Source organism: Vagococcus fluvialis, assembly GCF_003337315.1.
Classification (GTDB): domain Bacteria; phylum Bacillota; class Bacilli; order Lactobacillales; family Vagococcaceae; genus Vagococcus; species Vagococcus fluvialis.
On the sequence record NZ_QPJV01000002.1, the window covers coordinates 1 to 57,671 of the forward strand.

At 32.1% G+C, this 57,671-nt stretch carries 62 protein-coding genes, 5 tRNA genes, 1 rRNA gene and 1 pseudogene (1 of these 69 running past the window's edge); 48 read left to right on the forward strand and 21 right to left on the reverse strand.

Translation table 11 applies throughout. The annotated features are described in order from the left end of the window. The 17 genes from rrf to DFR54_RS01830 form a co-directional block, all read left to right on the forward strand. Positions 1-106, forward strand: a 5S ribosomal RNA gene (gene rrf, locus DFR54_RS01750); the annotation flags it as partial. Between the two features lie 18 nt (positions 107-124). Further along, positions 125-197 (forward strand) — tRNA-Val (locus DFR54_RS01755). 10 nt (positions 198-207) lie between these two features. Continuing rightward, a tRNA-Lys gene (locus tag DFR54_RS01760) sits at positions 208-280 on the forward strand. Between the two features lie 12 nt (positions 281-292). After that, positions 293-365, forward strand: a tRNA-Thr gene (locus tag DFR54_RS01765). 9 nt (positions 366-374) lie between these two features. Beyond that, positions 375-446 (forward strand) — tRNA-Gly (locus DFR54_RS01770). 12 nt (positions 447-458) lie between these two features. Next, positions 459-544 (forward strand) — tRNA-Leu (locus tag DFR54_RS01775). A gap of 158 nt (positions 545-702) precedes the next feature. Beyond that, positions 703-1,170: a CtsR family transcriptional regulator gene (locus DFR54_RS01780; RefSeq protein WP_086341762.1), complete on the forward strand. Its 468-nt coding sequence runs from the start codon at positions 703-705 to the stop codon at positions 1,168-1,170. 5 nt (positions 1,171-1,175) lie between these two features. Next, positions 1,176-3,647, forward strand: a complete 2,472-nt coding sequence (locus tag DFR54_RS01785; protein WP_114288656.1) for an ATP-dependent Clp protease ATP-binding subunit — start codon at positions 1,176-1,178, stop codon at positions 3,645-3,647. Positions 3,648-3,836: 189 nt separating this feature from the next. Next, positions 3,837-4,757 carry a peptidase U32 family protein gene (locus tag DFR54_RS01790; RefSeq protein WP_114288657.1) on the forward strand — a complete coding sequence of 307 codons (921 nt, stop codon included), beginning with the start codon at positions 3,837-3,839 and terminating at the stop codon, positions 4,755-4,757. 12 nt (positions 4,758-4,769) lie between these two features. Continuing rightward, complete coding sequence (locus tag DFR54_RS01795) at positions 4,770-6,008, forward strand: peptidase U32 family protein (RefSeq protein WP_114288658.1); 1,239 nt, start codon at positions 4,770-4,772, stop codon at positions 6,006-6,008. 11 nt (positions 6,009-6,019) lie between these two features. Further along, on the forward strand, positions 6,020-7,366 hold the full coding sequence (gor, locus tag DFR54_RS01800) for a glutathione-disulfide reductase (protein WP_114288659.1): 1,347 nt from the start codon (positions 6,020-6,022) through the stop codon (positions 7,364-7,366). Positions 7,367-7,477: 111 nt separating this feature from the next. After that, entirely contained in the window at positions 7,478-8,887 is a 1,410-nt protein-coding gene (locus DFR54_RS01805) for a cytochrome ubiquinol oxidase subunit I (RefSeq protein WP_114288660.1), read from the forward strand. Between the two features lies 1 nt (position 8,888). Then, positions 8,889-9,905 carry a cytochrome d ubiquinol oxidase subunit II gene (gene cydB, locus DFR54_RS01810; RefSeq protein WP_086341768.1) on the forward strand — a complete coding sequence of 339 codons (1,017 nt, stop codon included), beginning with the start codon at positions 8,889-8,891 and terminating at the stop codon, positions 9,903-9,905. Positions 9,906-9,928: 23 nt separating this feature from the next. Next, positions 9,929-11,653, forward strand: coding sequence for a thiol reductant ABC exporter subunit CydD (gene cydD / locus DFR54_RS01815; RefSeq protein ID WP_114288661.1), 1,725 nt, complete (start codon positions 9,929-9,931; stop codon positions 11,651-11,653). Position 11,654: 1 nt separating this feature from the next. Continuing rightward, a complete protein-coding gene (gene cydC / locus DFR54_RS01820; RefSeq protein ID WP_114288662.1) occupies positions 11,655-13,406 on the forward strand; it encodes a thiol reductant ABC exporter subunit CydC in 1,752 nt (583 codons plus the stop codon). A 215-nt stretch (positions 13,407-13,621) separates the two neighbouring features. Then, the gene (locus DFR54_RS01825; RefSeq protein WP_114288663.1) at positions 13,622-14,464 is read left to right on the forward strand and encodes a hypothetical protein; all 843 of its coding nucleotides are present in this window, start codon (positions 13,622-13,624) and stop codon (positions 14,462-14,464) included. A 105-nt stretch (positions 14,465-14,569) separates the two neighbouring features. After that, complete coding sequence (locus DFR54_RS01830) at positions 14,570-15,946, forward strand: coiled-coil domain-containing protein (RefSeq protein WP_126808978.1); 1,377 nt, start codon at positions 14,570-14,572, stop codon at positions 15,944-15,946. Between the two features lie 86 nt (positions 15,947-16,032). Here DFR54_RS01830 and DFR54_RS01835 read toward each other — a convergent pair whose 3' ends face one another. After that, positions 16,033-17,214: a cation:proton antiporter gene (locus tag DFR54_RS01835; protein ID WP_227259129.1), complete on the reverse strand. Its 1,182-nt coding sequence runs from the start codon at positions 17,212-17,214 to the stop codon at positions 16,033-16,035. A gap of 157 nt (positions 17,215-17,371) precedes the next feature. Then, complete coding sequence (gene trhO / locus DFR54_RS01840; RefSeq protein WP_114288665.1) at positions 17,372-18,340, reverse strand: oxygen-dependent tRNA uridine(34) hydroxylase TrhO; 969 nt, start codon at positions 18,338-18,340, stop codon at positions 17,372-17,374. Between the two features lie 184 nt (positions 18,341-18,524). On the opposite strand from trhO, the gene DFR54_RS01845 reads away from it, so the two are divergent. Both DFR54_RS01845 and DFR54_RS01850 read left to right on the forward strand, forming a co-directional pair. Further along, entirely contained in the window at positions 18,525-18,956 is a 432-nt protein-coding gene (locus tag DFR54_RS01845) for a NusG domain II-containing protein (RefSeq protein ID WP_207028463.1), read from the forward strand. A gap of 14 nt (positions 18,957-18,970) precedes the next feature. Next, on the forward strand, positions 18,971-20,152 hold the full coding sequence (locus DFR54_RS01850) for a GNAT family N-acetyltransferase (protein ID WP_114288666.1): 1,182 nt from the start codon (positions 18,971-18,973) through the stop codon (positions 20,150-20,152). Between the two features lie 211 nt (positions 20,153-20,363). On the opposite strand, the gene DFR54_RS01855 is transcribed toward DFR54_RS01850, so the two are convergent. After that, positions 20,364-20,897, reverse strand: a complete 534-nt coding sequence (locus DFR54_RS01855; RefSeq protein WP_249033355.1) for an SIS domain-containing protein — start codon at positions 20,895-20,897, stop codon at positions 20,364-20,366. A gap of 201 nt (positions 20,898-21,098) precedes the next feature. Between DFR54_RS01855 and DFR54_RS01860 the strand changes: the two genes are divergently transcribed. From DFR54_RS01860 to DFR54_RS01875, 4 genes are all read left to right on the forward strand, one after another. Next, on the forward strand, positions 21,099-21,716 hold the full coding sequence (locus tag DFR54_RS01860; protein WP_114288667.1) for an AAA family ATPase: 618 nt from the start codon (positions 21,099-21,101) through the stop codon (positions 21,714-21,716). A gap of 12 nt (positions 21,717-21,728) precedes the next feature. Further along, positions 21,729-23,027, forward strand: a complete 1,299-nt coding sequence (locus DFR54_RS01865; protein ID WP_114288668.1) for a PTS sugar transporter subunit IIC — start codon at positions 21,729-21,731, stop codon at positions 23,025-23,027. Between the two features lie 127 nt (positions 23,028-23,154). Continuing rightward, entirely contained in the window at positions 23,155-23,748 is a 594-nt protein-coding gene (locus tag DFR54_RS01870) for a TetR/AcrR family transcriptional regulator (protein WP_170126899.1), read from the forward strand. Continuing rightward, complete coding sequence (locus DFR54_RS01875) at positions 23,745-23,978, forward strand: hypothetical protein (protein WP_114288670.1); 234 nt, start codon at positions 23,745-23,747, stop codon at positions 23,976-23,978. The genes DFR54_RS01870 and DFR54_RS01875 overlap by 4 nt, the downstream gene beginning before the upstream one ends. Positions 23,979-24,088: 110 nt before the next feature. On the opposite strand, the gene DFR54_RS01880 is transcribed toward DFR54_RS01875, so the two are convergent. Beyond that, the gene (locus DFR54_RS01880; RefSeq protein WP_114288671.1) at positions 24,089-24,988 is read right to left on the reverse strand and encodes a metallophosphoesterase; all 900 of its coding nucleotides are present in this window, start codon (positions 24,986-24,988) and stop codon (positions 24,089-24,091) included. A 341-nt stretch (positions 24,989-25,329) separates the two neighbouring features. Between DFR54_RS01880 and DFR54_RS01885 the strand changes: the two genes are divergently transcribed. Further along, positions 25,330-25,722, forward strand: coding sequence for a DUF1093 domain-containing protein (locus tag DFR54_RS01885; RefSeq protein WP_114288672.1), 393 nt, complete (start codon positions 25,330-25,332; stop codon positions 25,720-25,722). Positions 25,723-25,764: 42 nt separating this feature from the next. Here the strand turns inward: DFR54_RS01885 and DFR54_RS01890 are convergent, their stop codons facing one another. After that, the gene (locus tag DFR54_RS01890; RefSeq protein ID WP_114288673.1) at positions 25,765-26,460 is read right to left on the reverse strand and encodes a glucosamine-6-phosphate deaminase; all 696 of its coding nucleotides are present in this window, start codon (positions 26,458-26,460) and stop codon (positions 25,765-25,767) included. 225 nt (positions 26,461-26,685) lie between these two features. Between DFR54_RS01890 and add the strand changes: the two genes are divergently transcribed. The 8 genes and pseudogenes from add to arsC all read left to right on the forward strand — a co-directional run bounded on the left by add (position 26,686) and on the right by arsC (position 33,106). Then, positions 26,686-27,702: an adenosine deaminase gene (add, locus tag DFR54_RS01895; RefSeq protein ID WP_114288674.1), complete on the forward strand. Its 1,017-nt coding sequence runs from the start codon at positions 26,686-26,688 to the stop codon at positions 27,700-27,702. A gap of 380 nt (positions 27,703-28,082) precedes the next feature. After that, positions 28,083-28,379: a bacteriocin immunity family protein gene (locus DFR54_RS01900; protein WP_114288675.1), complete on the forward strand. Its 297-nt coding sequence runs from the start codon at positions 28,083-28,085 to the stop codon at positions 28,377-28,379. Positions 28,380-28,628: 249 nt separating this feature from the next. Further along, positions 28,629-28,865, forward strand: coding sequence for a hypothetical protein (locus tag DFR54_RS01905; RefSeq protein WP_114288676.1), 237 nt, complete (start codon positions 28,629-28,631; stop codon positions 28,863-28,865). A 310-nt stretch (positions 28,866-29,175) separates the two neighbouring features. Beyond that, positions 29,176-29,502, forward strand: coding sequence for an ArsR/SmtB family transcription factor (locus DFR54_RS01910; protein WP_086341788.1), 327 nt, complete (start codon positions 29,176-29,178; stop codon positions 29,500-29,502). A gap of 5 nt (positions 29,503-29,507) precedes the next feature. Then, positions 29,508-29,867: an arsenite efflux transporter metallochaperone ArsD gene (arsD, locus tag DFR54_RS01915; RefSeq protein WP_086341789.1), complete on the forward strand. Its 360-nt coding sequence runs from the start codon at positions 29,508-29,510 to the stop codon at positions 29,865-29,867. Next, positions 29,861-31,581, forward strand: a pseudogene (gene arsA, locus DFR54_RS01920) (arsenical pump-driving ATPase). Before arsD ends, arsA begins: the two are co-directional and overlap by 7 nt. A gap of 65 nt (positions 31,582-31,646) precedes the next feature. Continuing rightward, positions 31,647-32,705 (forward strand): ACR3 family arsenite efflux transporter, encoded by a 1,059-nt coding sequence (gene arsB / locus DFR54_RS01925; RefSeq protein ID WP_114288677.1) that lies wholly within the window; start codon positions 31,647-31,649, stop codon positions 32,703-32,705. Continuing rightward, the gene (arsC, locus tag DFR54_RS01930) at positions 32,705-33,106 is read left to right on the forward strand and encodes an arsenate reductase (thioredoxin) (RefSeq protein ID WP_086341792.1); all 402 of its coding nucleotides are present in this window, start codon (positions 32,705-32,707) and stop codon (positions 33,104-33,106) included. The genes arsB and arsC overlap by 1 nt, the downstream gene beginning before the upstream one ends. Positions 33,107-33,175: 69 nt before the next feature. Here arsC and DFR54_RS01935 read toward each other — a convergent pair whose 3' ends face one another. The 3 genes from DFR54_RS01935 to DFR54_RS01945 form a co-directional block, all read right to left on the reverse strand. Then, on the reverse strand, positions 33,176-33,457 hold the full coding sequence (locus tag DFR54_RS01935) for a zinc ribbon domain-containing protein (protein WP_249033356.1): 282 nt from the start codon (positions 33,455-33,457) through the stop codon (positions 33,176-33,178). A 146-nt stretch (positions 33,458-33,603) separates the two neighbouring features. Then, a complete protein-coding gene (locus DFR54_RS01940; RefSeq protein WP_114288678.1) occupies positions 33,604-34,164 on the reverse strand; it encodes a hypothetical protein in 561 nt (186 codons plus the stop codon). A 131-nt stretch (positions 34,165-34,295) separates the two neighbouring features. Then, the gene (locus DFR54_RS01945) at positions 34,296-35,204 is read right to left on the reverse strand and encodes a prenyltransferase (protein WP_114288679.1); all 909 of its coding nucleotides are present in this window, start codon (positions 35,202-35,204) and stop codon (positions 34,296-34,298) included. A gap of 133 nt (positions 35,205-35,337) precedes the next feature. Between DFR54_RS01945 and DFR54_RS01950 the strand changes: the two genes are divergently transcribed. The 5 genes from DFR54_RS01950 to DFR54_RS01970 all read left to right on the forward strand — a co-directional run bounded on the left by DFR54_RS01950 (position 35,338) and on the right by DFR54_RS01970 (position 40,731). After that, a complete protein-coding gene (locus DFR54_RS01950; protein WP_114288680.1) occupies positions 35,338-36,318 on the forward strand; it encodes a polyprenyl synthetase family protein in 981 nt (326 codons plus the stop codon). Between the two features lie 109 nt (positions 36,319-36,427). Continuing rightward, a complete protein-coding gene (locus tag DFR54_RS01955) occupies positions 36,428-37,267 on the forward strand; it encodes an alpha/beta hydrolase (RefSeq protein ID WP_114288681.1) in 840 nt (279 codons plus the stop codon). 119 nt (positions 37,268-37,386) lie between these two features. Beyond that, positions 37,387-38,670 (forward strand): serine hydrolase domain-containing protein, encoded by a 1,284-nt coding sequence (locus tag DFR54_RS01960; protein ID WP_114288682.1) that lies wholly within the window; start codon positions 37,387-37,389, stop codon positions 38,668-38,670. A 68-nt stretch (positions 38,671-38,738) separates the two neighbouring features. Beyond that, positions 38,739-39,560, forward strand: coding sequence for a MerR family transcriptional regulator (locus DFR54_RS01965; RefSeq protein ID WP_114288683.1), 822 nt, complete (start codon positions 38,739-38,741; stop codon positions 39,558-39,560). Between the two features lie 70 nt (positions 39,561-39,630). Continuing rightward, a complete protein-coding gene (locus DFR54_RS01970; RefSeq protein WP_114288684.1) occupies positions 39,631-40,731 on the forward strand; it encodes a C45 family autoproteolytic acyltransferase/hydrolase in 1,101 nt (366 codons plus the stop codon). Positions 40,732-40,778: 47 nt separating this feature from the next. Here the strand turns inward: DFR54_RS01970 and DFR54_RS01975 are convergent, their stop codons facing one another. Then, on the reverse strand, positions 40,779-41,150 hold the full coding sequence (locus DFR54_RS01975; RefSeq protein ID WP_114288685.1) for a hypothetical protein: 372 nt from the start codon (positions 41,148-41,150) through the stop codon (positions 40,779-40,781). A 189-nt stretch (positions 41,151-41,339) separates the two neighbouring features. Between DFR54_RS01975 and DFR54_RS01980 the strand changes: the two genes are divergently transcribed. The 7 genes from DFR54_RS01980 (at position 41,340) to DFR54_RS02010 (ending at position 46,626) form a co-directional block, all read left to right on the forward strand. Beyond that, positions 41,340-42,161 (forward strand): glycosyltransferase family 8 protein, encoded by an 822-nt coding sequence (locus tag DFR54_RS01980; protein ID WP_114288686.1) that lies wholly within the window; start codon positions 41,340-41,342, stop codon positions 42,159-42,161. A 58-nt stretch (positions 42,162-42,219) separates the two neighbouring features. Then, positions 42,220-42,951 carry a MerR family transcriptional regulator gene (locus tag DFR54_RS01985; protein ID WP_170126900.1) on the forward strand — a complete coding sequence of 244 codons (732 nt, stop codon included), beginning with the start codon at positions 42,220-42,222 and terminating at the stop codon, positions 42,949-42,951. Between the two features lie 14 nt (positions 42,952-42,965). Beyond that, a complete protein-coding gene (locus DFR54_RS01990; protein WP_114288688.1) occupies positions 42,966-43,658 on the forward strand; it encodes a hypothetical protein in 693 nt (230 codons plus the stop codon). A 10-nt stretch (positions 43,659-43,668) separates the two neighbouring features. Continuing rightward, a complete protein-coding gene (locus DFR54_RS01995) occupies positions 43,669-44,394 on the forward strand; it encodes an epoxyqueuosine reductase QueH (protein ID WP_114288689.1) in 726 nt (241 codons plus the stop codon). Between the two features lie 54 nt (positions 44,395-44,448). Then, on the forward strand, positions 44,449-44,772 hold the full coding sequence (locus DFR54_RS02000) for an ArsR/SmtB family transcription factor (protein ID WP_114288690.1): 324 nt from the start codon (positions 44,449-44,451) through the stop codon (positions 44,770-44,772). Positions 44,773-44,837: 65 nt separating this feature from the next. Then, entirely contained in the window at positions 44,838-45,410 is a 573-nt protein-coding gene (locus tag DFR54_RS02005) for an NAD(P)H-dependent oxidoreductase (protein ID WP_114288691.1), read from the forward strand. 430 nt (positions 45,411-45,840) lie between these two features. Next, on the forward strand, positions 45,841-46,626 hold the full coding sequence (locus DFR54_RS02010; RefSeq protein ID WP_428843312.1) for a GNAT family N-acetyltransferase: 786 nt from the start codon (positions 45,841-45,843) through the stop codon (positions 46,624-46,626). Between the two features lie 123 nt (positions 46,627-46,749). Here the strand turns inward: DFR54_RS02010 and DFR54_RS13160 are convergent, their stop codons facing one another. The 5 genes from DFR54_RS13160 to DFR54_RS02030 all read right to left on the reverse strand — a co-directional run bounded on the left by DFR54_RS13160 (position 46,750) and on the right by DFR54_RS02030 (position 50,743). Next, positions 46,750-46,926 carry a hypothetical protein gene (locus DFR54_RS13160; RefSeq protein ID WP_167799443.1) on the reverse strand — a complete coding sequence of 59 codons (177 nt, stop codon included), beginning with the start codon at positions 46,924-46,926 and terminating at the stop codon, positions 46,750-46,752. 103 nt (positions 46,927-47,029) lie between these two features. Beyond that, positions 47,030-47,563 (reverse strand): GNAT family N-acetyltransferase, encoded by a 534-nt coding sequence (locus DFR54_RS02015; protein WP_114288693.1) that lies wholly within the window; start codon positions 47,561-47,563, stop codon positions 47,030-47,032. A gap of 16 nt (positions 47,564-47,579) precedes the next feature. Next, positions 47,580-48,332, reverse strand: a complete 753-nt coding sequence (locus tag DFR54_RS02020; RefSeq protein WP_114288694.1) for a GNAT family N-acetyltransferase — start codon at positions 48,330-48,332, stop codon at positions 47,580-47,582. Between the two features lie 115 nt (positions 48,333-48,447). Continuing rightward, the gene (gene lepB, locus DFR54_RS02025) at positions 48,448-48,999 is read right to left on the reverse strand and encodes a signal peptidase I (RefSeq protein ID WP_086341810.1); all 552 of its coding nucleotides are present in this window, start codon (positions 48,997-48,999) and stop codon (positions 48,448-48,450) included. A gap of 94 nt (positions 49,000-49,093) precedes the next feature. Continuing rightward, complete coding sequence (locus DFR54_RS02030) at positions 49,094-50,743, reverse strand: MutS-related protein (RefSeq protein ID WP_114288695.1); 1,650 nt, start codon at positions 50,741-50,743, stop codon at positions 49,094-49,096. Between the two features lie 105 nt (positions 50,744-50,848). Here DFR54_RS02030 and DFR54_RS02035 point away from each other — a divergent pair, with 105 nt between their 5' ends. Both DFR54_RS02035 and DFR54_RS02040 read left to right on the forward strand, forming a co-directional pair. Next, the gene (locus DFR54_RS02035) at positions 50,849-51,157 is read left to right on the forward strand and encodes a hypothetical protein (RefSeq protein ID WP_114288696.1); all 309 of its coding nucleotides are present in this window, start codon (positions 50,849-50,851) and stop codon (positions 51,155-51,157) included. Between the two features lie 70 nt (positions 51,158-51,227). Continuing rightward, positions 51,228-52,175, forward strand: a complete 948-nt coding sequence (locus DFR54_RS02040) for a LacI family DNA-binding transcriptional regulator (protein ID WP_114288697.1) — start codon at positions 51,228-51,230, stop codon at positions 52,173-52,175. Here DFR54_RS02040 and DFR54_RS13105 read toward each other — a convergent pair. From DFR54_RS13105 to DFR54_RS02060, 5 genes are all read right to left on the reverse strand, one after another. Further along, complete coding sequence (locus tag DFR54_RS13105; RefSeq protein WP_126808975.1) at positions 52,113-52,361, reverse strand: hypothetical protein; 249 nt, start codon at positions 52,359-52,361, stop codon at positions 52,113-52,115. The two genes, DFR54_RS02040 and DFR54_RS13105, sit on opposite strands and share 63 nt — an antisense overlap. A 228-nt stretch (positions 52,362-52,589) precedes the next feature. After that, the gene (locus DFR54_RS02045) at positions 52,590-52,925 is read right to left on the reverse strand and encodes an NUDIX hydrolase (RefSeq protein WP_249033357.1); all 336 of its coding nucleotides are present in this window, start codon (positions 52,923-52,925) and stop codon (positions 52,590-52,592) included. A gap of 17 nt (positions 52,926-52,942) precedes the next feature. Continuing rightward, complete coding sequence (locus DFR54_RS02050; RefSeq protein ID WP_114288698.1) at positions 52,943-53,347, reverse strand: ATP-binding cassette domain-containing protein; 405 nt, start codon at positions 53,345-53,347, stop codon at positions 52,943-52,945. Beyond that, positions 53,319-54,455, reverse strand: coding sequence for an ATP-binding cassette domain-containing protein (locus DFR54_RS02055; protein WP_114288699.1), 1,137 nt, complete (start codon positions 54,453-54,455; stop codon positions 53,319-53,321). The genes DFR54_RS02050 and DFR54_RS02055 overlap by 29 nt, the downstream gene beginning before the upstream one ends. 284 nt (positions 54,456-54,739) lie before the next feature. Further along, positions 54,740-55,294, reverse strand: a complete 555-nt coding sequence (locus DFR54_RS02060; RefSeq protein ID WP_114288700.1) for a dihydrofolate reductase family protein — start codon at positions 55,292-55,294, stop codon at positions 54,740-54,742. 82 nt (positions 55,295-55,376) lie between these two features. Between DFR54_RS02060 and DFR54_RS02065 the strand changes: the two genes are divergently transcribed. After that, on the forward strand, positions 55,377-55,919 hold the full coding sequence (locus DFR54_RS02065) for a TetR/AcrR family transcriptional regulator (protein WP_114288701.1): 543 nt from the start codon (positions 55,377-55,379) through the stop codon (positions 55,917-55,919). A gap of 82 nt (positions 55,920-56,001) precedes the next feature. After that, complete coding sequence (locus DFR54_RS02070; protein WP_242542792.1) at positions 56,002-57,087, forward strand: AI-2E family transporter; 1,086 nt, start codon at positions 56,002-56,004, stop codon at positions 57,085-57,087. Between the two features lie 4 nt (positions 57,088-57,091). Here the strand turns inward: DFR54_RS02070 and DFR54_RS02075 are convergent, their stop codons facing one another. Beyond that, a complete protein-coding gene (locus DFR54_RS02075) occupies positions 57,092-57,469 on the reverse strand; it encodes a VOC family protein (RefSeq protein ID WP_114288703.1) in 378 nt (125 codons plus the stop codon). Between the two features lie 61 nt (positions 57,470-57,530). Beyond that, on the reverse strand, positions 57,531-57,671 hold the final stretch of the coding sequence (locus tag DFR54_RS02080; RefSeq protein ID WP_114288704.1) for an HdeD family acid-resistance protein. Its footprint extends 396 nt past the window's final position; only the last 141 of its 537 coding nucleotides appear in the window; its start codon lies off the right edge, out of view; the stop codon is at positions 57,531-57,533.

Here is a 57,671-nt window from a genome sequence, read left to right on the forward strand (position 1 = left end):
ATGGCAAGAAGGATACACCTGTTCCCATGCCGAACACAGAAGTTAAGCTTCTTAGCGCCGATGGTAGTGAAGGGTTTCCCTTTGTGAGAGTAGGACGTCGCCATGCTTTTTGCGTTTTTTAACCGGAGGTTTAGCTCAGCTGGGAGAGCACCTGCCTTACAAGCAGGGGGTCAGCGGTTCGATCCCGTTAACCTCCATTTAAATGACGACTCGTTAGCTCAGTTGGTAGAGCATCTGACTTTTAATCAGAGGGTCACTGGTTCGAGCCCAGTACGGGTCATTAAAAATAAACGCCGGCTTAGCTCAGTTGGTAGAGCATCTGATTTGTAATCAGAGGGTCGAGGGTTCAAGTCCTTTAGCCGGCACTTCTTTAAGCGGAAGTAGTTCAGTGGTAGAACATCACCTTGCCAAGGTGGGGGTCGCGGGTTCGAACCCCGTCTTCCGCTCTTTAAGTTCCAGCCGGGGTGGCGGAACTGGCAGACGCACAGGACTTAAAATCCTGCGGAGAGTGATCTCCGTACCGGTTCGATTCCGGTCCTCGGCATCAGAAATTCTAGAAAAAATGGCTTAAGAAACGAAAGTTTTTTAAGTCATTTTTTTATTTGAATATCTTTTAGGCTTTTTTATGTATTATTTCTGAATACTTTTGTATAATAAAGGTCAGAGATAGTCAATTGTAATTTTAGAAGGTAGGTGTCCTAAATGAGCAATCGTAATATGTCAGACTCAATTGAATCTTATTTAAAGAAAATATTAGAGCGTAATCATGAAATAGAAATTCGTCGATCGGAAATGGCTGATTTATTTGACTGTGTACCTTCTCAAATAAATTATGTAATCAAAACTAGATTCACTGTTCCACAAGGTTACAAGGTTGAAAGTAAACGTGGTGGCGGTGGCTATATAAGAATTGTTAAAATTAACTTGATGGAAAATAGTAGTTACTTGTTACATTTGATTAATTCTGTTGAATCAGAGTTAACTGAAAGTGAAGCTTTTTCAATGTTAGAACAACTATATTTAAACGAATTTATTGATTTAAGAGAAGTGAAATTAATCAGAAGTTTATTATCGAATAAAAATATTTTAAGTATCTCTGATAATAACCGTCTAAGAGCACATATGATGCTTGAGTTATTAGAGCGTTTAACTTATGAAGAGAAGGAGTGAAGTAGATGAGCGAATTATTTACAGAAAGAGCCAAAAAGGTTTTAGAAAATGCTCAAGCTGAAGCTAGATTTTTTAAACAGGATTCTGTAGCAACAGAACATTTATTATTGGCCTTAATTAAAGAACAAAAAGGAATTGCTAGTAAGGTTTTAAAGCAATTAAATATTGATGAAGTGTTAGTTTTTGATGAAGTTGAACAAATTACACAGTATGGTAATAAAAAATCACGAAAAGAAGATTTGTTACCATATTCTCCAAGAACCAAACAAATTTTATCTTATGCCTCAATGGAAGCAAAACGTGTTAATGCACCAAGTATCGGTACAGAGCATATGTTACTTGCTTTAATTAGGGATGAGGAAGTTTTAGGTTCACGGGTATTAACTAATTTAGATGTGAACTTAAATAAGGTTAGAAATTTAATTTACAAAAAAATTGGTTTAGTAGAACCATCTAACAAACAGGGGCAAAGAAAACAGCCTGTTAATCAAGGAAATAATAAACCTCAAGAAGAGGGAACACCAACACTTGATTCTCTAGCTCGTGATTTAACACAATCAGCTAGAGAAAAGCGTTTAGATCCTTTATTAGGTAGAGAAAAAGAAGTACAGCGTTTGATTCAAGTTTTAAGTCGCCGTACTAAAAATAATCCTGTTTTAGTTGGAGAGCCTGGTGTTGGTAAAACGGCTATTGCTGAAGGTTTGGCCCAACGCATTGTAGAGGGGTTAGTTCCTAAAGAAATGTTATCTAAGAGATTAATGATGTTAGACATGGGAGCTGTTGTAGCAGGAACTAAGTACCGCGGTGAGTTTGAGGACCGTATGAAAAAAGTTGTAGATGAAATTTATCGTGATGGCAATGTGATATTATTTATTGATGAGTTACATACGTTAATTGGTGCAGGTGGGGCTGAGGGAGCAATTGATGCTTCAAATATTTTAAAACCTGCTTTAGCTCGTGGTGAGCTGAAAACAATTGGTGCGACAACTTTAGATGAGTATCAAAAATATATTGAAAAAGATTCAGCTTTAGAGCGCCGTTTTGCTAAAATCCAAGTAGATGAACCAACGCCTGAAGAGGCAGAAGACATTTTATTGGGTCTTCGTGGTCGTTATGAAGAATACCATAAAGTAAAAATTACAGATGAGGCAGTTCATGCTGCTGTGAACTTAGCGACTCGTTATATTAGTGACCGTCAGTTACCTGATAAAGCTATTGATTTAATCGATGAGTCTGCTGCAAGAGCTCGCTTAGAACTTGCTAACAAACCCTCACAAATTGTGGTACAACAAAATAAACTAGAAGAATTACTTGAAGAAAAAGAAGCTGCTATTTTAGCGCAGAACTTTGAGTTAGCTGCTGACTTACGTAAAAAAGAACAACGTCTTATGACTCGTTTAGAAAACTTAAAATTAAAAGAAGCAGAAAATGAAGGTGTCTATCAAACGGAAGTGACAGAAGAGGCGATTGTTTCTGTTGTGGCTCAGTGGACAGGTATTCCTTTAAAACAATTAGAGAAAAAAGAAACAGAACGCTTATTAGAATTAGAAAAAGTTTTACATGAGCGTGTTGTAGGACAAGATGAAGCAGTTAAAGCTATCTCTAAAGCAATTAGACGCTCTCGTAGTGGCTTAAGTGACCCTAACAGACCAATAGGCTCATTTATGTTTTTAGGACCTACAGGTGTCGGAAAAACAGAATTAGCTAAAACACTTGCTTCAACTATGTTTGGTTCAGAAGATGCCCTTATTCGTGTGGATATGTCTGAGTTTATGGAAAAACACAGTACGAGTCGTTTAGTTGGTTCGCCTCCTGGATATGTTGGCTATGATGAGGGAGGACAATTAACAGAGCGTATTCGTCAAAAACCTTATTCAGTGATTTTACTAGATGAGGTAGAAAAAGCTCATCCGGATGTCTTCAATATTTTATTACAAGTCTTAGATGATGGTCATTTAACAGATTCTAAGGGACGCAAAGTTAACTTTAAAAATACAATTTTAATTATGACATCTAATATTGGAGCAACTGCTTTAAGAGATGAAAAAACAGTTGGTTTTGCAGCTAAGGATGCCTCTAAAAATCATGAAGCTATGAAATCTCGTGTCTTAGAAGAACTTAAGAAACGTTTCCGTCCTGAGTTTTTAAACCGTGTAGATGAGATGTTAGTCTTCCATTCATTATCAAAAGAAGAATTACATGAGATTGTTAAGATTATGAGTCAATCAATTATTGAAAGACTTAAATTACAAAAAATCGATTTAAAATTAACGCCTGCTGCTATTGAAGTGGTTAGCAAAGCCGGTTTTGATCCAGAGTACGGTGCAAGACCAATTAGACGAGCTCTTCAAAAAGAAGTTGAGGATAAATTAAGTGATATGCTTTTACTAGGTGAGATAACGCCAAATAGTAAAGTAGTTGTTGGAGCTTCTAAAGGTGAAATCCAAGTGAAAGTCACACCAAGTAAAAAGAAATAAGTAGTAATATCACAAAGTAGTCTTAGTTTAATTAAAAATAATCAGAAAGGTTGGCCTATTATGGTCAACCTTTCTTTGTTTATAACAAGAGTTTTTTTAAAGTTCTATTATTAAACTTGTGATGTTATTGTCAATCTAACCTTTCATGTGGTAGGATATCTTTGATTGAAGAAAGAAGGAGCTACAAAGATGATTGAAATAACTGCTACAGTAGAATCCATTGAACAAGGAAAAAAATTACTTGAATTAGATATTGAGGCTTTGTATTTTGGCGACGAAGCATTTGGTTTACGACTGCCAAAGCATTTTACTAGAGATGAAATAAAAGAATTAGTACAATTAACCCATGAGAAAGGGAAAAAAGCTCGTATTGCAGTGAATGCGATTATGCATCCTGATAAAATGAGAGCTATTCCTGAGTATTTAGATTTTTTAGAATCTATTTCAGTTGATGAAATTGTTGTTGGTGATCCTGGTGTGATTCATGTACTACGCACAAGCAACTACAAACTTCCCTTTATTTATGATGCAGCTACTATGGTAACTAGTTCACGACAAATTAATTTTTGGGGTGATAGAGGAGCTGTTGGTGCTGTTTTAGCAAGGGAAATCCCTTATTTAGAATTAGTGGAATTATCGAATAACCTAAATATATTCGGTGAAGTCCTAGTTTACGGAGCTACTTGTATCCATCAGTCTAAGCGTCCTTTAGTCCAAAACTATTTAAACTTTACGAAGTTAGACGAGAAGACTGACAAAGAACGTGATTTATTTATATCTGAACCAAAAGAAAAAGAGACTCATTATTCGATTTACGAGGATGAGCATGGTACTCATATTTTTGCTACAAACGATGTGAATTTAATGCTTCAGTTAGAAGAGTTAGAAAAAATCGGCTTAACTCACTGGAAGTTAGATGGTATTTATACATCAGGTGAGGATTATGTGAGTATGGTTTCTTACTTTATTCAAGCTAAAGAGTTACTTGAGTCAGGTAATTGGTCAGAGGTTGAGGCTGAAAAACTAAATGAATTAGTTAAAGCAACTCATCCTAAAAAACGCGGATTAGACACAGGATTTTATTATTTAAATCCAGATGATATTAGATAGGGAGTAGTACAAATGACAATCAAACAATTGAAACGTCCAGAGGTTTTAGCACCTGCTGGTACATTAGAAAAATTAAAAGTGGCTATTACGTATGGAGCTGACGCAGTTTATATCGGTGGAAATGCTTATGGTTTAAGAAGTAGAGCAGGAAATTTCACTTATGAAGAGATGGCAGAAGGAGTTGCTTTTGCTAAAGCTCATAACGCAAAAGTCTATGTAGCAGCTAATATGGTAACTCATGAGTTTGACGCAAAAGGTGCTGGTGAGTTTTTCAGAGAGTTACGTGATGTTGGGATTAGTGCAGTCATCGTCTCAGATCCTGCCTTAATCGAAATTTGTATTACAGAAGCGCCTGGATTGCCAGTCCATTTATCAACTCAAACCTCAGCAACTAACTTTGAAACCTTAGAATTTTGGAAAAATGAAGGACTAGAGCGTGTGGTTTTAGGTCGTGAAGTGTCAATGGCTGAAGTGAAAGAAATTAGAGAAAACACGGATGTTGAAATTGAAGCTTTTATTCACGGAGCAATGTGTATTTCTTATTCAGGTCGTTGTACCTTATCTAATCATATGTCACACCGAGATGCTAACCGTGGTGGTTGTTCTCAATCTTGTCGTTGGAAATACGATTTATTTGAGATGTCACTAGATAAAGAAAGACAGTCTTTAATCGATTCAGGAGAAGTGGAAGAACCATTTTCAATGAGTGCTGTTGATATGTCGATGATTGAGCACATTCCAGATTTAGTTCAAAATGGTGTGGATAGTTTGAAAATTGAAGGACGTATGAAGTCTATTCATTATGTATCTACTGTTTCTAATGTTTATAAAAAGGCAGTGGATAGTTATATGGAAGACCCTGAAAATTATGAGTGCAAACAAGAGTGGATTGATGAGTTGTGGAAAGTAGCGCAGCGTGAGTTATCAACTGGATTTTATTACCATACACCAACTGAGGAAGAACAGTTATTTGGTAAAAGAAGAAAAATTCCTGTGTTTAAATTTATTGGTGAAGTTCTTGAGTATGATGAAACAACTAAAATAGCAACCATTAGACAAAGAAATCATTTTAGATTAAATGACGAAATTGAGTTCTATGGTCCAGGATTTACTCATTCACATCAGACGATTACTGAAATGTGGAATGAGTTAGATGAACCGATTGAAAAAGCGCCTAATGCTATGATGATTGTCAAAATGCCTGTAGAATCCCCAGTTAAACCAGGAGATATGATAAGAAAACGAAAATAAGGGTGAAGAAAATGAAACAATTTGATTATATTGTAATCGGCGGCGGTAGTGGCGGTATTGCTTCAGCGAATCGTGCGGGTATGCATGGCGCTAAAGTATTATTAATTGAGGGTAACCATATTGGCGGAACTTGTGTCAATGTGGGCTGTGTTCCGAAAAAAGTAATGTGGTCAGCTTCAGAGATGAGAAGTATCATGCTACACCAAGCTCGTGAATACGGTTTTGATGTGACAATTGATGAGTTTGATTTCTCACGTTTAGTTGAAAATAGAGAAGCCTATATTGAGCGTCTTCACGGATTATATATGAAAGGTTTGGCAGGTAACGGTGTAACTGTTGTCAATGGCTATGGTAAGTTTATTGATGAAAAGGCAGTTGAAGTGAATGGTGAATCTTATACAGCACCACATATTTTAATTGCAACAGGAGGCAAAACAATTCGCCCTAATATACCAGGTGGTGAACTAGGTCTTGATTCGGATGGCTTCTTTGCTTTAACAAAACAGCCAAAATCTGTTGCTGTTGTTGGTGCCGGTTATATTGCTGTTGAAATTGCAGGAGTGCTTCATGGCTTAGGAACTGAAACACATCTGGCTTTTAGAAGAGAGACATTTTTACGTGAATTTGATGACTTAGTGGTTAACGGATTAACAGAAAGTTATAATAACCAAGGCATTCATTTGCATGCTAACTCAGTACCAAAAGAGGTAAAACAACTAGCTGATGGTTACGAGTTGTTCTTTGAAAATGGTAAATCATTACAAGTTGAAGAGCTTATTTGGGCAATTGGTAGAACACCAAATTCTAGTCAAATCAATTTAGAAAAAGCCGGTGTTAAAGTCAACGAGTGGGGTGCAGTAGTAGTTGACAAATTCCAAAATACGTCTCAAACAGGTATTTATGCTGTAGGAGATGTGATTGATAAGGTTAATTTAACGCCAGTGGCAATTGCTGCTGGACGTAGATTATCTGAGCGTCTATTTAACAATCAAGTGAATGCCCACCTTGATTATGAAACTATTCCAACAGTTGTTTTCTCTCATCCAACAATTGGAACAGTTGGTTTAACAGAAAAAGAAGCTCGTGAGAAATACACTGATGAGAAGATTAAAACTTATACTTCAAGTTTCACGCCAATGCAATATGCCATTACAGAAACTAAGGAAAAATGTCATATGAAATTAGTTTGTGTAGGAGAAGACGAGAAAATAGTTGGTCTTCACGGAGTTGGTCTAGGAGTAGATGAAATGCTACAAGGATTTGCGGTTGCTATTAAAATGGGAGCTACAAAAGAAGATTTTGATAACACTGTAGCGATTCATCCAACTGGTGCAGAAGAATTTGTGACCATGAGATAACAAATAAGAATTGTTATTATTTAATAAGACTTTCAAATTTCTTTTGAAAGTCTTATTTGTATGGGGTATAATAGATTGTGATTAAATTACTAAAAAGGGAGGATATAAATCATGGAATTATTAACATTGGCAAGACTTCAGTTCGGTATGACAACTGTTTTCCACTTCTTCTTCGTGCCACTTTCGATTGGTATGGCCTTTGCGATTGCAATCTTAGAAACAATGTATGTTGTTAAAAAAGATAAAATTTACAAAGACATGGCGAAGTTTTGGGGAAATATTTTCCTACTAAGTTTTGCAGTAGGAGCAGTTACTGGTATTATTCAAGAATTTCAATTTGGTATGAACTGGTCTGAATATTCACGATTTATGGGAGACATCTTTGGAGCTCCACTAGCAGTAGAGGCATTATTAGCATTCTTTATGGAGTCAACATTTATTGGATTATGGATTTTTGGATGGGACAAATTTAGTAAAGGGCTACATTTAGCATTTATCTGGTTAGTATCAATCGGAACAATGTTATCCGCTTTATGGATTTTATCAGCCAACGCATTTATGCAAAACCCAGTAGCATTCAATATTAATGAAGCTTCAGGGAGAGCCGAATTAACAAGTTTCTTTGGTTTATTGCAAAACCATCAATTATGGTTACAATTACCTCACGTACTGTTTGGTGCGATTTTAACAGGTGGATTTGTAATTGCAGGTTGTTCAGCTTGGAAACTATTAAGAAAAGAAGATACAAAATTCTTCAAAAAATCAATGCAATTTGGTTTAATCATTGGACTAATTGGTTCAGTATTAACTATGGGTGCAGGACATGCTCAAATGGTAGCTGTTGCTGAGGATCACCCAATGAAGTTTGCTGCAATGGAAGGTATCTATGATGATACTGAAGGGGACAAAGCGCCTTGGACAATCGTTGCAGGAATCGACACGAAAAACAAAGACGTTAAATGGCATGTTTCTGTACCTATGATGTTAAGTATTTTAGGTGGAGAAGATAGCTATAAAGGTATGAACTCAGTTAATGAGGACTTACATAAAGAACATGACGCACAATTTGGTGCTGACATGGACTACTACTTACCAGTTAAAACATTATTCTGGTCTTTCCGTTTCATGGCAGGATTTGGAACATTAATGGCTTTAATGGCAGTTGTAGGATTATGGTTATTACGTAAGGATAAATTACAAAATATGAAATGGTTGCTTTGGGTTTTTACAGCAGGAATTGCTTTCCCATTCATTTCAAACTCAACAGGTTGGATTATTACAGAGATGGGACGTGCGCCTTGGACAGTTTATGGACTATTCACAATCGCAGATAGCGTGTCACCTGGTGTAACATCAGGCTCTCTATTATTTAGTAATATTGTTTACTTCTGTTTATTCCTATTCTTAGGAATGGTGATGATTGTTTACTCAAAACGTTACTTAAGAAAAGGACCTTACTATGTGAGTCCTTCTGAAGCACGTAAAGAAGCAATCGATCCTTTTGCAAAGGAGGCCTTCTAAAATGAGTACTTTACAACTTTTATGGTTCTTAATCATTGGTGTACTTTTCACAGGCTTCTTCTTCTTAGAAGGATTTGACTTTGGTGTTGGTATGGCTATGAAGACCTTAGCACGTAACAAACGCGAACGTGACCAAGTCATTAATACAATCGGGCCTATCTGGGAAACAAACCAAGTGTGGTTAATTACTGCTGGGGGAGCAATGTTTGCTTCATTCCCAGAATGGTACGCATCATTATTTAGTGGTTTTTATAATATTTTATTACTTGTTTTAGTTGGTTTGATTATCCGCGGAGTATCATTCAAATTTAGATCAAGTTCTGACAACGCTCGTGAACGTAACCTTTGGGAGTGGACACTGTGTATTGGTAGTTTCTTAACAGCCTTCTTCTTAGGAATGATGTTTGTTGACTTAGTGCGCGGTATGCCACTAGATGCTACTAAAAACGTTATGAACCCAACATTTACAGATTATGTTAATATCTACTCTATCGTAGGTGGAGTTGCTGTTACATTAATCTCTTACTTACATGGTTTAAACTACTTACGTCTTAAAACAGACGGAAAAATTAGAGAACGTGCTAACGCACAAGCGAAAAAACTTTACCCAGTATTATTTGTTGGATTAGTTGCTTTTGCAGTTCTTTCATTCTTAGAAACTGATTTCTTTAAAGAAAGAATGGTTTCTTCATTAATTATCTTAGTAGCGATTGTTTTATTTGCTGTTATGGCAGCTTATGGAACTTACAAAGATAAAGAAGGCTTCTCATTTATCTCAACTGGTTTAATCTTTGTAGGACTTGTAGCTTTCCTATTTAATGGATTATTCCCACGAGTAATGATTGCTCAAGATTCAGCATTCCATTTATTAATTGAAAATGCATCAAGCACACCGTATACACTTAAAGTAATGACAATCGTTACTGTTTGTCTATTACCAATTGTTTTAATCTACGTAGGTTGGACTTACAAACAATTTAATAAACGTGTATCAATTGATGTTTTAGACAATTACTAAATCATAAAGGAGATGTACCTAGTTTGATTGATAAGAATTTATTTCGAATTGAAAAAATTAGGCCAGTCTTAATAGGGCTTGCAGGACTAGGTGTCCTGCAAGCCTTATTGATTATTGGCCAAGCTTATTTTTTGTCATATGCCATCAGTGAACTCTGGGGCGGTGAACCACTACCTGCACAGTACACTCGCATGGGTGCTTTTTTTATTTGTTTTTTATTAAGACAAGTTTTAATCTTTTTTAGAGATCGTTATCTAGATACTTTTGCATATGAGCAGTCTCAAATTGTTAGAAAGCAGTTACTAGATAAAGTCTTTCGCCTGGGACCAAACTTTGTTCAAAAAGAAGGAACAGGAAATATGGTGACAATGGCTATTGAAGGTGTTTCTCAAATTGAGAATTATTTAACTTTAATTTTACCTAAAATCACAAATATGATGATTGTTCCATGGGTTATTTTTTTATTTGTTTTAACGCAAGATATTCGTTCAGGAATTATTTTGTTACTTGTTTTTCCTATTATTATTATTTTTATGGTGATTTTAGGATATGCCGCTAAAGCCAAAGCTGACCGTCAGTATGAAGGCTATCAATTGTTAAGTAACCACTTTTTAGATTCTTTAAGAGGACTTCAAACACTAAGTTTTTTAGGTTTGAGTAAAAAATACGAAAAAAATGTGTACGGCATCAGTGAAGATTATCGAAAAGCCACGATGAGTACCTTAAAAATAGCGATTCTTTCAACTTTTGCCCTTGATTTCTTTACCACTCTTTCAGTAGCGATTGTTGCTGTCTTTTTAGGGTTTAAATTAATGAATGGTCAAATGTTGCTTTTCCCAGCTTTAACAACTCTAGTTTTAGCACCTGATTTCTTCTTACCTTTAAGAGATTTCTCAAGTGACTACCACGCAACTTTAGATGGTGGTAATACCTTAAAATCTATTTTTGCTATATTAGACAAAAAAGAATTTTCTGAGAGTAAACCAGTTGTTTTAAATACATGGAGTAACGATGATAAGTTAGAACTTAAGAGTGTATCTCTAGCTTATAATGAGGAGCAAAGTGAAGATACTTTAAAACAAATTGATTTTTCTTGGCAAGGATATGGAAAAATTGGTGTGGTTGGTTTATCTGGATCAGGAAAATCAACTTTAGTTAAGCTATTAGGTGGATTCTTAGAAGCTAAGGAAGAAAATATTTTTATCAATGAAGAGAGTTTCAGTCATTTAAGAATGGATAGTTGGCAAGATCAACTTCTATATGTACCTCAAGACCCGTATATCTTCCATGCGTCATTAAAAGAAAACATTAGTTTTTATCAACCAGATGCTGATGAAGAGAGCATTCATAAAGCAGTCCAAAAAGCTGGTCTTTTAGAAGTAGTCAGTGAGTTACCAGAAGGATTAGATACGATTATTGGTGACGGGGGACATAGTTTAAGTGGTGGTCAATTACAACGTGTTGCTATTGCTCGCGCCTTTTTAGACAATAACCGTCAGATTTTATTATTTGATGAACCAACTGCTCACTTAGATGTGGAAACTGAAAGTGAGTTAAAAGCAACAATGTTACCACTTTTTGAAAATCACTTAGTGTTCTTTGCTACTCACCGCTTGCACTGGATGAAAGAGATGGATTACATTATTGTGATGGAAAATGGCTCGATTGTGGAGCAAGGAACTTATACAGAATTACGCGAAAAAAATGGGGCTTACAATCGATTTGTAGAGCAACTGAAAGGGGAGTAATATGAAAAAGAATTATGTATTACTTTCAAAAGAAGATCAATGGGTACGTCCCTTTTTCAAAAAATACAAATGGCTTTTAGCTTTAGTCTTATTTTTAGGGTTTTTAACTTTCTTTGCGGCTTCTGCCTTAATGTTTACCTCAGGGCTTTTAATTAGTAAATCAGCAGCCAAACCAGAAAATATTTTAATGGTTTATGTACCAATCGTTTTAACACGTGGATTTGGTATCGCGCGTCCTAGTTTACGCTACGCAGAAAGACTAGGGAGTCACAACTGGGTACTCAAAATGACTTCTGATATTCGCTTGAAATTATATCAAGCAATGGAGTCTCGTGCTGAAAAATCAAAAGAAGATTATCAAACAGGTAGTTTATTAGGGATTTTAGCAGAAGATGTCGATCATATTCAGAATCTATATTTAAGAACGATTTTTCCAGCAATTGTTGCTATTCTTATTTATATGTTTATTGTCATTGCTTTAGGTATTTTCTCAATTCCTTTAGCACTAGCAATGCTACTCTTGATTGGTGTGATTTTAATTGTTTTACCTTTAACTTCTGTTTTAGTTAATAATGCCAGAGTTTATCGCCAAAAAGCCAAACGCCATGTTCTTTATAATGATTTAACAGATGCAGTACTTGGTGTTGGTGATTGGCAATATAGTGGGCGTTATCAAGAATTTTTAAATGGTTATGATGAAGCAGAGGCTGAAGTTCGTATAGAAGATAAAGCAATGAACGCTTACTCAAGAAGAGATGGATTAATTAAACAAGTTTTCTTTGGTGTCATTGTCTTAGTTTTAATTCTTTGGTCAGGCTCTTACTTTGGAGAAATTGGGACACAAGATGCTCGTAACTGGATTGCGGCTTTTGTCTTAGCGTTTTTTCCATTAATCGATGCTTTTGCACCTGTGACAGATTCGTTAAAAGAATTACCACTGTATGAAGACACTGTTCAAAGGCTATCAAGTTTACCTGATGCGAATGAGAATAACTCATTAGCAGAGTCAGTAGTGACGTTTAAAAATAGTCAAATCGAATTTAAACACATTGATTTTAGATATAATGCTGAGCAAAAGTATTTATTTAAAGACTTAGATTTAGTGATTCCAGAAGGCGAAGTATTGGCTGTACTAGGTAAAAGTGGTATCGGGAAAACCACACTTTCTAAATTATTAAGAGGTGACTTAGAACCAACAGCTGGTGACATATTAGTTGGTGGTGTTTCTAGTGTGAAACTTGGCAGACAAAAATCTGATATCATCGGCGTTCTAAATCAACAACCACATATTTTTAATACGACTATTCGTAATAATATTCGCTTAGGAAATATTAATGCAACTGATGAAGAAGTAGAAGCAGCAGCTATTCAAGCTGGACTTACTCCTGTAATTGAGAAACTACCAAAAGGATTAGAGACCATTGTTGAAGAGAGTGGTAAGAGGTTCTCAGGAGGCGAGCAGCAACGAATTGCCTTAGCCCGTATTTTACTTCAAGATGCACCGATTATTATTATTGATGAGCCGACAATTGGACTTGATCCACTAACTGAAAAGCAGCTACTTTCAACTGTTTTTGAAGTGTTAAAAGGTAAAACTGTGCTTTGGATTACTCACCATTTAGTTGGAACTCATTACGCAGACCGAATTATTTTTATCGAGGATGCTAAAATTAGTATGGAAGGGACACTTAAAGAGTTGCTAGCCACAAGTACTCGGTTTAAAGAATTGTATCAATTAGATTTATATGAATAGAAAGTTGGAAAGATAGTTTGTTTCCAAAAAGAGAGAATAACTAATCGTTCAAAATAAACCGGGTTTTTTGTTTCTTTTTCTTTGACTACATTTTGATACTATGTTTAAAATATCTTTACAGTAACTGTTTAAAAGGTTAATATTAATATGATTAGTTGAATTAGTGGTTAATTATGACACACTGAAATGTTAGAGTTTGAAAGGGGGCAAAGTTTATGTTTGGAAAACCATTAAACATAGACATTCAAATATATCAAGAAGAAATAAAAAAACCAGAGAATACAAGTTTAGTCCTTGTACCATTAAAAAATAAAAGTTCAGTAGTCCATCAATTAGTTTTTAAAGTTGAGGAACTAAGGATTGGTATTTCACCGAAACAAATAGATGATATTAGTCAAGTCGTTTTTAAAGAGTGGCAAACAATTTTTCCGTTGTATCCTGTTGAAAGAGCGTTTGCTAATATTCTATTAGAACAAACGCTAGAGATATATGTAACGTTTAATGCTGCTAATATTTTCTCTAGTACGCAAACAAGAAATATTAAAAAAACTATTTCTGAAATTTTAGAAAAAGAAATCAAACGTTCGTTAGAGAAATCTAAGGAGAAAAACATGAAATCTGATATATCGATAAAAAAACATGAATCTCCATTGTTTGAACAAGAAATTCATAAGAATGGTAAGCAAGATATTGAGCTAAGAGACCAATTTCATCATTTAAGAAAAGAGAATAGTGACTTGCAGACAGCACTATATCAAAGTAAAAGTGAGGAGTTAACTCAAAAAGAAAATATTAATGAACTGCGCTTTGAGTTAGAGCGTCAACACCGTTCATTAGCAGAGATGAAAGAAAATGATTATTCAGAGCAAACATTAGCTTATCAGAAAATTCAAGAAGCATTAGAAGAGACTAATAGTAAATTACGACAACATCAACAAGAGTTATTGGAAAAGCAACGCAAAATACAGCATTTACAAAGTGTTGTGACTGAAAATGAACGGTATGTGGCAAGTTTGCAATCTGATTATGATCAATTAAGAGAATCAAGTAATTTTTAATTAGAAAAAATACTTGAAGAAAATGATCGATTAAATTCTGAATTAATTGATTATAAAAATAAAGAATTAGAACATAAAGAATCTATTCAATTAGTTAAAGCAGAAATGCGTCAAATCATGTTAGAAACTGAAAATACTCAGGAACAATTAAAACAAAAATTACAACGAGTTCAACGTGAAAATGAAGAATTACGTATAATCATTAATGAAAATCAAAAATTTGAAGAGAAAACACATGAAGAATTAATTCAAACAACACGTGAGTTAGCAAAAGTAAATGATTTACTGAGACATTTACAAAAAGAAAAAGAATTACTGAACAAAGAGTGGGAAACTAAATACGGTCTTATTTCAATTGAAAAAGAAGAAATAACAGCTGCTTTCAAAGCTAGTAATGAACTAGAAAATACTAGAAGTAAAGAAATAATTGATCTTAAAAATCATTTAATGACATTGGAACAACGATTAAGACAAGCTGAGTTAGATAAAAAGCAAAATGAAACAGAATGGAAAACACGCTTATTAATTGAAGAACGTGAAAAAGAACAAATTATTGAACAGATTAACCAAGATAAAGAAGAGTTTATCTATAAAAAAGAACAAGAAATTCAAAGATTATCTGAGCGTTTAGAGCAACAAAAACAATTAGTTGATAAATTAATGGCTACTCAATCCAACACTCAAGCAGGCTGGAAAGATAACACAACAACATTAGAAAATAACTATCAATTAGCTAAAGAAAACTCAACTGAATTAGAAGCAGAAATTGCTAGATTATTAGGTGTGAATCAAGATTTACAAAGAAAATTAGCTAAATATGAAGCAGAAGAAATCGAATTAGATTTTACTGAGTTGCCGATTATTCCAGAGATTCCTGAAATGGACTTAGAATCTTTAGATCAAGCTATTGAACAAGAATTAGCAGAACCTATTGTAGAGAAAATCGTTACTGAAGAAATTGCTGATGAAGAGTATTATGATTATGAATTAGACGACGAAGACTACGGCTATATTTACGAATATGATGACGAAGATTATGATTACGATTATCATGAAGTGGATGATTTAGTAAGTTATAACCCAGAAAGCGTAGAAGAAGATGTAAATGAATTATTAGATAACAAAGATGATGAAGGAAAAGCTAAAATCACTAAACGAGATTTTGCCGTGTACGAATTATACTTAGATAATCTAGAAAAATTAGTTGACCAGGCTGATGGAGAAGATTTCAAAGCTTTTGTTGAACCAAAAATGAAGAAATTCAAACAATTCAAAAAAGAATTTGAAGAAGATGTTAAATCACCAACATTATTCTCTCGCAAATATAAATTATCTACAGGTTTAGAAAATCAAATGAAAGCTTACGTCTTAATGAGCCGTCATTTAAGTGTCTTACTTGATGTTGAAGTATCAGAAGACAATGATTATGGTTACGACTATAGTTATGACTACGAATACGACTATGAGTATGACGAAGACTAAATAGAAAAGAAGGATATTAAATTATCCTTCTTTTTTAGTTTAATTTGGATTATCACTTATCTATGAAAAAAAAGAACGCTTAGCATTTAAGCTAAAGTGTTCTTTTTCTCTGATTGTTCAATGGCAAATTTAATTAATAATGGTGAGAATAAAGTTGTTAAAATAACAGCTACAACAATAGCAGAGTAGTGACCAGCACTTACAAGACCTAAGTTTTCTCCCATTTTAACAATAATTAAGGCCATTTCCCCACGTGATACCATACCAGCACCAACAATTAAGGATTGGTCACGGTCTAAATGGGTTAATCTCCCACCCAAGTAACCACCAATTAATTTTGTTAAAGTAGCTAAAACAGTGAAGACAATAATTAAAACAGCATACTCTTTAAAGGCTGAAAGCTCAATATCTAAACCGATTGAAACAAAGAAAACTGGAATAAATAACGAGTAACCAATAACTGATGTGTTATGCTCAATGTTGTGTTTCACTTCATGTTTAGATAATAATAAACCAATGAAGAAAGCGCCAATAACATCACTCATACCAACTTTTTGAGCAATAATCGCAAAAGCAAAACATAAAACTAAACCTAACGCAGTTTCGATTTCAACAGCAACTAATTTTTTAGTTAGACTAATAAGTGGTTTTAAAATAAATTTGGCAAATAGGAAAAGTCCTAAGAAGAATAAAATTTTAGTTCCTAATAAGTCCCATAATAGACCAACACCACCTACAGAAGCACCACTATCCATATTTAGAAAAGCACTGAATAAGCTTACAATTAAAACAACAGCAATATCATCAACAACAGCAGCTCCTAATGTAACAGACCCTTCAGCTGTATCAAGTCGCTTGTATTCTTTTAATACTTGTACAGAAATACTTACTGATGTTGCACTGAATATTACTCCGATAAAGATAGCTTCTTTCCAAGTAATATCAAATAAATGAGCTGCTCCACTTAAGAAAATCATTGGTAGTAAAATCCCGAATAAAGCCACCATGACAGAAGGTTTTAGATATTTTTTAAGTTTATCTAAATCACTTTCAAGACCGGCCAAGAACATAAGCAAGATAACACCAATCTCAGCAAAAATAGAAATCATTTCAGTATGTAACACAAGACCTAAAAGGGCAGGACCTAAAACGACACCTGTTAATAATTCTCCGATAACAGCAGGAATACCGATTCTATGACATAAGTGTCCTGCTAATTTTGTTCCAATAATGATTAATATCAATGATAATAATAATTCCATTAACATAAAATTACTTCACTCTCCTTAAATTTTTCGCAAAAAAAGACGCACGCTAAAAGGGCCTCTTCCCACCCTGAAAGAGATCACCTTGAAGCCTACGCCCAACCTTGTACGATTTAATATATATTTATTGTGCCATATTTAAATAGCTTTTTCAACTTTTTTATTGTGAAACAGGTGTGTTAAACACTTCGCCTAACGCTTCAATACGTTCTTGCCACTCGTTAACTGTTAAGTTATTTTCAGTAATGTAGCGGTTGCGTTCGTGGACACGACATTCATGAGAGCAGCCACGCACAAATTTAGCTTCATTTTCTTCTGAACATAAAATTTGACGGTTACATTCTGGATTAGCACAGTTAACATAACGTTCAGATGGTGTGCCATCAAACCAATCTTTTCCAACAACAACAGGATTAACATGGTTAATTGGTACACTAATACGCTCGTCAAAAACATACATAGCGCCATCCCATAATTCACCTTGAACTTCTGGATCACGGCCATAAGTAGCAATACCACCGTGTAATTGTCCCACATCTTTAAAGCCTTCACGAACTAACCAACCAGAGAATTTCTCACAGCGAATACCACCAGTACAGTAAGTGACAACGCGTTTATCCATAAATTGTTCTTTATTATCACGAATCCATTGAGGTAATTCTCTAAATGAACGGATATCAGGACGAACAGCACCTCTAAAATGACCTAAATCATATTCATAGTCATTACGAGCGTCAATGACAACAGTGTCTTCGTCTAAAATAGCTTCTTTAAATTCTTTTGGAGATAAATATTCACCTGTTAACTCAAGTGGGTTAATATCGTCTTCTAAAGATAAAGAAACTAACTCAGGACGTGGACGAACGAACATTTTTTTGAATGCTTGTTTTTCTGCTGGATCAATTTTGAAAAAGATATCTTTAAATCTTTCGTCAGCACGCATGTGAGCAATGTATTTTTCAGTGTCTTCTGTTAAACCAGAAAGTGTTCCGTTGATTCCTTCATTTGCAACTAAGATACGACCCTTTAAGTTAATTGATTTACAAAAAGCTAAATGCTCACGAGCAAAGCCTTCTGGATCTTCTAAAGGAACATAAAAATAATATAATAAAACTTGATATTTTGACACAGTCTTTTTCCTCCTACTAGTTTGTACCAAACTATTATAGTTTAGAGTATGATGAAATAGCAACTTTAGTGCTTAATTCACAAGGATAACAATCGTTTAGTTACAAAGAAGAGTTGACCTTATGTTAAAATAAAGTTATCTTACTTAGAGAGTCTGTCAATGAGTGAACAAAGGAGCCAACTGAATGAAGATTTGGGACGAATTAAGAAAGCAATGGCGATTTATGGACGGGGTAGTGATTATCTGTTTAATACTATTATCCTTTACTCCTTTAATTGTTTTTGGAATCGATCAAAAAAATCAATCACCAGAAAATGGGTTGATTGCCATTATTAAAATAGACGGAAAAGAAGTCGATCGTTTTGAGATAAATGAAAAAACGAAACATTTTGAAAAAACGTATTATCCAGGAAAAGATAAATATAATATTATCGAAATGGAAGCAGGGCGTATTCGTGTGAAAGAAGACAATAGCCCAGACCAAATTGCTGTTAGAACAGGCTGGATATCAAGAGCAGGACAGACAAGTATCTGTTTACCTCATAAGTTAGTAGTAGAATTAGTATCCGCAAATCCAGCAGATGACGATGATGATGACATGATTATTTCTTATTAAAAGGAGGAAAAAAGATGATAAAAAAAGTAACTGATAAAAAAGATATTGAAAAAGTTCATGAATTAGGTAGTTATGCTTTTAATATGGAGCATACAGAAGAACAAAAACAAGCTTATATTGAAAAAAATAAGTTTATTGATAACTATGTAGATGAGGTTGATGGAGAAGTTTTAAGCCAGATTGTTAGTTATCCATTTGAAGTGACCATTAAAGGTCAAGTCATGAAAATGTCAGGGATTGGAGATGTTGCTTCTTATCCTGAAACTCGTGGCTCAGGAGGCATTAGAAATATTTTTAGTACTATCTTTAAAGACTTACATGAAAATGGTACAGAGCTATCATATTTAGCGCCATTCTCACAACCTTTTTATCGTAAATTTGGTTATGAAACAGTTTTTGATTCAGAAGAAATTAGAATTCCTAAAGCCGTAATTACGCAAATCAAACCTGAAAAAAAAGGAAAAATAAAACGTGTTAAATGGGAAGATGAAGACACAAAAGTAATTTTAAAAGAAATCTACCGAGATACTTTAGAAAAAGTTCATGGTTCAGTTATTCGTGAAGACTATTGGTGGCACTATACAATGATTAAAAAACAAAAACGTGTTGCCATTTGTTATGATGATAACAACATGCCACAAGGTTATTTAATTTATGGTCTGGTAGGAGCAAGAGAATTCCAGATTTTTGAAATGGCTTATTGCAACAGTTTTGCATTAAGAAAACTAATGTCTTTTGTGTCATCACATAGTGGGAGTTTTAATGAATTTGTTTCGACAAACTTACCAGATAAAGCAGTGTTAGAGTTATTCACTGAAATTTCAGGTATTACAAGAAAAACATACAGCTACATGATGGTAAAAATCGTCAACTTTAAACAATTTATTGAAAAATATCCTTTCAAGGAAGTTGAAAAAGAAGCTGATTTTTATGTAGAGATTCAGGACGACAGTTGCGAGTGGAATAATGGGATTTTCCATTTAGTTATAAAAAATGGTAACGCAACTTGTGAGAAAGTAACAGAAGCTAAAAAAATAGATTACAGTGGAAGTATTCAACATTTTACTCAAGTCTTTATGGGCAGATTGACACTAGAAAAAGCTGTTTGGTTAGAGCTAATTGACGAAAAAACTGAGGGTAGCAACTTATCAGAATTAATTGATTCAGTGACACCAAGAATGTATGATTATTTTTAAATAAAAAAAGAACTGATGATATAAGTGGAATGTAGTGAACCCTAAAAGTTAGACTTTTTTGGTCCAACTTTTGGGGTGCGCTACAGAAGCTTAAATCATCAGTTCTTTTTTCTTTGAACATGTTTTAATTTTTTTGAACAAATTCTAGAAATGTCTATCTCTATTTTTTTATGTTTTAAAAGATGATACATTGAATTTAGGAAATAAACGTTTAGTTCCAAATTGAAAGCGTATAACTCATGAGTAGCTCAAAATTATTTAAAGAAGTACCAAAGAATAACTGTGGATAATAATCTTGGTATGAATAGGCAGAATTAGTATCGCTAGAAATAGTTAAAGTTGATTCTTTTGCTAAGCTAGAGCTACTATTTCCAACAAAACTAATAACATCTAGCTTATTTGCGTGTGCTTGTTTGACAAGCTCCAATAGTCGTTTTGTTTCACCTGAGTTAGAAATAGCAATAATTAGAGTATTCTCTTTTTGGTTAGATCTAATTAATTGAAGGTGACTGGAAGTTGTAGCTCGAAAATGATGTAAATTAAGATAATCTGACATGTAGTCTGCGATATGGCTAGACATGCCTGAACTTAGAATCATAATATGATTATCTTTATTTTTCTTCATTAATCTAGAAAATTCATCACCATAATCTTTAATAACATCACTTCTTTGATGAAGGGAAAAAGTTAAGTTAGTTGCACCAACCATATAGTAAAGTAATTCACTATATCCAGAGAACCCCATTTTTTGACACATACTGACAATTGATGAGGGTGAAGAAAATTATCTTTAGCAACTTTTCTAATATTTAAATTTTTATCATTTCGATGTTCTTTAATGTAGGTTAGAATTGCTATTTCATTTTGATTTAATTGAAATTTTTCACCTAAAGCTTGAATATCCAAAGATTATCATCCATTCATATTTTATTTATAAGGAGATTTTATCATGAAAAAGGAATTTATTGTTGATCCATGGGCAAAAATGAAAACAAGAAACAATTTAGTAGGAGATGAAGTGATTTCGGCCCTTCAAAAAAGTATTCGTCGAGGACATGAAAAAGATGCTTGCGAGTTTGCTTATGAGATGTATATTACTTCTCCTCAATTTGAAGAGAAATTATGGCGTCGTTTGTTAGCAATAGCTGTTGAGGATATCGGTATGGGATGTGTTGAAGCCCCAATATTGATTAATTCACTAAATCAAATGCGCCAGAGTTTCCAATACAATGAATCAGATAGAGCGATGTTTTTCATTCATGCTATTCGCTATCTATGTTCATTAGAAAAAGACCGTTCATCAGATTTATTGAAAAATATTATTATAAAAAGCTTTGCTATGGGATATGTTCCAGAAATTCCTGATATTGCTTTAGACAAACATACAACTCGTGGACAAGAGATGGGCAGAGGATCAGAACATTTTTTAAATGAAGCAAGTAAAGTGATACCACAAGCAAACATAAAAAACGATTTTAAAGAGCAGTATGCAGAAATTTTGAAGACATATGATCCAAACAATGTAGTTGACTCAGCTTTTGATTTTAATTCATGGCAAGTATAGGGGGCGCTTCAAATGGGGAATGAATCAAAATCTAATTTAATAGAACGTTTAAACAACTGGCTAAGCCCAATAGCAACTAAAATTGGAAATCAACGTCATTTAAAATCAATTTCAACAGGGATGTTCTTAGGTTTGCCATTCATGGTAGTAGGGGCTTTTTTCTTAATTTTAGCTAACCCACCAATTAATATTGATACCTATAATCCAAATACAGCAAATTTTATTATGAAATTTTTAGCAAGCTGGAAGGATTGGGCAGTTGCTAATTATGATGCTATTACAACACCATACACTTTGACTTTTGGAATTATAGGTTTAATTTCAGCTTTTGGTATCTCATATTCTTTATCTAAAGAATATGATTTAGATGCTGCTACAAACGGTTTAATGACAGTGGTAACATTTTTACTAGTTTGTACAAAAGTGGAAGAGGGGAAAATTAAGTTAGATTATTTAGGATCAAACGGTTTATTTGTAGCTATTATTTTAGGATTATTAGTAGTTGAGGTATCTCGATTATTTGAAACTAAAAATATTAAACTAAAAATGCCTGATTCTGTACCTCCAATGGTTTCAACTTTTATTAATTCACTGTTACCATTATTGGCTAATATAATTATTTTTTATGGAATTAATTTAATCTTTATCTCTGCATTTAATAATAATTTTCCAGGAGTCATTATGGATATTTTAACACCAGGGTTAAATATTGCAGGTAGTTTAGGTGGAATGATCCTTATTGTCACAATTGGACAGGTTTTATGGTTATTTGGGATTAACGGAACATCAATTATTTTCCCTATCTTATTTACTTTAGGAATTTCTCAAACAGGAATGAACGCAGAGCAATTTGCTAATGGAGAACAAATGACACATTTAATGAACTTACAAATGTTTAGAATTTCAGTTTTAGGTGGAGCTGGAAATACATTAGGTCTAGTTTTACTTATGATGTATAGTAAAGTTCCTCAGTTCAAAATGATTGGCCGATTATCTTTTATTCCAGGAATCTGCTCAATTAATGAACCTGTTATTTTTGGTTTACCAATTGTTTTTAATCCAATTTTAGGTATCCCATTTGTTATTACACCAATAGTTTCATTAGTATTAACTTATTTTGCAGAAAAATTTAGTATTATTACAAATGGTTATATTGTAGATCCATCATTTACACCATTCTTTATTCAATCTTATTTATCTAGTATGGACTGGAAAAATGTTATCTTTACATTATTTTTAGTCGTAGTAAGTGTAGTTATATATTATCCATTCTTTAAAGTATTTGAAAAAACACAATTAGAAACAGTTTAATTGATATGAAAACCTACTTAAACAGCTAAGTAGGTTTTTTATTTTTATTTTTATGAATATCTTTATTGTTTTATTCATGAATATACTATATATTATATTCATGAAAAGGTGTGAAGGAGAAAAAGTTATGGCTAGAGGTTTTTCTGAAGAAGATATGATTAAAATCAAAAAAGATTTACAAGTAGCATGTGAGGAAAGTTGGCGAGTGAGAGGTTACAAGCAAACTAATATTCCTTTGCTTACTAAAACAGTAGGTATTTCATCAGGCGCTTTTTATCTTGTATACAAGCAAAAAGAAGATTTGTTTATTGATGTTTTAGAAAATGTTCAGAACAAGTTGTTAGATACGTGGTCACATTTTTTAGACGAATCAGATGAAAAAATTGAAGGGTTTAAAAAAGGTTTACAGTGGTTGTTTAAAGAATATAAAACCTATCCGGCTCTCTATGATTTAAATAGCTCTGAATATGATTTATTTTTAGCAAAACTACCTGAAGAGCAAGTGGAAGAACTACGAACAAATAGTTCAGAGATTTTTATAACAGTTATCAAACGCTCAAAATTAACTTTGTTATTACCAGAAGATGAAGTTATGAATATCATCCACTCGATTTTATTTTTATCACTGGTAGACCGAGATGCCTTACATGGAACAGAAAAAACCTTTAACTTTTTATTAGATAACACATTGACCCAATTATTTAAGGAGGAGAATAAATGATAAAAGAAGTGAATCAAAAAATAAACAAGATTAACAAAAAAATAGGCTTAAACATGGAGATACCTCTACCAAGTCGAAGAACTTTAGAGATAAATGAAAAAGTAAATATTGCCACATCAGTTACTTGCTTATCCATAGGGATGTTAACAACTTCAAAATGGTTAATCGGAATTGGCATTTTAAGTGGTATAAGCGCAACTTTTACACATGTGGAAAAGAAAAAGTTATAAATAAAGCGTTCAGCTTTGAGAGATAAGAAAAAGGTTATGGAGAAAAATATGTTCGCCACAACCTTTTTGTTGATGATATTTTGAAACTAAACACTTTTTCCATAACCTTGTTAATAATTAATAAATGTTAATTTGTTAGTAAACTCTGTGGATAACATCATTTGCTTGAAGGATTCAAATTCAGCTTCATATCCTTTGAGTAATTTTCTAACTCTTAAAGGATTGAAGCTAGTCATTAAATGATTGCTAAGCATAAACTCTCGAGTCAATTGCCATTCGTAAAAATAACCAAAAGGCTTTGCAGTATAGATAGTACCATTGATTAATGTATCAGGAAATTGACGGTGGGTGTGACCAAAAACAATTTGCTTAACATGGTCATACCCATCAATTAAGTCACCAAATGCATCTGAACCTAAAAAGGCATTTATTTGATTCCATCGTTCATATTCACCTGTATGGTAATGAACAAATTCTCTTTTAGGAACAAAGTGCGTGGCAATAATGACTTCTTTATTTTCTTTTTTCAGCTCATCTAATAGTCTCTTTAGTTCAATTAGAATAATCCCCATAATCTCTGGATCAGTTGCCCCACGCTCAATTAGACGGTCATACCAAAATAGATTTTTAGCAGCAACTATTTTTTTATGATCCTCCTCAATAGCAAAACTATAGTCATACCACCCATTCACACCAATTAATACTAATTTTTCTGTTAATGGATAAGTTTTTAAGTTTAAAAATCGCTCATCTAGAAATTCTTCCATCAGTCTAGGTTCTTTAATGTCAGCCAGCTCATGATTACCAAAGTTAAAGGTCATAGGAATATTAGCTGTTTCAATTTGATTAACAGTTTCAATAACTTTTTTTGTCGTATTGGCAGTATCTCCTGCAATATGTAAGTGAGTTACTTTATTATTTTTTAAAACGTTAATTAGTTGATTTATTTCAGGTTCAGCTAACTTATTAATATCTACGTGTAAGTCACTTATAATGGCTAATTTCCCCATAATATCACCTCTATTGTAAAGTATAACGAAAGACAGTTAGGTTTACTAGAAAGACGCAAAAAAAGAGATGAGTCAAAAGGCTCACCTCTAAAAAGGAGTTGTTTTTATCTACTTTGGAGGAGTAAATAAAATGAAAAAGTTTGTTAGGGTTGTTTTGTTGGTATACATATATAATAGATTCTAAATGTGACGGAATTATGTTTAAATTATTCTTTTTTAAGAAATTTTTTTAAAAGATTTATTAAGAGAAGTAAATATGACGAAAATGTAAGTTAGATAGATTTTGGCTGTAAGTTCTTCTTGCTAAACTAAGGATAATAAATTAAAGAGGTGCATAAACTATGAAAAAAATAATAAGTGTTCTACTGTTAGTCGGAGTGGCCTTTATTGGTTTTAAAGGCTATGAATATTATAATGATACATATAAAGCAACTATGGCATATGCTATTGTCCCAGATGAAATACCTGAGAAAAAGGAAGCAGTAGATGATGCAGGTAAGAAAATTACTAATAGTGATGGTTCGATGAATTATACTTACGATTATAATTTCAACTTTGTCAAAGAGAATGGTGAATCTCAAGTTCAAGGGTTTGGTTTAACAGGTAGTGATCCAGTTCCTTACGAACCAGGTTCTTACGTGAGAGCTGAAATTTCAAATAAACGCGTGGTTAAGGGACCTTACTCAGTTGCAGAAAGTGATGTTCCAAAAGACATACTAAATAAATTAAAATAAGAGTTAAAGGGCTAGTTAATCAGCTCTTTAACTCTTATTTTTTTAGTTCAACTGACTAGCTGCTTCTTCATCTAAAATAACAGTTAGGTTAGGATGTAATTGTAAGATAGAAGCTGGCTTATTCTCAGTTATTGGCTCAGTTAACACTTCTTTTAAAATTTTAGCTTTGTTTTTGCCATTAACAATTAAAATAAGGTGCTTAACTTTCATAATACTAGCAGGTCCCATCGTAACAAAGGACATACCAACTTCCATCATATCAGGAACAAACCAAGGCTCATTTCCAGTGACGGTTACTTTGTATGTTTCTTTGTTAAACAGAGTTGTTGTGGGCATATTACCGCAAAAATGACCATCTTCTCCAAGTCCGATTAACATAGCATCTAAACCACCAACAGCTTCAATTTTTTTATCTTGCTCTTGATAGTTGGCTACAGTTAGAGGATGGATTTGCTCTTCAGGAACTGCAGCAGGTGTTAAATATAATTTTCTTAAGTCGGTAATGGTGATACCTTCTTCTTGATTAGGAACAGGAATTTCATCGAAATTATAATAATGGACATTACTATAGTTAGGCGAATTTTTAAGAGTAGCAACTAATTTTTCATAAACTTTAACTGGCGTTCTACCAGCTGTAATGGATAAGTTAACGCGCTTAGCTTGACTCATATGTCCTAGTAAAATATTTTTAGTTGTTTCACTCATAGCATCAAAATCTTTTTCAATTATTATTTTCATTAAAATCACTCCGTTTCTTTAAAGTAGATTAAGTGTACACTGTGGGAATGTTCCCGTGTCAATCTAAAGTTGGGTCGAATTAATTAAAATCCGAATGTTCGTTTTGATTAACGAATGTTAAACTTTAAAAATAAATAAACATTCGTTTTTATCAAGTTTTTAACTTGTTAAAATTAGAATTTATGGTATATTGTTCTTGAATAAACATATAAAGGGGAAGACAAAATGACTACAAACCTTACTTTGGATTTTATTAAGGGATTACCAAAAGCTGAGTTACATTTACATTTAGAAGGAACTTTAGAACCAGATTTAAAATTAAAATTAGCGCAAAAAAACAAGGTAGATATTGGTCAAACAACAATCGAGGAAGTACAAGCTTCTTACCAATTTGATTCGCTACCATCATTTTTAAATATTTACTACCCAGCTATGAATGTTTTACAGGATGAAGAAGATTTTTACGAACTTGCTATGGCTTATTTGAAAAATGCAAAAGAGCAAGGCATTAAAAGAGCCGAATTATTCTTTGACCCACAAGCTCATACAACAAGAGGAGTTTCTTTTGAAACAGTGATTAATGGTTATTACCGTGCTATTGAAGAAAGTGATACATTAGGAATTAGTGCTGATTTAATTATGTGTTTCTTACGTGATATGAGTGCTGAATCTGCTGAGGAGACACTACAACAAGCTTTACCTTACAAAGATAAATTTATTGCAGTTGGTCTAGATTCAGATGAAAAAGGGAACCCACCAAGTAAATTTGCAAAAGTCTTTGCTGAAGCTCGTGAAGCAGGACTGAAATTAACAATGCACTGTGATATTGACCAAGAAAATTCAATTGAACACATAAGACAAGTGATTGAAGATATTAAAGTTGACCGTATCGACCACGGAACAAATATTGTAGAAGATCAAAAATTAGTTGATTACGTGAATGAACATAATATTGGTTTAACAAGTTGTCCGGTGTCAAATGGTTTTGTTGTAGATGATATGAAAGGGAAAGAAATCATCGAGTTATTGGAGCAAGGAGTAAAAGTAACTGTTAACTCTGATGATCCAGCATATTTCCAAAGCTACATTTCTGATGATTTATTTGCTTTAGCAACTAAATATGACATGACGAAAGAACAAATTGTACAATTAGCTAAAAATTCATTTGAAATTTCATGGATTTCTGAAGAAGAAAAAAATAACTACTTAACAATGATTGACGAGTATGTAGCTAATAATTAGAAAAAAATTTATGACAGAAGTTACTTCTGTTACACTGTATATTTGAAAAATATGGAGCTGTGACTTATTTTGTCACAGCTCTTTTTTTACAACAAAAAAGACTAGTCCTCTGACTAGCCTTAAAAAGGAGTTGTTTTATCTACTTTGGAGGAGTAAATAAAATGAAAAAGTTTGTTAGGGTTGTTTTGTTGGTATATGTATATAGTAGAGGATAAATATGATGAAACTGTGATGAAATTAGATAGAATTAAGAACTTTTTTATAAGGAATTGTTAAGACATAGAAAAATAATCATCTAAAAGAGTAAAATAAATCTGTTGTTTTTAAAGGAGAAGGAGTAAAATAGCATATAAAAATATAATGATGGAAGATGATTAGTTATGAAACATAAAAAGAGTTCAGAAGAAGCTTTACTTGAAGAAATTAACAAGCTATTACTTCAAGAAGTAACACCTAATGAAAGAGAATTATTACTTACAACTAAATTAGGAATAGAGAAAAAAGAATACTTTCCAAAGCTAGTTTCTAATTTGCGTAGTGCTTTAACACCTTTAGCTATTAAACAAGAGCTTTCAAATGAGATGTCCGAATTTTATATGTTTCTCACGAAAGAGCAGTATATGGATAAAAAGCTTGAAGCAATAAGTGCAACCTGGGGTAATCTTTTTATTAAATAGAATAAAAAAAGAGGTTAGTCAAAAGACTAGCCTCTTAAAAAGGAGTTGTTTTATCTACTTTGGAGGAGTAAATAAAATGAAAAAGTTTGTTAGGGTTGTTTGTTGGTATACATATATAATAACCACTAATTATGCCTAAATTATGTTTAAATTGTTTTAAATTAAGAATTTTTTGATAAAGAATTGTTAAGACAGTTTTTTTAAAACGCGCTATAATTATATAAAAGGTTCTTTTTTAGGAAGGAAGAGATGCCATTGTTGAAAAATATACTTAAATTGTTACTATCTATTGTGATTACCGCTGTTGTTTTAGTGTTTGTTACAGGTATTGTACTAGAATCAATTGTGTTATCAACATCAGTTTCTTTCATTGTTTCAATAGGCGCTTTTGTTATTGTTTTACTATCTGTTGCAGTGGCTTTAATTGTGGCATTTGGTTATTCTATTAAAGAAATACTAGTCAGTTTCCGTAGAGAAGTTAATTAATTATATCTTGAATAAAAATCCGTAGAATATTTCTACGGATTTTTTTGTTTAAAAGATAATATCGGTTGACAACACATAGATGTTTATCTATATTTACTAATATAAATAGATGCCCATCTATATGTAGCTTTGTATCAAGGAGGTGACCTAGTGCCGCCCTTACAAAGATTAACAGCTCGAGTACTTGAAGTTCTTATGTCAGTTGTTGTTGCTCATCTTTTTAAAATTGACTTACCTATAGGCTTGATAATAAATATTCTTATCGTTATATTTATCCTATATTTAATAGAAAAAAGAAAGAAGTGAAGAAATGAATTATGAAGCTTATTCAACAAAATTAAAAATAATAACTGACCCAAAAAGAATGAAAATTATTGATCTACTGTCTTGTGGTGAAATGTGTGCTTGTGATATTTTAGAACACTTTGATTTTACACAACCAACTTTATCACATCACATGAAAACTTTAGAAAATGCGGGATTTGTTAATGTTAGTAAAAGAGGAAAATGGAACTATTATAGTTTGAATCAAGAGACTCTTGCAAATTTTATGAGAGATTTTAATCAATTATTTTTTAATTCAGATAATTGTATTTGTCAGGAGGAAGCAAATAATAAGAATATAGAGGAGCGTTAGATATCATGAAATTAGAACTATTCGAAGAAGCTTTATGTTGCTCAACAGGTGTATGTGGACCCTCAGTAGATGAAAATTTATTACGAATCACAGGTATTTTTGAATCCTTAAAAAAAATCAATCAAGTTGAAGCTAATCGTTATAATTTATCATCAAATCCAGCTGATTTTACTAAAAATGAAGCAGTGTTAAAAGAACTGCAAGAAAAAGGGAATGACGTTCTTCCTATTACATTAGTAAATGACACAATCGTTAAGACTGGTAGTTACCCAACAAATGAAGAAATTCAAGAGTTTACTGGCATTGTATTTGTAACTCAAAATTCACAAAATAATTCATGTTGTGGAGGTAATGGAACATGCTAAAAGATGTTGAATTATTTAATCCTTTGGAGATTGATTTAACTAAATACATGTTCTTTACTGGTAAAGGTGGAGTTGGTAAAACAACAACAGCTTGTGCTACTGCTGTAAAATTGGCTAATGAAGATAAAAAAGTTCTTTTAGTTAGTACAGACCCAGCATCAAACTTGCAAGATGTTTTTGAAACAGAATTATCTAATAAGTATAAACCGATAGAAGGAATTTCGAATCTTTCTGTTGCTAATTTTGACCCGGTAACAGCTGCAGATGAGTATATGGAATTTGTCGTTGGTCCTTATCGGGGTGTGTTATCTGATTCGGCTGTCGCTAATATGGAGGAGCAATTGTCAGGTTCTTGTACGGTTGAAATTGCAGCATTTAATGAATTTGCAAACCTTTTGACGGATAAAAAAGTTAATACCGAATTTGACTATGTGCTATTTGACACAGCGCCAACGGGACATACATTGCGTATGTTGCAATTACCAGCTGCTTGGGATAATTATTTAGACGAAAATACAACTGGAACATCTTGTTTAGGGCAGTTATCAGGTTTAGGTGACCAACAAGAAACTTATAAACAAGCTGTGGAAACATTAAGTGATGGTACAAAAACAACTTTAATATTAGTATCTCGTCCTCAAAGTGCGTCATTTATTGAAGCAAGTAGAGCGTCCCTTGAATTACAGGAATTAGACATTAACAATCAAATATTAGTTATTAACGGTGTTTTAACAAGTTATGATGATGAGGTATCAACTATTATTTATAATCAACAACATAAAGATATTAGGGAAAGACCTGAACATCTAAAACAATTTAAAACCTATCAAATTCCGTTAAGAACTTATAATGTAACAGGTTTAGATAGATTAAGTAGTTTACTTGATAAGGAACAACCTAAAGAGGTATCAAATGTGGTTATTAAAGAAGATTATCCTGAAATAACTAATTTAATTGATGAACTTGATAATAAAAACATAAAAATTGTTTTTACTATGGGAAAAGGTGGCGTTGGTAAAACAAGTATTGCTATTGAAATTGCTAATGAATTATCTCAACGAGGAAAAAAAGTTCGTCTAGCAACAACTGATCCCGCTGACCATCTACATTTATTTGCTCATAATGATAATATTTCAATCAGTCATATAGATGAAGATAAAGAATTAGAAGTTTATACCAATGAAGTACTTGAAAAGGCACGTCAAAATCTAAGTGAAGATGAAGTAGCTTATGTGGAAGAAGATTTGAAATCACCTTGTACACAAGAAATCGCAGTCTTTAGACGTTTCGCTGAAATAGTTGATTATGCTGAACAAGATATGTTGTTGTAATTGATACAGCACCAACAGGACACACACTTTTATTGTTAGAGTCATCACAAAACTATGCAAAAGAAGTTAAAAAAACATCAGGAGAAGTACCCAAATCCATTACAAAGTTACTTCCTAGGCTACAAAATCATGATGAAACAGAGGTTATTATGGTGACACTACCTGAAACGACTCCTGTCTATGAATCTATGAGATTGGATAAAGATTTAGACCGTGCAAAAATTGCTCATAACTGGTGGATTGTTAATCAAAGTATGTTTGCGACACATACAACTAATGAACTCTTAAAAAGAAGAGCGATGAATGAAGTTGAGTGGATTGATAAAGTATCAGAATTATCAAATGGTAAATTCATTGTAAAACAATGGGAAGCTGAAAAATAATTTTTTTGTCCTACACATAGACGCGTATCTATGTGTAGGACAATATAATTTGGAGGAATTACAAAATGAGTAGTGTATCAAAAAAAATGTCAATATTAGATAGGTATTTAACCCTATGGATTTTCTTAGCAATGGCTGTAGGAGTTGGAATAGGTTACTTGTTCCCAGGTGTTCCAAAAGCAATGGACAACATGTCTTATGGAACAACTAATATTCCTTTAGCAATCGGACTAATCTTAATGATGTATCCACCTTTAGCTAAAGTAAAATACAAAGAAATCGGTCGAGTATTTAAAGATTGGAAAGTGCTATTATTATCTCTATTTCAAAATTGGGTTATCGGACCTGTTTTAATGTTTGTTCTAGCAGTTGTATTCCTAAAAGATTACCCTGAATATATGGCTGGTCTCATTATGATTGGTTTAGCTCGTTGTATTGCTATGGTTATTGTATGGAGTGAATTAGCTCAGGGAGACAACGAGTACACAGCAGGACTCGTTGCTTTTAACTCGATTTTCCAAATCTTTTTCTATCCAATCTTTGCTTATATCTTCTTAACTGTATTACCTAAAGCAATTGGTTTAGAAGCACACACCCTAAATATTACAATGGGGGAAATTGCTAAAAGTGTTTTCTTTTATCTAGGCATTCCTTTTATAGCAGGATTTTTATCACATGTTATTCTGACTAAAGTTATGGGTGAGGAATGGTATGAAAAAGTATTTATTCCTAAAATTAGTCCTATTACATTAATAGCTTTATTATTTACTATCGTAACAATGTTTTCTGTTAAAGGAGATAAAATTATTGAATTACCAATGGATGCTGTTAGAATAGCAGTACCATTATTAATCTATTTTGTCTTAATGTTCTTTGTGTCATTTTTCTTATCTAAGAAAATGGGTACCAGTTATCCTGTTGCAACCTCACTTTCATTTACTGCAGCTAGTAACAACTTTGAATTAGCCATTGCAGTTGCAGTAGGAGTATTTGGAATCAATTCAGGCGAAGCATTTGCAGCCGTTATTGGTCCATTAGTTGAGGTTCCAGTATTAATTGCATTAGTAAATTTAGCATTAAAATGGAAAAATAAATATTTTACTCAAAAGGAGTTATTACCATAATGAAAAAAATTTATTTTCTGTGTACTGGAAATTCGTGTCGTAGTCAAATTGCAGATGGTTTAGCAAAGTCAATCTTAAATTCTAATGAGTGGGAAGTTAGAAGTGCCGGTATTGAAGCACATGGTATTAATCCACGGGCAGTAAAGATAATGAATGAGATAAATATTGATATTAGCCAAAATAAATCTGAAATTATTGATATAGACTATCTTAACTCTTCTGATTTAGTCATTACTTTGTGTGGAGATGCCCTAGATAATTGCCCTGTAATTCCTAAGAATGTAGAACATCAACATTGGGGATTAGAGGACCCAGCTAAAGCAACCGGTACAGAGGGAGAAATTATGGCTATGTTTAGAGAAACAAGGGAAGAAATAGAAAGAAGAATTAAATTGATATAAAAAAATATCCACTAATGTAATTCCTCGTAAAAGCTTGTTTTTAGAGAGAACTATATAAGTGGATATTTTTTAATTTGTTTCTTTCCATCTTTTTAAATTTGCAACGAATTTTTTTGTGTACATTTTCTTTAAAAAGAATTTTTGCATTTTATTCATATCTGACTCTATAAATCCTTTATATGATTTTTCATAAAAGTCTTCAAAGTTAATATCAGGGTCAGTCCAAGCGCCGTTTTGATAACATAAATGGCAAAATTCAGTTGAAGCTGTGCCGTCTGTTTCAGTTCCAAAATCTTCTTTTAACTTCATTGGTTTTCCACATGATCCACAATAAATAATTTTTTCGTTCACTAGGTATCACTCCTTGTTTTATTGATATTATAAATAAATTTTGCTTTATGGTCTAGTTAATAATCAGCCAACTTACTTGTCTTACTAATTGGATGATATAACTTGTCTTTATCTTTACTAGGAATCATAATTTCTTTAATGTATGGTCAAACAAGTTCTTTAAATCCTAATTCTGTATAAGAGGTATCATTTAGCTCAGCATAAACTTCTTTTACAATCACATTTTGTTTTGTGCTTTCATCAAAAATAACAAGTTTTTTATTTTGATCTAGGCTGTAAATTATATCATCTTTTTCAAAAAAATAGAGATGTTCATCTTTCCCAAGATAATTAAAAGAGGTTGTATCTTCTACTCCTTTTTTTGAATAAAAAGGAAGTAACAGCGTATCTTCAATATCTTTTTTAGAATAGCCTTTAATGAAACGGTTGCTGAAAGAACTGGTTTTATAAACACTTACCTCATAAGCTCTATTTTTATAAGTACTATAAGGTTTTAACTGACGGTACTCAGAGGTGTAAGTTAAAACGCCAATGAAGATAAAAGTATTTAATAGAAGGAGTATCAAAATCATCAAGCCAGATTTTTTCTGATAGTGTGATAACCAAATACTAAATAAAATAAAACAGATAAGAGCAGAAATTAAAACAATACTTGGTAACATATAATTTAACAGTTTCTCTGAGACCGCCCAATATTGGCTAGACATTTAATCAACTCTTTTCTTCTAATCTAGTGTTAATTGTTAATATTGTATCATATTAAATTAGATTTCGATTAAAAAATAGGAGCTGTGACATAAATAAGCCACAACTCCTGATTTATTACTCTTACAATTTTTTATAAATGAAACAACGCACCAATGAAGAATAAAACAACTTGAACAGCAACAACCATAGCCAAATTTTTAATCGCTAGAGGGAAAGTTTTCGTTTTGATTTGCTCTTTACTGTAAGCTTTAGTATTTTGCCAAACTTTAGGGAAAATAGCCCATAATAATAAAAGTGTAAGTGGAACAATTTTAAATACCACACTTATTGTTGCAGCCACAAAAGTTGCAATGACTAAGAGTTGAAAGAGCGTCACAGCTTTTTTCTTTCCAATATAGGAAACTAAGGTATGACGGTTATTTAAAATGTCCTCTTCTACGTCACAGGTATTATTGGCAAGCATCAAGTTAGCAATAGAAAAGGCTGCTGGTAGTGACATCATTGTCACACTACCAATTAAATGCCAATCAAAAGGCACGATGTCGTAAATATTAAGATAGACACAGATTAAAGGAATGACAACTCCCATAGTTAAACCGGAAGTCACTTCACCAACAGGTAAACTTGATAATGGTTTTGGTCCTGCTGAATAAAAAATGCCCATAGCGTAACTAAACATTCCAAGCCATAAAATTACCCAACTTGTTTGAGAGGCTAAATAAATTCCCATTAATGCTGAAACAATAATAAAGCCCCACATCATGTTGCGGACTAAAGATAAAGATAGATTTTCACGCCCAATAATATTGGTTTCGTGTTTGTAGTCATGGACATCTGTTGCATTGTGATAGTCCATGTAATTATCCATAATATCAACAGCCATGTTAAAAAGAACCATGGAAATAAAAAAGATGAGCATATTGCCCCAATAAATTTGATTGTAATGATACCATGAATAAAGAAATCCCATTAGAAATGGAAATATACTAGCTGTTTTAGCTTTTAATTCGACTAATTCAGCGAAAATTTTTAAAGTCACTTACTATTCATCCCTTCACTTTTCTTTCAGTGTTTATTATACTGTTATAGTAAGATTTTTCAATGATTTAAAATTGACACACTCAACATAATGGGCTAAATTGAAGCTATGATTATTATCTAGGAGGCCACTAATGGCAGTACATCCACTTTGGGAAAAATACCCTACTATCCAAAATGATTTAATAGAAACAAAAAAAGTCATGGACAAGTCCGTGAAAATTAGAAATAAAAATATCACACAAGCTTTGCAAATGTTTTTTGAAGCAGGAGGTAAGCTTCTTCGACCTGCTTATTTTTTACTATTTTCAAAATTTGGTGAAGCAGATTCTGATAAAAAAGCGTATCGAATGGCAGCCTCTTTAGAAATTTTACATGTTGCTACATTGATTCATGATGATATTATTGATGATTCTCCTATTAGAAGGGGACTACCATCTATTCAGCAAATGTATGGACAAGATATCGCTGTTTATACAGGTGACTTTTTATTTACTGTCTACTTTCATTTATTAGCCACATCAACAAAAAGTTTTAGAACCATTGAGATGAATGCTCATAGTATGAAACGTATTTTAGTTGGTGAGCTTGATCAAATGAATTTACGATACAACATGAATATTACAGTGAAGCAGTATTTCCAACATATTAAAGGAAAAACAGCTCAATTATTTGAGTTCTCATGTTTTGAAGGAGCTTATTTTGCAGGTTGCTCTAAAATGGTTCAACTAAATGCTAAACGAATTGGTTATAATATTGGGATGGCCTTCCAAATAATGGATGACGTTCTAGATTACAAAGCCTCAGCAACTGATATGCAAAAACCAGTATTTGAAGATATGAAAAATGGTTATTACACATTACCACTGATTTTAGCTATGGAGGAAAACCAAGCAGTGTTTACTCCCTATTTAGAAAAGAAAACAGAGTTAACCAATCAAGATATTGAAGCAGTTAATGAGCTGATTCATAAATATCAAGGGATTGAACAGGCAGAAGCAATCGCAGAAAGATTCACTGACCGTGCCTTAGCAGGTATTAAAAAATTACCAAATTGCGAAGAGCGCGACATTCTGTATGATGTAACAGCTACTTTATTAAATCGAAATAATTAATTTAGAACTACTTATCAATTTGATAGGTAGTTTTTTTATTTACAGAAGAATTGAAAGCGTTTCTAATATATAATAGACAGTATTAAGAAAAAGAAAAGAGTGGATTCAAATGGCTTTGATAGAAGTAAATATGATGTCTCAGAAACTACTACGTCCAGTAACCTTTACAGCAATTATTCCTGCTGATAAGTGGACAGAAGAAGGAAATATAAAAGAACAAACATTTAAAACTCTTTATTTACTACATGGTGGTTTTGGTAACCATCTAGATTATATTACTGGAACTAGAATTGCTCGTTGGGCAGAAGATAATAATTTAGCTGTCATTATGCCAGCAGGAGAAAATCGATTTTATGTGGATAAACCAGAGCAAGGTGAGTATTATGGAGCTTTTGTAGCAGAAGAATTAGTGGATGTTACAAGAAGAATGTTCCCGCTCTCAAGAAAAAGAGAAGATACTTTTATAGCAGGACTTTCAATGGGAGGATACGGAGCTTTAGTTAATGGTTTAAAGTATCATGAAAGATTTAGTTGGATAGGTGCTTTCTCGCCAGCTCTTCTAAATGAAATTATTTTATTAGGAGAACCAGAAAATAATATTATTGAGCTTTGGAAACCAGGGTTCTATGAACATGCTTTAGGAAGTTTAGATACACTTTTAAATAGTGATAAGGATTATTACTATTTAATGAGTCAATTGATTAAACACGAAGAAAAAATACCAAATATTTTTATGGCGATAGGAACAGAAGACTTTTTACTAGAACCGACTCGTAAGTATTATCAATTTTTAATAGAAAATGAAATACCTGTGACTTATAAAGAAGAACCAGGTAGCCATAATTGGGAATATTGGGATAAAATATTAGCTGATTTCTTGGAATGGTTACCTCTTGAAGAGTTAGAAGTTGGGTTTGGCAGTGGACATGTTATTTCAAAAACGAATTAAGCATCTCATTTAATATACAATTTATATGATTTAAGGTGAAAAGAGTAAAAAACACTAATTTTTTTCATATTTATATGGTAAACTATCTTAGATTTTAGTATGAAAAGGTAGGATGTCAAATGGAACCTTCAAAAGCAACAGTAAATTATTTTAGAAAAAAATTACGACAACAAAAAAGAAGAAAAGTTCTAATGTTTTTTATAGGTCTTTTAATCGGTGGCGGAATTGCTTTTAATATTTATTATTGGTATCCACTGCTACAAAAAGAATTTAATTTTCCTGAGATTTCTCAGTTTAGAAAAAATATAGTTGAAGCAGAAACAACAATAACGTCTTCAACAACAGAGGAAACAACCGAAACAAGTACTCAAGTTAGTGAAGAAGAACCCTTTAAACCTAGAACAGATGTCTCGAAGGTGAATCCCAAATATGCTTCTCTTAATCAAGAATTAGAACAAACTATATCTGGCTACAACCCATCAGGAACAATTTTAGTAGTTAAAGATAATCAAGTAGTTCTAAATAATAATTACGGAAAAGCTTTAGAAAGTAGTAATGACCCAATTAACAGTACCTATATGATTGCTTCAGTTCAAAAATTTATTACGAGTATTTTAGTCATGAATTTAATTGATGAAGATAAACTAAGTTTAGAAACACCACTTTCTAATTTTTACAGTAATATTCCAAACAGTGAAAATATAACGATTGATCAGATGTTATCTATGACGTCGGGGTTATTTTTAGAGAATAAATTAAAAAATAGTCAGTCCAAGGAAGAGAGCATTAATTACGTTGTTAACAATGTGACGTATCAACCAACAGACAAATGGCGCTACTCAGATGTGAATTTCTTTTTACTTGGAGCGATTATCGAAAAAATCTCACAAACAACTTATGAAGATTACTTTGATCAAGTGATTAAAGTTCCTCTAGGATTAAAAAATACTGGCTTCTATCAAGCTAATAATATTAATCCTAATTTGATTCCTTCTTATGGTTTAAATGAATCAGGTGAAGTAAATCAAAAGCCTAATACATTTTCAGAGTCTGCTGTGATTAACGAATTAGGAACAGGAAATATGTACATTACAACAGGTGATTTATTAGTAATGGCTCAAGCTATGTTTGATGGAAAAATTGTTTCTAGAGATGTAGTGGAAATGACTTATGCTAAAAAAGAATATACCTATCCGTATAATTATAAAGCAGGTCTTTATGATGAAAATGGCCATTACTATGGACATGGTATTTTTAGAGGATATGAACCAAGTATAGCTTTTAATAAAGATGCCAGTTCAGCAGTTATCTTCTTAGGGAATATTTATTATAAAGATGGCTCTAATTCAGGATTGGCTAAAAAATTATTTGAACAAACTAGTCAGTATAGAGTAGAGAACTAAAAAAGATAGTGGTGTAAGTAAATGTACTTATACCACTTTTTTATTAATCATATGAGGAGTGGAAAGGGATGTATCCAATTGGTACTTTTTCAAAATTAGTGGATGTTTCAGTTAAGACGCTACGTTATTATCATGAAATAGATTTATTTTCACCTAGCTATATTGAACCGAAAACGAATTACCGCTATTACAGTTTTAATAAATTTTTTGAAATTGAAAAAATAAAGTTATTTAAATCTTTTGGCTTATCTTTAGATGAGATTAAAGTATTAATCACAACTGATTTTAGCACTATGAATACTCTACTTGTCGAACAACAGAAAACATTAAATGATGAAAAACGAAAAATTGAAAATCAATTATCCCTCATCGAAGAGATGTTAAAAACTGATAAAAAAAAGATTCACACAAGTTTTACTATTTCCCATGTTAAATTTGAAGAACGAGACATCACGACAGTTTTAAGTGTCAGAGAAGAAATAGATTTGAATAATATAAATCTATTAGTCAAAAAATTATTTGAGAAAGCTTATGCTTATAATATTGAATTAGTAGGAAATTTAATGGTAAGTCTAACAATCGGTTCTCCCCTAAGCGATGTGGAGGTTATGATGGAAATCAGTAATGAGAGTTTGCTTAAAGAAGAGCCAGTTGATATCAAATTAATAGAAGGAGGTCAGTATGCCTACCTTTATTTTAAAGGCCTTTACTCAGATTTACATTATGCCTATGAAAAATTAAGTGAATATGCAATAGATGATAATTATGTTTTTATAGAAGAATATGTAGAAGGATTGGTACCAAAAGATTTAGATAAACCTTTATTAGTTAGGCCAAATATCGAGAAACATCCTGAGACGTTTGTGACTAAGTTACTTTTAAAACTATAAACTCTCCTGTACTTTCCACTTACTGGAGACTATAAACTAAAAGTATCAATAGTTATAGGAGTGAAGTAGAGTGGAAAGAGTAGGAAGATTTACTTATTTATCAGGGGAAGCATACGCACTAGGTCAAAAACAAGGTGCTGAATTAAGTCATATTCCTGAAATTGAAAGGATATTATTTAATGAGAGTGGGTTGACTAATCAGCGGACAATGATTGCTATAGGGCAGCTAGAAATGTATTATCCAAGCTTGTTGGAAGAGTTAAAAGGTGTGGCAGATTATTTCAATCGGGACATAAGAGAACATACTTTTTTAGATACGGCTTACTTAATAGCAGGTGGGTGTAGCTTAGGTGTTTTATCTAGTCAAAACTCTCAAGACGATAATCCATATGTTATTAGAATGTATGATTTAGGAGCTGAAATTTCAGATTTTAGAATGTGTTCAACAAATAAAAGTAAGGCGTATAAACATTCAGGATTTTCGGTGATGTTTTTTGGAAGAAGTGAAGGGATAAATGAACATGGTTTGTGTGTCACTTTTGCAGCTTGTGGTTTACCAGTAGGCAATGCGCCAGGAATGATTCAGCCTAAAATAAATGGCTTAAACTTTATGGTAATTGTCAGATTGCTTTTAGAAACTTGTCAAAGAACAGAAGAAGCAGTAGAGATGATAAAAAAATTACCTATTGCTTCTAATATGAATTTATTAATTACTGATGCTTTGGAAGATACGGTTATTGTTGAAACAATGAATGGTGATATTTATGTTAAAGAATCTACTGAATCGTACACAATAGCAACTAATCATGCTTTAGTAGATGAAGTGAAAACTGTTCAAAAAGAATATTTAGTACAATCAGAGAAAAGATATCATTTGATGGAATCAACAATGGGTCAAAATGAAAAAATATCGAAAGATGATTTATTTGAATTAATGGCGACACCTTATCCCAAGGGACTTGCTATGCATAATTATCAAGAGTTTTTCGGAACTGTATACACAGCTTTATTTGATATTAGTCAAAGAAGCATCTATTTTTCTTTTGGTTCACCTGCTTTTAACTCTGTTCATGAATTAAAGGTTGGAGAAGACTTCTCGCAAAAATTCTTTGAATTAAATTTACCCAATGAATCATACGGACCAACATTTTGGGAAAGAAGAAAGTATTAACGACAAACAAAGACCTAAGTGAACCAAATTCACTTAGGTCTCTGTTTTTATCTATAGCCGATACTTCGTGGAAAACTAATAGAAAAGGCTGTAATGATTAAAAGCATGGTGATTAATAAACTAAGGTCAGTTTTCAAGTCAGAGGTTCCAAGAACTAAATAGAAAACATTTATCAAAATTCCTACTAAAGGAACTGCTAATTTGACTTGATTATCAGTATCTTTTAAATCTTTTCTAAAAAAAGTAAGGGATAATAAAGCAAGAATGGATGTTGTAATCATTAAACCATTAGTACTGAATTCATGAGCGAAATTCCAAGGAAGAGACGTAATACTTGCCGAAAAAATAAGTAAATTAGTGACTAACACAAGAATTAAAACAACATAACGCATTTTTTTTGATTGAATAACTGTTTTCATTTTGTTTGACCTCCTTTATCAAAACCTTAAAGTGACTGTACATAACTGTTATCTATAGTTTCACATGTTTTTTAAACAAGAGCATCCGACTGAAGAATGATTTTCCTCTCCGACTTGAAATAGATTGGTAGTGATTAAGTAAGTGTTTTATAATAATGATATATGTAAAATAATTAAAGGAGTTTTTTTATGAATGAACCAATGGATATTTTAGTCACTATAGATGAGAACTATTTAAAACCTTTAAAAGTCATGTTATTTTCGATGTATGAACATCATAAAAACCAACAACTTACTATTTGGTTGATTCATAAAAGAATTCCCACTGCTAAATTAGTTGAGTTAGAAAACTTTATAACAGATTTTAATTGGCAATTAAAAGAGATAAAAGTAGAACCTAACTTTTTTAAGGATGCTCCAACTGTTGAAAGGTATCCAGAAGAGATGTATTTCAGGTTACTATGTGGTGATATTATGCCAAAAACCATTAATCGTGTTTTATATTTAGATCCTGATATTTTAGTGATTAATTCACTGAGAAAGTTATGGCAAACAGATATAGAGAATCATTTACTAGCAGCTGCCACACATATTGGGGTTACAAACATCACAACAAGTATTAATCATATAAGGCTTAATACAAATCACAATTATTATAATTCTGGTGTGATGTTAATTAATTTAGATAAAGCTCGTGAATTTATTTTTATGAAGGATATCAAAGCAACGATTGAAAAATACGGTAATCAATTACTATTACCTGATCAAGATATTTTAAATCATTTGTACGGAGCCTATGTTAAAGAAGTTCCAGAAGAAATTTGGAATTATGATGCTAGAAAATACAAAAGTTACTTAGCTAAAAGTTTGGGAGAATATGATACACATTGGATTATGAGAGAGACTTCTATTTTACATTTTTGCGGAAAACCAAAACCTTGGCAAGAAAAGAGTGACACAAGATTTACAGCTTTATATTTAGATTATATGAATAGACTAGATATGCTTTAAAGAGTTGACTGTGTGGTTGCCTCATACTTTATAATTTCTTTATGGAGGGATGATTAAGATGACTAAATTACTAACAACGGGACAATTAGCATCACTATTTAATTTACCGAAACACACGATAAGGCATTATATTGACGAAGAACTATTAACACCAATTATTAACGAGGATAATGGCTATCAACAATTTACTGAACGAGATATTTATAAGCTGTATCAAGTAATTGTCTTAAGAAAAATTGGTTTTTCAATTGAGATGATTAAAGAAATGATTAAAAAAGATACGATTTTACCTTCATTAGAGACAGCAGTAGATGATTTGGAGGATCAGATAAATGAATTAAGGGCTGTGCAAAAAACAGTCAGTCATATTTTAGAAGCAAATCAGGAAGTAGGATTTAATGAACTTAACTTTGTTGAAAAAGAGAAACGTTATTTGAAAAAAGTACCAAGTGAATTATTAAAGGATAATAGTATTGATTTACTATCAGCCCATAAGTTAGGTTTTGAACACCTTGATATATTCTATTATATAACAGACAACATAGGTGAGGAAAGTGTTTATACCATAGGAAGTAAAGAAAATTTTGATAAAGTGCTAGAAAAACGAGTTTACGCAACAAAAGATATTGAACTAGAGTCAGAGGAAGATTTAGTAAATGAGGCTTCTCTTATGCTAGAAGATCCTTTGTTTGAAATGAGTTCTGTAAAAGAAATTATTTGTTATGAAAATATATACCGTTCTCTAGGATTTAGAGATAAAAGTTTTTTTACCATTGAGATCGCTTTATAGGAGAGGTGAGAAAAATGGAATATATGGGTGAATTTAATCTATTGCAGTGGACAGGAGAATACTTTATTCAAATCCCTTCTGGCCTAAAAGAAAAAGGCTTAGAAGCTAATAATTTAATGGCGATTATTCGTGATGTATTTACCTCAAAAGAAATTAGCCAACTAGATGATATGGAGTCAGTGTCAGCCAGTTTTCCTTTAAAGAAAAAAACAGCCAAGGAAGTCATCGGAAAGATCGCAAAAGACGCTGCAGATGAGGGGGTAAGCTTTTTAGTGGATACATTAATTGAAACAACTCTTGATATTGATATGGGAACTGACAAAAAAAGAAGTTTGTTTAGTGAGTTATTCACTATGGTTATGGATGAGGAAGAAAGAAGCTATATTGCTTCGATTGGAAAATATGAAAAAGACCAATTGTTTTTTGAAAGTATTGTTCCAACATCAGAAAGCATACAAAGCTTGTTCCATACTGAGTATGAGGCCGATTTTTTTGTAGCTCATATTGCCTTAAATACTTTTGAAGCTAGCGAAGAGTTTTCTTTAGAGAATCTAGAAAAGACTTTTGAAGAAGCGATGTTAGAGATAGGAGTAGAGGGATTAGAATTTACTTATAATGATGTTAAATACCCTTTAAAGAGATTGGAAACAGGAAAATTAAGTTATAATCTATTTACAATGGATTTAAATTTAGAAGAAATAAGTTGAGGCTAATTAAATGACAATTAATGCAGAAGAAATATTAAATAAATTATCTCCTAATCAAAAAATTAATTATGATAAAACCCTACGTAATATGATTAAAGAGTGGGAGAAGTCAGAAACGAAACCATCTATTTTACTCCATAGTTGTTGTGCTCCTTGTAGTACCTATACTTTAGAATACATGACGCAATTTGCTGAGATTACGATTTATTTTGCTAACTCAAATATTCATCCTAGAGAAGAATACGAAAGACGATTATTAGTGCAGAAAAAATTTGTCGAAGATTTTAATGAAACAACTAATCAACAAGTCGGTTTCTTAGCTGGAGAATATGAGCCAAGTAAATTTGTGCGAATGATAAAAGAAAAAGGTTTAATGAATGAAAAAGAAGGCGGTAAACGTTGTAGTGCTTGTTTTAATATGCGTCTTGATTTAGTAGCTGAGAAAGCTCAAGAGTTAGGTTTTGATTATTTCGGAAGTGCTTTAACTATTTCACCTAAGAAAAATAGCCAGCTAATCAATCAAATTGGAATGGATATTCAAAAGTTTTATGACGTGAATTACTTACCTAGTGATTTTAAAAAAAATAAAGGTTATGAGCGTTCTATTGAAATGTGTAAAGAGTACGATATTTACCGTCAGTGTTATTGTGGTTGTATTTTTGCCGCTAAACAACAAGGTGTTGATTTGAAACAAGTCACAAAAGAAGCTAGGGAATATTTGAAAGAGAATAACTAATTCGTTGACAAGTGCATAAATGTGCACGTATAATCTTTTTTAGGTGGTGGAAAAATGACTAATGCAGAAAAAGAAAATTGTCTAAAAGAAGTAGATCAGGCTGTTGACTTTGAGTTTTATAAAACCTTATTTGATCCTGCAAGAATTGATATTATAAAAGTGTTGGCAATGAATGGTAAAAGCAATATTACTGAAATAGCTGAAAATTTGCCACAAGATCGCTCCGTTATTTCTCGCCATTTGGACTTAATGAATCGTTATCAGTTAGTTACGAAAGAAAAATCAGGCCGAAATATGTATTATGAAATTAATGAAGAGACTATTTTAAATCAATTTAAGGAAACAACTAATCAATTAGAAAATCTATTTAACTGCTAGAAATAGATTTTTTTATCACTTTAAAAGTGCATATGTACGCACTTAAACTTGTTTAGGAGGTTTATATGAAAACAATTATTTATGTTCATCCATGGGAAGGCAGCTTGAATCATGCTATTTTAGATAAAACAAAAGAAATATTAACTAACAGAGGTGAAAAATTTCAAGTGATTGATTTACATGAAGATGAATTTGATCCAACATTTCATGCATCAGAGTTAAAATTTTTTTCAAAAGGTGAGACACCTAATAAACAAGTAATTAACTACCAAGAGATGTTAAAAAATAGTGAGGAACTTATTTTTATTTTTCCTATTTGGTGGTTCAGTGTACCAGCAGTTTTAAAAGGATTTTTAGACAAAGTTCTACTTAAAAATTTTGCTTATACAGAGGATAAACGCGGAATTATGACTGGTTTACTGACACAGATAAAATTTGTCAAAGTCATTACAACAGCTCAATCTCCAAAGTGGTACATTAAGCTTTTTAAGGGAGATGGGATTCATAAAACATTTATCAAAGCTACTTTAAAAAGTGTCGGTATGAAACACGTAAAGTGGATTCATGAAGGTTATGTTGTGACATCAAAAAAAGAGCAGAAAGAGAAATTCTTAAAAAGCTTAGAAAGTAAAATCTAGGTATAAAAATTAGTTTATGTTAGAATGAATTATCTTTTAAAACAGAACAGGAGAATAGTGTTTATGCTTAAATTAATTATCGCTGGTTGATACGTTAACCAATTTAATAGAAATGTTGATAATAAGTTTTTTCAGTGCAATGACTGAATCTTATTTAGTGACGTTTTTTAGCGATAATAGATAAGCAAACAGATTCTTACAAGTCGCAGTTCCTTAAACAATTAAGGGACTGTTTTTCTTTGGCAGAGTTAGATTATCTAACTCTGCCTTTTTCTGTTTTAGGAGGTGATTTTTTCAAACTAATAACTTAAAGATAACAAAAGAAAAATAGAGGAGGAATACATATGAGTCAATACAATTAGTTAAAGGCATTAAAGAGCAAGAGGAGTCACGTCAAAGTTTTAACCAATTAGCAGAAGATACTTTTGAAATTAATTTTATAGAGTGGTATGAATCAGGATACTGGGGAGAAAATTACATACCTTACAGTTTAGTTGATGGAAAAAAGGTGATTGCTAATGCATCAGTCACTAAAAGCAAAATGATAATTAATAATCAAAGTTATGAGACCATTCAAATAGGAACAGTTATGATAGCTGAAAATTATCGCTCTAAAGGCTTATCAAAAGAATTAATGACTGAGATTATTAATGATTACAAAAAAAGAGTCGATTTTATCTATTTATTTGCAAATGAAACAGTTTTAGATTTTTACCCTAAATTTGGTTTTAAGCGAGTAGATGAATTAAGTGTTGAACTAGAAGCAGAACAGATTGAGAAAAAAGAAAGTTTGGAACTAGTTGATTTTAATGTTCATCAAGAAAAAATAGAAAAATTAGCTAACAATCGAAGTAATAGTCACCTTAAATCTTATTTAGAGGGTGGTTACAATCTAACTATGTTTTATTATAGGAGTGTCTTTAAAGACGGAATTTCTTATATCAAAGAGCTTGATACTTATTTGTGTTACGAAATTGAAGATGAGGAGTACCATCTTTTTGATATTTTAAGTGACAAGGAGATTTCTATGAGAGAGATTTTAAATTACTTGCCTCTTGAGAAAGATAGTCGTGTTTATTGTCATTTTGATGTGCAGGAAGAAAGTATGATTAAAACTAAGAAGAGAGTTCCAGTAGATGACGATGCTTTATTTGTTTTAGGAGTAGAAGAAGATACTTTTAAAGAATTTAAATTACCGTTGTTTAATCATGCTTAGTATTTAAAAAATAATGAATAATTGATAAATTATAATTGTTCATTACACAAAGTAAAAAAGTAGAATCTTGAATAAATAAGATTCTACTTTTTTAATTAGTTCTACTTGTTTTAAATTACAAATTTAGTCTAATATTTCAATAACAGAGATAGCTGTTTTTACTACGATTACATGCTTATTAGTTGATTCTACTTCTACTCTTAAAGAATCCTCAAAAACATTTAGTACTGTTCCTCTAACATTTTCTAATTCTTTATTTAAAAATTGAATGCGAACTTGTGAGCCTAATAATACTTCCATTTCTAATTCCTCCTTAAATTTTCTCTTAAAAGATAACAGGGTAAGTCTATTAGCTTTGGCTATTGGTTTCTCTATAGAGATTTATGTTATGAACAAAATCAACCTATAACGCAATCCAGTAACGTCTAACGTCTTTCCCAGTTGCTTCATCAAAAATTTTATTTTCAATAATCCCTTGATTATTTTCAATGACTTTATAAGAGCCAGGATTATCATCGTCACAAGTAATCAATACTTTTTCAAGTTGAAAATCACGAGCCTTATGTAGAGCTTCTTTTAGCATAATTGAACCATAACCTTTTTTTCTTTCAGAAGGAGCAATAGAATAACCAATATGACCACCGTAATTTAATAAATAATCATTTAGTTCTAATCGCAGGTGAAGCATACCAAGTACTTTGTTATCGCTTTGTCTGATTAAAATATATTGGTGCCCTGGAACGAAACTTTTATTTGGCATAGTATCACGATTTTCATATAGATAAAGGTGATTAATCCAATCTTTCATGTCTTTAAACTGTTCTAAAGAGCTAGCACCATGAAGGTCATCTAAATTATCCTTAAATTCTGATAAATAAGCGAGTAATTCTTTTTCTAATTGTTGAGTAGGTTTTATGAGTAATAAGTTTTCTTCCATATTGATTCACCTTTCTTTAACTAAATAATTTGAAAATTTCAAATCTGTTACTTTGCAATTCATATCCTTGTTTTAAATACATTTCTCGAGGAGTGTCGTTGCTATCTGCTTGTAAGATAACTTCTTTATCTTGTGCCATTTCAATTCCTTTTCTTTGAAGAAAACTTGCTATTTGCTTGTTTCTAAAGTCTTCGTGAACATATAAATCATCAATTTCAAGAGTTGAATCAGTGCTTATCACATTGACACATCCGGCAGGGATTTTCTTATAATAAGCGATTAAAAATTGAATGTTACTAGACTTCAGGTGTTCTTTAATCAAGTCGTTTTTTCTATGAGCGTAGTCTTTGCCATACTCTTTATTTAAGTTAAAACGCAAAGTTAAAAGATCATCTAAATGATTAAGTGTAACAAGATCAATATCAATATCAGTTGATTGAGAGAGAGAAGGGAAGTTTGTCTTTTTCAATTTAAAAAGTTCTAAGGAATCAATATCATACTTTTCTTGTTGTAAATAAGTGTTTAGCTCGTCTGAAAAAGTGATATTTTTAGGAAATTTGAATTTTAAATGTGTTTGTCCATTTTTTTGATGAAAGTCTTTTAAATATTTTTCAGTTTTCTTAAACTCTTTCAGTGAAATAGGTTGTTTAAATTTAATATAGTTAGCGTCATACATATCTAAAAATTCAGAATAGTGTTGATGCTCAAAAGTATCAGTTGAGTAAATAGTTTTACCTAATGTAAATAAATCATCAAATTCTACTGACATAAGAATCACTCCTTAGAAAATAAGTGTAGTTGTTAGTATTATATACTATCTGATTTCAAGCATTAAAGAAACAAAAAAACTGTTCTATAACAAATTAATTGTTATAGAGCAGTTTTTATTTAATGAGTCCCCACTGGCTTGGTGGCCAAATAGTTACTTTAGCTTTTCCAATGATATTCTCTTTTGGGATAAACCCAACTTCTGGGAAACGACTGTCTTTTGATACACGTCGATTATCACCTAAAACAAAATAAGTGTTTTCTGGTACTCTTTCGTAGTCTGTGATTTCAGCTAAGGTAAAATTATTTGTTAAGGGCTCTGTTTGTCCTGAGTTCTTCCAGTCTGCTTTGTATTCGTCTAAATAAGGTTCAGGAATTGGTTCTCCGTTAATATAGAGTTGATCATTTTCATAAGCCACAGTATCTCCTGGAAGACCAATGACACGTTTAACATAGTTTAGAGAAGGATCATCTGGGGCAACTAATGGTACTACATCAAAGCGTTTAATATCACCTAACTTATAAGTGATTGCTTTTTCCCCATCAATTAGTGTTGGCATCATAGACTCACCTTGAACTTTAATTGGCGCAGCTACATAGATGCGAACTGCTATTAAAATAACTAAAACTGTTGCAAACCATAGGATATCTTTAAATATTGATTTCATTTCTTTTCTTTACCACCTTTTAAGTGAACCTATCATAACATAAATCCTTAAAACCTATGGGAGATAATTAATAAAGTTACAAAAAATTCAATTTTTAATCACTCCAACTTCTATTTTCATCAAAGAATTTGGCTTTTTGATGAGCGCTATTAATGACACTAGTCGGAAAATTCATGCTTTCAATTAAATTAATCGCATTTCTAGAAGTAGCAACTCCTGTTTTTAACAAGTAATCAAAAGTAATGCCATCTTCTTTTGAAACAGACTCTTCAAAATGAATATTGTCACACTGATTCTGAAGAATTTGTGGCAATTCAATATCATGAGTTGCAACAAATGCTAGCTGATTTTGAGTGGTTAGCCACTGAATGATACTAGAAGAAGCGGCGATTCTCTCAATAGTATTTGTTCCCTTTAAAATTTCATCAATAAAGGAATAATAAAACATATTTTGTTGGACCTGCTCAATTAAGCGCTGTAATGATTTTAATTCTGCGACAAAATAACTGTCACCATCAATGATACTATCTTGAACACCCATTGAAGAAATAACACCACCTCTTTTTAACGTAAATGAGGTAGCTAGACAGGTGTTAAGAGTTTGAGCAAAAATAATATTAATCGCTACAGATCTGACGTAAGTTGATTTACCTGAGGCATTAGAACCTGTAATCAATGTATTTTTTGACCAATTAACGGGATTAGGTACAGGGCTATTTAATAAAGGATGAATCACATCTTCAGCTATAACACTTTTTTCATCAGAAAATTCAGGCTGACAGGAGTAATCTTGATAAATAAGTCTAAGATTTAAAATAGCTATCGCAACTTCTAATTGTCCCATTAATTCCCAAAGAATTTTTGCTTCTGTGTTATAGTGATTAATTTTTTTAGATAAAACACCAAAGGAAATAAAAGGAACTAAAAAGGCAGCACTTAGCATTTCAATAAACATTTCAGATTCACTACCACTTTTAACACGAAAAGCAAATCCAAAACGCAAAGCAGATTTAAAAGGTTGCCAGTTTTTTTGAAGTTCATTTTTAATAGGTGTCTCTTTTTTACTTAAAGTATGACTTAAAGAAAGACTTTGAACGAGATAATTCATAGCAGCAAGCTCTGTTTCTAGCTGTCCTTTTTTAATTAAATATAAAATCGTATTAACACATAAAGCTAAAACAGCCACAACAAAGCCAATCGCTCCAATGAAGAAAGAACTTAAAAAGCCTATTAAAGGTAGAAGACCTAAGAAAACATATAAGGAATGGCTACCTAATGGATTAATAGTTTGTCCATTTAAATAAATTTGAGCATAGTTATAGTCTCTCTTACCTAATCTAGCAAAACGAAAAGAGATATCCTCTCGTTCATTAGGATTATTTTCAAGATAGTGAATCAGAATTTCTAGTTTCTCAGTGTTTTCATTAGATAAATTATATTCTCTAAGAGTTTGATATAGTTTTTCTGAACCAATACTGGAGTATGTTAAATTGATTCTTTTAAAAACTTCAAACATATTTAAATCATCCCAAGTTAAGTCATCAATCATAACTTCAGCTTGTTTAGTACGGTTTTCATAGGCTTTAAGCAAGCTTTCTTCATTATCTTTAGGCAAATGGCGTGGTAAATTTCCCCAGTCTTTTTTTATTTGTGCTTTTAATTTTGATTGATTGATTCTATCTGTTACTAAAATAAAAGCAATTATTCCTAAGATAAAAAGAAGTACCATTAGTTGTTCATTCATCATAAATCTCCTCTGAGCTTTTTTCTTATTGTATCATAGACTTAAAGGATGTATTTGTCATAAAAATAAGTTTGTTTTATACTTAATTTAAAAGAGGTGACTAGGATGAGTTACGAAGAAAAGGATTGGATATTACGACAAATTAAACAAATAGCTAAAGGTCTTGGGCAAATGCTAGGCCGAGAAAGTATTAAAGAGATTGTTAATTTAGAGATGTCTGAAAGTGAACAACTATCAGATGAAGAATTAGATGATAGTTTATTGTTACTAGACGTTGAAGAAAAAGTAAAACAACCTAAACAAATAGAAGAGTTAACAGGAATCAAAGAAGATAGATTCCAAGAGTTAGTTAAAGATTATAGTTTACTGACAGAAGAAGAAAGAATAGTCTTAAAAAAGTATACTAATAAATAAAAATTTCTTGACCTAAAACGGGTTTCAGTCGTTATAGTAAAAGCTATAAAAGTCAGGAAGGAAGATAGGGATGCCAACTATTCATGATATTGCTAAATTAAGTGGTTATTCTGCTGCGACAGTTTCTCGAGTGTTGAATCAAAAAAAGCATGTCTCAAAAGAAGCAGAAGAGGCTATTAGACAAGCGATTGAGGAGTTAGACTATGTACCCAGTGAGATTGCTCGTGATTTGAGCCGCGGAAAAACCTTAAATATTGGGATTATTTTACCCCATACCAATCATCCCTTTTTTACAGAGATTCTAACAGGTGCGATTAATGCGTCATTTTTAACTGAATATCATTTGGTTATTCTCCCTTCTGCTTATGATGAAAAAAGAGAATTAGGTTATTTAGAGCAATTAAGAAGAAGTGCTTTTGATGGATTAATTTTTACTTCTCACGGTCTGCCCTTAGAAAAGTTAGCTGAATATCAAAAATATGGGCCTGTTGTCTGCTGTGAGGATCCTTATGATGTTTCTATCTCAGCGGTTTATTCTAAGCGTTCAATCGCTCTAAAAGACGCTTTTTCGTGGTTGAAAGAGCACAGCTACAAAACTATAGGGATTATGTTAAGTCGAGATGAAAGTGTTAGTGCGACAAGCAAAGAAACTTTGTCAGCTTATAAAGCTGTTTTTAAAGAGAATCCCCCTCAAGACTTAATCAAAATAGGTGTCTCTAATTATCAGGATGGTTATAAAAAAGCAAAAGAGTGGCATGAAGAAGGAAGAGTAGTAGATGTCATATTTTCAAATGGTGATGACATTGTAGCTGGTGCTAGACAATATTATTTAGATAACCAACTAGAGTTACCTTTTTTAGTCGGGCAAGATAATCAGCTAAGTAGCCAACTAATGCAAATATCAACCATTGATTATCAGTTTTTAGAGATTGGTAAAAAAGCTTTTGAGCTTGTATTAAAGGAAAATACAATCGAGCAAATTGGTATTCCATCTAGGTTTATAGTTAGAGATAACTAAAAAGAGAGAGATACCAAGACCAAAGAGAGCTAAACTAAAAATAACACTACTAAATAAGGCGATTGGTAGAAAAACTGAGGTTTTTTTGCCACCGTTTTTTTGCTCATGAGAAAACATTTTATAAGTTCGGTAAAGTTGGTACGAACCTAAAATAAAACAAGAAAGTGCTGCTAAAAATTTTAACATATATATACCTCCCTAAAAGGATTTCTAACATTTTCAACTTTATTATACGCCTTTAAAATGTAACTTAATAGGATAGATAATTTAGTTTATCAACCAATTAGGAAACACAGAAGCTTCCAAAGTTGTTTCTATTTTTTGTAGTTCATCTTTTAATTTTAAAATTATCGGTGAAGCATTTTCTTCATTCAGTAAGTCAATTTCTATAAAAAGACTGCCTGATGAATCGTTTCAGCCATCAATTACTAATTCTGGAATCTTAGATTGTTGCGTTATATTTAGAGAAACATCATATAAAGTAAAAATATGGTGAACAGTAGAGGAGCTGCTTTGAGGTGTTACAAAACAGTCGTAAACTCGGTTATTTACATATGAAACAACAGAATAGCCAGTTTCTTCTTTAACCTCTCTTTTTAGAGTAGTCACTAGGCTTTCACCAGTTTCTTGAGTACCACCGGGTAGGTCATATCTATTTTTGTAAGGACCAGTTTCCTTTTTTATACATAATAATTGATTATTTTGAATCATAACTCCGTAAACACCGAAATGTGTAATTGTTTTACTCATAAAATATACCTCCCTAGTTAATCTAACATATATTCTTTTAATCTTAACTCATTCGATGTTAACTCATATAGTTTTTTATTCTTTAATGAATCAATATACTTTCTGTCATGTGAGATGGAAATAATTGTTCCTTGATACTGGCTGAGAGCATCATAAAAGACTTGGTTAGTCAAAGGGCTTAAGTTTCTTGTTGGCTCATCTAAAATTAGGACATCGTGTTCTTCAAGCATTAATTTAACTAATAAAACTTTTGCTTGTTGACCGCCACTTAATTCACTCATAGGATGAGTCATTTCATCCCTCGTAAAATTAAGATTAGCTAGTAAGGTTCTAATTTTTTGTCCCTCATTGTCTCTAGTTGTGTTAAGAAGTGATAAAACATGCTGACTTGTATCAACAACTTCTTCGTATTTTTGCGGCATATAGCCAACGTTGTAATTCCTTTTTTTTGTTTAACGCTAAATAAATTTGTTTCAGTAAAGTTGATTTTCCGACACCATTTTCACCAGTAATAATAATCTTATCTTGAGTGAAAATAGGCAGGTCAATATTTCGAGATAAAACGCCTTTTTCATTAGTTAATTCATCTAAAGTAAAATCAACAATTAGTTGTTTCTTTTTAGGTGAGGAGACAGGAGCAAAGAAAAAACTTGGGTTTTCTTCAATAGCTCTAAGGTCCATAACTTGATCTTTTTGAACACTTAATTTTTCCTTTTGTTGTTTTAAAGCCTTCACTTTTTTCTGTAAACGTGGATCAGCTCTAGAAATTTGAGTATGCTGATGTTCTGCTTTATTCCAAACTTGTTGTAATTTATCCTCCTGTTTTTTTAGAGCTCTGTTTTCATTTTTGACAAGTTGATTATGAGTTTTAATACCTTGCTCACGTTTTTCTTTATAAGTGAAAAAGTCATCGTGAGATAAGGTGTGAAGTGGCTCTTGATTTCTTTTGGTTAACTCTAAATGAAGAAGTTGGTTAGCTGTTTCTTGAATAAAAGCTTCGTCGTGAGAGACAAAAATAACAGGAATCGTTATGTTTTTTACAAAATCTTCTAACCATTTAATACTGGCTAAGTCTAAGTTATTTGTTGGTTCATCTAAAAGAAGAAAATCTGGATTTTTAGCTAGAATAGCAAGTAATTGATATTTTAATTGTTCCCCACCAGATAGCTCTGAATAAAGCTGAGTACTATATAAATTATCAATCTGAAAAGCAGCCATAGCTTCTGTTAGTAAAGAATCCCATTCAACTTCTTCAAATAAATCAGCAACAACTAGCTGACTATTTTCCTCAACTAAAGACTGATTTAGATAGCCAATATGTTGATAAGAACTAGTTATTTCTCCTGAGACACTAAGGTAAGGAATTAAATCCTTTCGTTCACGAATTACTTGAAGAAGGCTAGATTTTCCGTTTCCTTCTTCTCCAATAATCGCCAGTTTTGTCTGGTCATTAATTGTTAAATCTAAATCTTGCACTAAGTAACGTCCTGTTTTTTCTTCCACTAAAGATATATTTGTTAATTTCATCATTGTTTATCACCTATTCTATTTATTTTTTTATGGAGGTTCTATGTCTTCTTCTAACATTTGAGTAGGTCACCCTTTCTTTTTTAGAACAAAAAAAGCACTCCTATATGAATACAGGAGTGCGCAAATAACATCATTAAAAAAGATATTATTATATTGAAATAAGGATACACGAACTCACCGTTTATTTATTAGATTTAGTCTATTAAATAAAGCAGTGTTCAATTCGGTGTCCTCCTTTTAAGTTCGATTTAATACGAGAAGTATAAACCCATCCTATTTAAATGTCAATTTTTTACGTAGGTATGATAAACAATATTGTTAACAACTTTTGCCTGAGTGGCTGTTAATTTAAGGTTACCTTTAATATCTGATAATAAAGGAATACCTTCACCAAGTAGTGTCGGAATAATCGCCAGTTGATACTCATCAATTAAATTTTCCTCAACAAGAGGCTTAATAATACTAGCACCGCCAACAATGAAAATATCTCTACCAGGTTGTTTTTTTAGGTCAGTTACAATATCAACAACAGATTTATTTGTAAAGGTAATATCTTTTGTGTTATCTGTTTGTCGTGAAGTTAAAACATAGGACTGACTATCAGCATAAGGATATTCATTAGGAGAAAGAACTTCTGTGACTTGGTCATAAGTTGTTCGTCCCATAATAACTGTGTCTACATTTGAATAGAAATCTTCGTAAGAAGTGTCAGTCTCTCTTTCTATAGCATTAGCGTGTAACCAATCAATTCCTCCCTTAGAATCTGCAATAAAGCCATCTAAACTAGTTGCGATGTATAAAATTACTTTTCGTGTCGTATATAAATCCTCCTTTCCTATCTGTTATGTTTATTGTAGCTTAAATAAAATTGAAAGGTAAGAAACAAAAGTATATAATGTCGCATATAAGGAGATGAGAGAAATGGTGACTGATTCAGTAGATGACAAAATTTGGGAAGCTTTTGAAAGGTTATTAATGGATAATAATCAGCAGTTTAGTGATATTCGAGTTGGGCAAATTTGTAAAGTGGCTGACATTCATCGTTCGACTTTTTATCGCCATTTTGAAGATAAATATCAGCTACTAGAGTACGGCTTAAAAAAGTTGTGGCAAGATTATTTTGACTTATCAAAAAAAGCACGTGTTTATGAACCCTTTCAAACTGCAGAATCTTTTTATACTAAATCAAAAGGAAAAAAATTAATCAATAAACATTTAAGTGATGATAATTTTATTGAAGTAGTGGATCACTTTTTCTTAGAACAAATGAAAGCAGCCGTTTTAGATGTTTTGCCACAAGACATAGACTTACCAAAAGAGTTAATTGCTCTTTATACAGTGACTAACATTCAAGTTGTAGAGGAGTGGCAAAAACAAGAAAAATTAAGCTTAACGGCAAAAGAACTGGATGATTATTATCAACAGCTTGTTATGAAAAGTTTAAGTTTTGATTTAGAGCAATGACTATCTTTTACCTTTTTTTTATCGTAAAATATGAGTATCATACCGTTTTTGAAAACGGAATTTGAGAGGTTGTGTGAGGGTTATGATGGATTTATGGACTAAAATAAAGACAAATGATTCGATACGTCGGACACTAGTATTAATTTCAGTATGTATTATTCTTTATCTGATTAGAAATATTTTAAGTTTAGTTTTATTAACATTTATAATGACTTATTTAATTATTAGAGGAGTCGAAGGGATTCATAAAGTAACAAAAATCTCCAAAAAAATAATAACACTGGCCATGTATCTGTTGATACTAGTCTTTTTATACTTTGCGATAACAGTCTATGTGCCTAAAATGTTTATAGAAACAATAAAAACCATTGAAGAAGTCTTTGCTTTTTATCAAAAGATGAATACAGACAACAGCTTGTTTGAATGGCTGATGACTAATATTAATTTCAATGACATCAAACAACAATTAACAACAGGAGCTAAAGTTATCTTTAGTACCATTACAAGTATTGGTTCCATGGGATTAACATTCTTTTTATCTTTCTTACTAAGTTTCTTCTTTATTATTGAGCAAGAGTGGGTAACAGATTTTGCTCAAGCTTTCTACAATAGTAAAATCAGTGTTTTCAGTAAAGATGTTGGTTACTTAGGTAAAAAATTTGTTAATACATTCGGTGTAGTAATTGAGGCACAGTTTATCATTGCTTTAATTAATACAGGTTTAACAACAATTGGACTTTTTGCTATGAAGTTTCCACAAGAACAATTACTTAGTTTAGCACTAATGATTTTCGTTTTAAGTTTAATTCCAGTTGCAGGAGTTATTATTTCGTGTGTGCCACTAAGTTTAATCGCTTATACGATAGGTGGCGTGCAGAACGTTATTTATGTGTTAATTATGATTGCAATCATTCATGCGATTGAATCATACGCACTAAATCCTAAATTAATGAGTAGTAAAACTGATTTACCAGTTTTTTACGTATTTATTATCCTAATGTTCTCAGAGAAATTCTTTGGCATTTGGGGATTAGTTATCGGGATACCAGTTTTTGTGTTCTTACTTGATTTACTAGAAGTGAAAATTGAACATAAAAAACCTAGTATTCCAGCATTACCAGTTATTGGTAATGGAAAAGAAAAAGAAAAACGAGATGAAGAGAATTAACTCTTTATCTCGTTTTTTCTTCTGTAACAGCAAAATAATTATTATCAATATCTGAAAAGTTAAACTGATTACTGCCGCCAAACTCTGAAATGTCACTAATAAAAGGACTAATTTGACTTAGTTGAGAGTGAAGCGCGTTGATATCTGTTGTTGAAAATAGAATAGACGGTGTATTCATTGCAACTTCAGGCGAATATTTTTGAATAAATTCTTTATCAAATAACTGTAAAGCAAATCCGTCTTGTAAGAAAAGTTTTACTGATAGGTAGTTATCAGGTAATTGGATAGTTTCTAAGGAAGAAACATTGAATCCTTGTTGCCAAAAGTCAGTTGATTTTTCCACGTTACTAACATATAACATAACTGTAGCTTGGTTAATCATTATATTTCTCCTTTTTGTATGTAATTGAGCCTGAGATAACAATAAATCTCAGGCTCATTTTTTAATTATTTTCTACATTTCTTAGGCGAATAAAAGCTATTAATTCAGAGATTCCTGAGATAGTAAGTGTAATACCAAAGAATCTAAAGAACATCATGGCACTTGAGAATGGGTTGATAACAAGTAAGATACCTGCACCAAT

Excerpts from the sequence above, each read along its gene's own strand:
- DFR54_RS01780 (WP_086341762.1), top strand. The coding sequence starts at position 703 with ATGAGCAATCGTAATATGTCAGACTCAATTGAATCTTATTTAAAGAAA.
- DFR54_RS01785 (WP_114288656.1), top strand. The coding sequence starts at position 1,176 with ATGAGCGAATTATTTACAGAAAGAGCCAAAAAGGTTTTAGAAAATGCT.
- DFR54_RS01790 (WP_114288657.1), top strand. The coding sequence starts at position 3,837 with ATGATTGAAATAACTGCTACAGTAGAATCCATTGAACAAGGAAAAAAA.
- DFR54_RS01795 (WP_114288658.1), top strand. The coding sequence starts at position 4,770 with ATGACAATCAAACAATTGAAACGTCCAGAGGTTTTAGCACCTGCTGGT.
- gor (WP_114288659.1), top strand. The coding sequence starts at position 6,020 with ATGAAACAATTTGATTATATTGTAATCGGCGGCGGTAGTGGCGGTATT.
- DFR54_RS01805 (WP_114288660.1), top strand. The coding sequence starts at position 7,478 with ATGGAATTATTAACATTGGCAAGACTTCAGTTCGGTATGACAACTGTT.
- cydB (WP_086341768.1), top strand. The coding sequence starts at position 8,889 with ATGAGTACTTTACAACTTTTATGGTTCTTAATCATTGGTGTACTTTTC.
- cydC (WP_114288662.1), top strand. The coding sequence starts at position 11,655 with ATGAAAAAGAATTATGTATTACTTTCAAAAGAAGATCAATGGGTACGT.
- DFR54_RS01825 (WP_114288663.1), top strand. The coding sequence starts at position 13,622 with ATGTTTGGAAAACCATTAAACATAGACATTCAAATATATCAAGAAGAA.
- DFR54_RS01830 (WP_126808978.1), top strand. The coding sequence starts at position 14,570 with ATGCGTCAAATCATGTTAGAAACTGAAAATACTCAGGAACAATTAAAA.
- DFR54_RS01835 (WP_227259129.1), bottom strand. The coding sequence starts at position 17,214 with ATGTTAATGGAATTATTATTATCATTGATATTAATCATTATTGGAACA.
- DFR54_RS01845 (WP_207028463.1), top strand. The coding sequence starts at position 18,525 with ATGAAGATTTGGGACGAATTAAGAAAGCAATGGCGATTTATGGACGGG.
- DFR54_RS01850 (WP_114288666.1), top strand. The coding sequence starts at position 18,971 with ATGATAAAAAAAGTAACTGATAAAAAAGATATTGAAAAAGTTCATGAA.
- DFR54_RS01855 (WP_249033355.1), bottom strand. The coding sequence starts at position 20,897 with ATGGGGTTCTCTGGATATAGTGAATTACTTTACTATATGGTTGGTGCA.
- DFR54_RS01865 (WP_114288668.1), top strand. The coding sequence starts at position 21,729 with ATGGGGAATGAATCAAAATCTAATTTAATAGAACGTTTAAACAACTGG.
- DFR54_RS01870 (WP_170126899.1), top strand. The coding sequence starts at position 23,155 with ATGGCTAGAGGTTTTTCTGAAGAAGATATGATTAAAATCAAAAAAGAT.
- DFR54_RS01875 (WP_114288670.1), top strand. The coding sequence starts at position 23,745 with ATGATAAAAGAAGTGAATCAAAAAATAAACAAGATTAACAAAAAAATA.
- DFR54_RS01880 (WP_114288671.1), bottom strand. The coding sequence starts at position 24,988 with ATGGGGAAATTAGCCATTATAAGTGACTTACACGTAGATATTAATAAG.
- DFR54_RS01885 (WP_114288672.1), top strand. The coding sequence starts at position 25,330 with ATGAAAAAAATAATAAGTGTTCTACTGTTAGTCGGAGTGGCCTTTATT.
- DFR54_RS01890 (WP_114288673.1), bottom strand. The coding sequence starts at position 26,460 with ATGAAAATAATAATTGAAAAAGATTTTGATGCTATGAGTGAAACAACT.
- add (WP_114288674.1), top strand. The coding sequence starts at position 26,686 with ATGACTACAAACCTTACTTTGGATTTTATTAAGGGATTACCAAAAGCT.
- DFR54_RS01900 (WP_114288675.1), top strand. The coding sequence starts at position 28,083 with ATGAAACATAAAAAGAGTTCAGAAGAAGCTTTACTTGAAGAAATTAAC.
- DFR54_RS01905 (WP_114288676.1), top strand. The coding sequence starts at position 28,629 with ATGCCATTGTTGAAAAATATACTTAAATTGTTACTATCTATTGTGATT.
- DFR54_RS01910 (WP_086341788.1), top strand. The coding sequence starts at position 29,176 with ATGAATTATGAAGCTTATTCAACAAAATTAAAAATAATAACTGACCCA.
- arsD (WP_086341789.1), top strand. The coding sequence starts at position 29,508 with ATGAAATTAGAACTATTCGAAGAAGCTTTATGTTGCTCAACAGGTGTA.
- arsB (WP_114288677.1), top strand. The coding sequence starts at position 31,647 with ATGAGTAGTGTATCAAAAAAAATGTCAATATTAGATAGGTATTTAACC.
- arsC (WP_086341792.1), top strand. The coding sequence starts at position 32,705 with ATGAAAAAAATTTATTTTCTGTGTACTGGAAATTCGTGTCGTAGTCAA.
- DFR54_RS01940 (WP_114288678.1), bottom strand. The coding sequence starts at position 34,164 with ATGTCTAGCCAATATTGGGCGGTCTCAGAGAAACTGTTAAATTATATG.
- DFR54_RS01950 (WP_114288680.1), top strand. The coding sequence starts at position 35,338 with ATGGCAGTACATCCACTTTGGGAAAAATACCCTACTATCCAAAATGAT.
- DFR54_RS01955 (WP_114288681.1), top strand. The coding sequence starts at position 36,428 with ATGGCTTTGATAGAAGTAAATATGATGTCTCAGAAACTACTACGTCCA.
- DFR54_RS01960 (WP_114288682.1), top strand. The coding sequence starts at position 37,387 with ATGGAACCTTCAAAAGCAACAGTAAATTATTTTAGAAAAAAATTACGA.
- DFR54_RS01965 (WP_114288683.1), top strand. The coding sequence starts at position 38,739 with ATGTATCCAATTGGTACTTTTTCAAAATTAGTGGATGTTTCAGTTAAG.
- DFR54_RS01975 (WP_114288685.1), bottom strand. The coding sequence starts at position 41,150 with ATGAAAACAGTTATTCAATCAAAAAAAATGCGTTATGTTGTTTTAATT.
- DFR54_RS01980 (WP_114288686.1), top strand. The coding sequence starts at position 41,340 with ATGAATGAACCAATGGATATTTTAGTCACTATAGATGAGAACTATTTA.
- DFR54_RS01985 (WP_170126900.1), top strand. The coding sequence starts at position 42,220 with ATGACTAAATTACTAACAACGGGACAATTAGCATCACTATTTAATTTA.
- DFR54_RS01990 (WP_114288688.1), top strand. The coding sequence starts at position 42,966 with ATGGAATATATGGGTGAATTTAATCTATTGCAGTGGACAGGAGAATAC.
- DFR54_RS01995 (WP_114288689.1), top strand. The coding sequence starts at position 43,669 with ATGACAATTAATGCAGAAGAAATATTAAATAAATTATCTCCTAATCAA.
- DFR54_RS02000 (WP_114288690.1), top strand. The coding sequence starts at position 44,449 with ATGACTAATGCAGAAAAAGAAAATTGTCTAAAAGAAGTAGATCAGGCT.
- DFR54_RS02005 (WP_114288691.1), top strand. The coding sequence starts at position 44,838 with ATGAAAACAATTATTTATGTTCATCCATGGGAAGGCAGCTTGAATCAT.
- DFR54_RS13160 (WP_167799443.1), bottom strand. The coding sequence starts at position 46,926 with ATGGAAGTATTATTAGGCTCACAAGTTCGCATTCAATTTTTAAATAAA.
- DFR54_RS02015 (WP_114288693.1), bottom strand. The coding sequence starts at position 47,563 with ATGGAAGAAAACTTATTACTCATAAAACCTACTCAACAATTAGAAAAA.
- DFR54_RS02020 (WP_114288694.1), bottom strand. The coding sequence starts at position 48,332 with ATGTCAGTAGAATTTGATGATTTATTTACATTAGGTAAAACTATTTAC.
- lepB (WP_086341810.1), bottom strand. The coding sequence starts at position 48,999 with ATGAAATCAATATTTAAAGATATCCTATGGTTTGCAACAGTTTTAGTT.
- DFR54_RS02030 (WP_114288695.1), bottom strand. The coding sequence starts at position 50,743 with ATGAATGAACAACTAATGGTACTTCTTTTTATCTTAGGAATAATTGCT.
- DFR54_RS02035 (WP_114288696.1), top strand. The coding sequence starts at position 50,849 with ATGAGTTACGAAGAAAAGGATTGGATATTACGACAAATTAAACAAATA.
- DFR54_RS02040 (WP_114288697.1), top strand. The coding sequence starts at position 51,228 with ATGCCAACTATTCATGATATTGCTAAATTAAGTGGTTATTCTGCTGCG.
- DFR54_RS13105 (WP_126808975.1), bottom strand. The coding sequence starts at position 52,361 with ATGTTAAAATTTTTAGCAGCACTTTCTTGTTTTATTTTAGGTTCGTAC.
- DFR54_RS02045 (WP_249033357.1), bottom strand. The coding sequence starts at position 52,925 with ATGAGTAAAACAATTACACATTTCGGTGTTTACGGAGTTATGATTCAA.
- DFR54_RS02050 (WP_114288698.1), bottom strand. The coding sequence starts at position 53,347 with ATGCCGCAAAAATACGAAGAAGTTGTTGATACAAGTCAGCATGTTTTA.
- DFR54_RS02055 (WP_114288699.1), bottom strand. The coding sequence starts at position 54,455 with ATGATGAAATTAACAAATATATCTTTAGTGGAAGAAAAAACAGGACGT.
- DFR54_RS02065 (WP_114288701.1), top strand. The coding sequence starts at position 55,377 with ATGGTGACTGATTCAGTAGATGACAAAATTTGGGAAGCTTTTGAAAGG.
- DFR54_RS02070 (WP_242542792.1), top strand. The coding sequence starts at position 56,002 with ATGATGGATTTATGGACTAAAATAAAGACAAATGATTCGATACGTCGG.
- DFR54_RS02075 (WP_114288703.1), bottom strand. The coding sequence starts at position 57,469 with ATGATTAACCAAGCTACAGTTATGTTATATGTTAGTAACGTGGAAAAA.